Raw genomic sequence first — 55,435 nt, 5'->3', positions numbered from 1 at the left:
CGGCTTCGCCGGGGCGGTCGACGGCGTACGGGAGGGGCGCGGGGCCGACGGGGACGGGCGCGCGCCGCCGGTGCCCGGCGAGGCGGAGGCCGAGGCGGAAGGCGAGGGCGACGTCCGGTGCGTCGAGGAGACGAGGGGCGCCCCGGTGCTCTGCCCGATGCGCTGAGGAGGCCCCGCGCCCACCGAGACCGGCACGGCCCGGGGCGGGTCGTACGCCGTCCCCGTCATGACCGTGTGCACACCCCACCACGAGAGCGTGACCGCCGCGCCGGTGGCGAGCGACCACGCCAGCGCGTGTGCGAGTCCTCGTTGCATCCGGCACATCCTGCACCACCCGGCCCGCTTCCGGCTCCCCCCGGGGGCTGGTGCGATCGACCTTCTCCGGCCTTTGCGGAGGTTTCCGGCGGGCCCGGGACCGGGCCCGCCGGCATGGCGTACGGTGCCGCCCATGGCAAGTGTGCTCGTGGTCGAGGACGACCAGTTCGTACGTTCCGCCCTCATCCGGCACCTCAGTGAGGCCTCCCACACGGTACGGAGCGTGGGCACCGCGCTCGAAGCGCTGCGCGAGGTCGCGCACTTGCGCTTCGACGTGGTCATCCTCGACCTCGGGCTGCCCGACCTGGACGGCGCCGAGGCGCTGAAGATGCTGCGGTCCATCACCGATGTCCCGGTGATCATCGCCACCGCCCGGGACGACGAGAGCGAGATCGTCCGGCTGCTCAACGACGGCGCCGACGACTACCTGACCAAGCCGTTCTCGGTCGAGCACCTCTCCGCCCGGATGGCCGCCGTGCTGCGCCGCTCGCGCGCCGCCGGCGGCGAGGCCCCGCCGCCCAGGGTCATCCGCGTCGGCGGGCTCTCGATCGACCCGCTGCGCCGCAGCGCCGAGCTGGACGGGGCCGAACTCGACCTGACCCGACGCGAATTCGACCTGCTCACCTTCCTGGCCGGGCGGCCCGGCGTGGTCGTCGCCCGCAAGGAGCTGCTGGCCGAGGTCTGGCAGCAGTCCTACGGCGACGACCAGACCATCGACGTCCACCTGTCCTGGCTGCGCCGCAAGCTCGGCGAGACCGCCGCCCGTCCGCGCTATCTGCACACCCTGCGCGGCGTCGGCGTGAAGCTCCAGCCGCCGGCCGACGCCCCCGCCCCCGCCGGCGCCGCGGCCGATACGCCGTTCACGGAGCCGCCCGCATGAGGTGGGCCCTGGTCAAGGTCTGCCTGGCCGTCACCGCCATGGTCGTCATCGCCTTCGCCGTACCGCTCGGACTCGTCATCCGGGAGATGGCCAGCGACCGGGCGTTCTCCGACGCCGAACGCCAGGCCGCGATGATCGCCCCGACCCTCTCCATCACCACCGACCGCGAGGAGCTGACCCGGGCCGTCCTGTCCACCGAACCCGGCGACCGGGGGCGCCTCGCCGTCCATGTCCCGGCCGAGGGCGGGCCCCTGGACATCGGAACCCGGCGCGCCACCCCCAAGGACGTGGAGACCGTGCGCAAGGCCGGGCGCGCCTCCATCACCGAGGTCGCCGGCGGCTTCGCCCTCCTCCAGCCGACCGCGCTGGGCACCGGGGACATCGCCGTCGTCGAGGTGTTCGTCCCCGAGGGCGAGGTCTCCAACGGGGTCGCCACCGCCTGGCTGATGCTGGCGGGCGTCGGCGTCGCGCTGATCGTCGGCTCGGTCGCGGTCGCCGACCGGCTCGGGGTACGCATGGTGCAGCCCGCCCAGCGCCTCGCGGGCGCCGCCCAGGACCTGGGGGAGGGGCGCCTGGGCACCCGGGTCCCCGAGGAGGGGCCCACCGAACTGCGGTCCGCGGCCGTCGCGTTCAACTCCATGGCCGACCAGGTCGTCCAGCTCCTGGCCAACGAGCGCGAGCTGGCCGCCGACCTCTCGCACCGCCTGCGCACCCCGCTCACCGTGCTCCGGCTGAACGCCGCGTCGCTCGGCGAGGGCCCGGCGGCCGAGCAGACCCGGGCGGCGGTCCAGCAGCTGGAGCACGAGGTCGACACGATCATCCGCACGGCCCGCGAACAGCGCCCGCAGACCCAGGGCGGGCAGCCGGGGGCGGGCTGCGACGCCTCCGAGGTGATCCGCGAACGCATGGGCTTCTGGTCGGCGCTCGCGGAGGACGAGGGCCGCGAGGTGCGCCTCGCGGGAGTCGACCGTACGGTACGCATCCCCGTCGCCCGGCCCGAACTGGCCGCCTCCCTCGACGCGTTGCTCGGCAACGTCTTCCGCCACACCCCCGAGGGCACCGCCTTCTCCGTCGACGTCCACCACAGCGGCGACGCGGTCATCGTGCTCGTCTCCGACGCGGGCCCGGGGATCCCCGACCCGAAGGCGGCCCTCGCCCGGGGCACCAGCGGGCGCGACGGTGCGAGCGGGTCCGTCGGCTCCACCGGCCTCGGCCTGGACATCGTGCGCCGGGTCGCCGAGTCCACCGGCGGCGACCTGCGCATCGGCCGGTCCGTCCTCGGCGGCACGGAGGTCCGGATCTGGATCGGCCTGCACGGCAGCCGCCCCGAGCGCGGCCGGCGCGGACACGGCCGCCGGGTCGGCCGCCGGCTCGGCCGGCAGCGGGGCGGGGAGAGCCGTACCGTGACCGGGTCCCAGCATTAACCCGCGCCCATGTGTTCCTTAAGCGCGCCCTAAGAACATCAACCCCCGCCCGTAAGGCCCTCTTTGCCCGTTCCGCTGCCGCTAGCGTGCTCTCGAAGTCCCCGGACAGGTCGTCGCCGGACAGGCGAGCCCCCGGACGGATCCGCAGGACACAGAGGCAGGCAGGCACGTTGATGGTTTCCCGGACGCACCGTCGCACGACGGCCACCCGCACCAGGGCGATCGGCGCGGTCGTGGCCGCCGCCGTCAGTGGCGGCACGGTCCTCGCGCTGACCGGTACGGCGCAGGCCGCCGCGATCGGCGCCGCCTGCACCCGTACCAGCGCCTGGGGCGGCGGCTGCACCGGCCAGTACGTCGTGACCAACGGGGCCGACCGGCCGCCGACCGACCGGACCCTGGAGTCCGATCTCCCGGCGGGCACGGAGACCGGCTCGCTCCGGAACGGCGAGCACACGGTGAAGGGCGACCGGGCCTGCCCCGGCGGACCCAAGCCGGAAGCCGACGCCACCTGCAGCTCGATCGACCAGGAGCCGCCGGCCTTCACGAAGGCGTTCGCGGCCTACGAGTAGCCCCCACGACCCGGTCCGCCGATCCCCTTCGTCCACCGAACCCCCCCGAACCACTGTGCCCCCCACTGCGCGCCCCGGCCGGACCCCACCCCACACCCGGCCGGGGCGTGCCCCTGTCCTGGTACCAGCGGTCGCGTCACTCGCCGGGGCCGGCGTCGCCGACCGGGATGCTCAAGAAGTGCATAAGGGAGAAAGTGCCAGAGGTGACGTTCCCCAGTACTTCACCCGGCCCGGCCTGCCCCTCGTTCACCTTCCGACGGGAGGGCGGCCCAAGGGCCCCTCCATGACCCGCCGGACATCCCTCGGCAACGGAATCGTCTTCAAGTCTTGACACCCACCCCCTTGAGGCAGGAACCTTCCGGCAGCAGCGCATGGGAGCGCTCCCACTCTGGGGGAAGGTCTCGCGCGCTTCCTCTTCCCGCAGCAGACCCGACGCCCTCCGCCCTGCCTCGCGGAACGGCGCCGGTACCACCCCGGAACAAGGAGCAGTGGAATGCGCATCACCCGCAGCGTTGCCGGTCGACGCCTACGAGCCCCCCTCGTGGCCACCACGGGCCTCACGGTCACCGCCCTCCTCCTCACCGGATGCGGCGGCTCGTCCGACTCCGGCAAGGGAGCCGACGCCGACGGGAACATCACCCTGACCGTCGCCGACTTCGGGCAGTTCGGGTACAAGGAGGCCGGGCTCTTCGAGAAGTACCACGAGCTGAACCCGAAGATCACGGTCAAGGAGGACACCACCGCCGAGGAGAAGAACTACTACCCCAAGCTCCTCCAGCAGCTGAACTCCGGCAGTGGCCTCGCCGACGTCCAGGGCATCGAGGTCGGCCGGATCAAGGAGATCGTCGACACCAAGGCGGACTCCTTCGCCGACCTCTCCAAGTCGATCGGCGTGGACGAGTGGGTGTCGTGGAAGGCGAAGCAGGCCACCGCCCCCAGCGGCGCGGTCATCGGCGCGGGCACCGACATCGGCCCCATGTCCCTCTGCTACAACCGCGAACTGTTCGAGAAGGCCGGACTGCCCACCGACCGCACCGAGGTCGCGAAGCTGACCGAGGGCGGCTGGGAGGACTTCCTCGCGCTCGGCGAGCAGTACAAGAAGAAGGCCCCCGCCGGCACGTACTTCATGGACTCCGCGAGCGCCATGTTCAACGCCGTGGTCAGCTCCAGCCCCGAGCAGTACTACGACGCGAGCGGCAAGCCGATCCACGAGAAGAGCGCCAGCGTCGAGAAGGGCTGGAAGCTCGCCGCCGAGGCCGCGTCCAAGAAGCTGACGCAGGGCCTGGCCCAGTTCGAGGACCAGTGGCAGGCGGCCCTGCGCAAGAGCACCGTCGCCACCGTCGTCTGCCCCGCCTGGATGGCCGGCCAGATCTCCACGTACGCCGGTGACGCCAACAAGGGCAAGTGGGACATCACCAGCGCCCCCGGCAACACCTCCGCCAACTGGGGCGGCTCGTTCCTCGCCGTCCCCAAGTCCGGGAAGAACGTCGCCGAGGCCACCAAGCTCGTCAAGTGGCTGACCGCCCCCGAGCAGCAGGCCGCCGTCTTCAAGGCGATCGGCGTCTTCCCGTCCAACCAGGGCGCCTACGAGCTGCCCGACGTGAAGAACGCGACCCTGCCGTACTTCAACAACGCCCCCATCGGCCAGATCTACGCGGACGGCGCGAAGTCCATCCCCGAGGCGGTGCTCGGCCCGAAGGACGGCGTGATCAAGGACTCCATCTCCACCCAGATCAACAACATGGAGCAGCGCGGCACCAGCCCCGACAAGGCCTGGGACGCGGCCCTGCGGACGATCGAGAAGGCCATCGGCTGACCTGACACCGGACGCCCGGCACCAGGCACCTGGCACCAGGCGCCTGCGACCCGACCGGTCCGGGCCGATCGAAGCGCCGGGGCGGGCGGCACCCGCCCGCCCCGGCCGCCCGCCCATCTCCAGCCGCCCCCTCCAGCCGCCCCGGCCGTCCGTCGGCGCACCCAGGGAAGGACTCCCCGCCCGTGGCAACCTCGACCCCCACCCGGGATGCGTACGCGACCCCGCCCCGTGAACCGCAGAAACAACCGCCCAGCGAGCGGCGGCAGTTGTGGCGGAGCCGACTGTGGCGGTTCGACGACAAGGCGTCCCCGTACGCTTACATCGCACCGTTCTTCCTCGTCTTCGGGGCCTTCGGGCTCTACCCGCTCCTCTACACCGGCTGGATCGCCCTGCACCGGGTCGAGATGACCGGCCTGGACTCGATGGAGTGGGTGGGCTGGGAGAACTTCGACAAGATCCTGCACGACCCCGAGTTCTGGACCTCGGTCAGCAACACCTTCCTGATCGGCGTCATCTCCACCGTCCCGCAGCTCCTGGTGGCCCTGGGCCTCGCCCACCTCCTCAACTACCGCCTGCGCGCCAGCACGTTCTGGCGCACGGTCATCCTCACCCCGTACGCGACCTCGGTCGCCTCGGCCGCCCTCGTCTTCGCCCTGGTCTTCCGGGCCGACGGCGGGCTGCTGAACTGGGCGCTCGGCCTGGTCGGCTTCGACGACACCAACTGGGCCAACGGGCACTGGACTTCGAAGATCGCCATCTCCGTCATCGTGATCTGGCGCTGGACCGGCTACAACGCGCTGATCTACCTGGCGGCGATGCAGGCCGTCCCCAACGACCTCTACGAGGCTGCCTCGTTGGACGGCGCGTCGCGCTGGCAGCAGTTCCGCAAGGTGACCATTCCCTCGCTGCGGCCGACGATCCTGTTCACCATCGTCATCTCCACCATCGGCTCCATGCAGCTCTTCGGTGAGCCGCTGCTGCTGGAGGGCGGCGCGCTGGGCGCCACCGGCGGCAACGAGAACCAGTACGAGACGCTCAGCATCTACCTCTACAACTACGGCTGGAACCTCGGACACCTCGGTCCGGCCGCCGCCGTCGCCTGGGCGATGCTCGCCCTCCTGCTGATCATCGCCGCGGCCAACTGGTTCATCGGCCGATTCGTCCGCAAGTCCGCGGTCTGACCGGGAGCACCTCCATGACCATGACCAGCCCCACGCCCACCGCCCCCGTGAAGCTCGCGCCGGCTTCGAAGAGCAGTGCCCCGCAGCGCCCGAGCCGCTTCCGGATCGGCGCCGGCCAGCAGATGAAGGGCGGCCCGTTCGCGTACGTCGCGCTCGCCGTCGTCGGCTTCGGCTCGCTGCTGCCGCTCTACTGGACCCTGGTCGCGGCCTCCCGCACCCAGGACGAAGTCCTCGCCTCCACCCCGCCGTTCCTCCCGGGCGGCAAGCTGATCGAGAACATCCAGACCGCCTGGGAACAGGCCAACCTCGGCAAGGCGATCCTCAACAGCGTCATCGTCTCGTCCTCGATCACCCTCGCGACGCTCTTCTTCTGCACGCTCGCCGGCTACGCCTTCGCCAAGATGCGCTTCCGGGGCCGCGGCTGGCTGATGACCGCCGTCATCGCGACCCTCACCATCCCGCCGCAGCTCAGCGTCGTCCCGCTGTTCATGATGATGTCCGGCCTCGGCTGGGGCGGGCAGCTCGAATCGGTGATCTTCCCGACGCTGGTGAGCGCGTTCGGCGTGTTCTTCATGCGCCAGTACCTGATCGAGGCGCTGCCGTACGAGCTGATCGAGGCGGCCAAGATCGACGGCGCGAACAACCTCCGCATCGTGGTGAGCGTGGTGCTGCCGGTGGCCCGCCCCGCGATGATGGTGCTCGGGATGCTGACCTTCGTCCAGGCGTGGAACGACTTCTTCTGGCCCTACCTCGCCCTCAACCAGCAGAACCCGACCCTCCAGGTGGCCCTCGGCCAGCTCAGCGCCTCGTACACCCCCGACCAGTCCATCGTGATGGCGGGCGCGCTGATCAGCACGCTGCCGCTGCTGGTGGTGTTCGTGGTCTTCGGCAAGAAGATCGTCGGCGGGATCATGTCCGGCGCGGTCAAGGGCTGACCACTCCCGCCCCCCTCTCTCTTCCTCTCACACCTCACCCCTCACTTTCGCCACTTCCCCCAGGGAGCGCTCCCGCATGACAGCCGTCCGACCTGACACGGTCCCGCAGCAGGCCCCCGCCGCCACGGCCCCCTTCCCGACCGGCTTCCTCTGGGGCGCGGCCACCGCCGCGTACCAGGTGGAGGGCGCGGCCGGGGAGAACGGCCGCACCCCCTCCATCTGGGACACCTTCAGCCACACGCCCGGCCGGGTCCTCGGCGGGGACACCGGGGACGTGGCCGCCGACCACTTCCACCGCTACCGCGACGACGTCGCCCTGATGAAGCGCCTCGGGCTCCAGGCGTACCGCTTCTCGGTCTCCTGGTCCCGCGTCCAGCCCACCGGCCGGGGCCCCGCCGTGGAACGCGGCCTGGACTTCTACCGGTCGCTCGTCGACGAGCTGCTGGCGGCCGGCATCACGCCCGTCGCCACGCTCTACCACTGGGACCTGCCGCAGGAGTTGGAGGACGCGGGCGGCTGGCCCGAGCGCGCGACGGCCGAACGGTTCGCGGACTACGCCGCCATCATGGCCCGCGCGCTCGGCGACCGGGTCGGGATGTGGACCACGCTGAACGAGCCCTGGTGCTCGGCCTTCCTCGGTTACGGCTCCGGGGTCCACGCCCCCGGCCGCACCGAACCGGCCGCCGCGCTGCGGGCCGCCCACCACCTCAACCTCGCCCACGGCCGGGCGGCCGAGGCGCTGCGCGCGAATCTCCCCGCTGCCGCGCAGACCTCGGTCACCCTCAACCTCCACCAGGTGCGACCGCTGACCGACAGCGAGGCGGACGCGGACGCGGCGCGCCGGATCGACGCGGTGGGCAACCGGATCTTCACGGGCCCGATGCTGAAGGGCGCGTACCCGGAAGACCTCCTGGCCGACACCGAGCGCATCGTGAACTGGCCCGAGTTGATCCAGGAAGGCGACCTGGCCGCGATCGCGCACCCGATCGACGTGCTCGGCGTGAACTACTACACGCCCACCATCGTCAGCGCGTCGCCCACCGGTGCGGGCGACACCCGCAACGACGGCCACGGCAGCAGCGAGCACTCCCCGTGGCCCGGCTCGGAGCACGTCGCCTTCCACCTCGCCGAGGGCCGGCCGGTCACCGCGATGAACTGGTCGGTCAAGCCGGAGGGCCTCTACGACCTCCTCATGGACGTCTCGCGCGAGCACCCGGACCTGCCGCTGATGGTCACCGAGAACGGCGCGGCCTTCGACGACGCCCCGGACGCGGACGGCCGGGTCCACGACCCCGAGCGGATCGCCTACCTGCAGGGTCACCTGGAGGCGGTGCGCCGCGCGGCGGCCGACGGGGCGGATGTGCGGGGCTACTTCCTCTGGTCCCTGATGGACAACTTCGAGTGGGGCTACGGCTATGCGAAGCGTTTCGGCGCGGTGTACGTCGACTACGCGACCCAGCGCCGTACGCCGAAGTCCAGCGCGTACTGGTACGGCGACGTGATCGCCCGCCACGCACTGCCCCCGGTGGCCGCTCCGGACGCCTGACCCCGTGGGAGCGGTGGGCCCGGTCGTCCCCGGCCGGCCCGCCGCTTCTTCCGCCGCCCGACTGGGAGCGCTCCCAATACACTGTCCGTACCCCCGCCGGGGTGATCGATCCAGGACTTGGATTGACGTTACGGCTGTGAGAAATTGACCGGGAACGGGGAGGCAGCCATGGCGGCAGCGCGAGTACGGAGCGGCGGGCGGCCCACGCTCGAAGAGGTGGCGGCACGGGCCGGCGTCGGCCGGGGCACCGCATCGCGGGTCATCAACGGCTCGCCCCGGGTCAGCGACGCGACCCGGGAGGCGGTCGAGGCGGCCGTGGCCGAGCTGGGGTACGTCCCCAACCGCGCCGCCCGCGCCCTGGCGGGCAACCGCACCGACGCCATCGCCCTGGTGGTGCCCGAGCCGGAGACCCGCTTCTTCGCCGAACCGTACTTCTCCGCCATAGTGCGCGGCGTCGGCGCGGCCCTGGCGGACACCGAGATGCAGTTGCTCCTCACCCTCGTCGGCAACGACCGCGAGCGCCGCCGCCTCGCCCAGTACCTCACCGCCCACCGCGTCGACGGGGTCCTCCTGGTCGCCGTGCACGCCGACGACCCGCTGCCGGAGCTCCTGGAACAACTGGGCATGCCCTGCGTGATCAGCGGCGCCCGGCACGCGGCCGAGACGCTGCCCTCCGTCGACTCCGACAACTTCGAGGGCGCGCGGGCCGCCGTCGAGCACCTGGTCTCCCGGGGCCGCCGCCAGATCGCCACGATCACCGGCCGCCTGGAGGTCTACGGCGCCCAGCGCCGCCTGGACGGCTACCGCGCGGCGGTCTCCGCCGCCGGCCTCGCCCCCGACGAGCGCCTCATCGCCCCCGCCGACTTCACCGAGGAGGGCGGCGCGCGGGCGATGCGCGAGCTCCTGGTCCGCCGCCCCGGCCTCGACGCGGTCTTCGTCGCCTCCGACGTGATGGCCGCCGGCGCCCGCCAGGTCCTGCGCGAGGCGGACCGCCGCATCCCGGAGGACGTGGCCCTGATCGGCTTCGACGACTCGGTGGTCGCCCGCCACATGCACCCGGCCCTCACCAGCGTCCGCCAGCCCATCGAGGAGATGGGCCGCCGCATGACCCAGCTCCTCCTGGACGAGATCGCCGGCCGCGCCCCGGGCGACGAGCGCCCTTCGGTGGTGCTGCCCACGGAGCTGGTGGTCCGCGACTCGTCGTGACCGTGCCGGCGGTGGCGGGCCCTCCGGATTCACGAGCTCTCTTCACGCTCCTCGGTTCCGACGGCCCGTGCTCGCGGCGTACGGCGAACGCGTGACGCACCACACACATCACACGGTGGGCCTGCCGGTTTGCCCCTGGCCCCGGTCGTACGGTCTGACGTCGCGGCCGCCCACCGTCCGCATCGGGTCTCACCGGTCCGGGCGGCGCCGTCGGTACGGCCGGGAGATCTGAACCGGTACCGGGGTTCAGGCGGCGACGAGCTCCTGCCCGTGGTCCGGCGTTTCGACCTTGGACTTCTTGTTCGGCAGCGCGAGCCGGAAGACCTTGTGCCACGCGGAGAACACCTGCTTGGGCAGCGGGCCGGTGACGTACTCCAGCTCGTACTTCTCGAACAGGGCGCGCACCTTCACCGCGACCTCGGCGTACCGGTTGCTCGGCAGGTCCGGGAACAGGTGGTGCTCGATCTGGTGCGACAGGTTGCCGGTCATGAAGTGCATGGCCTTGCTGCCGCTGATGTTCGCCGAGCCCATCATCTGGCGCAGGTACCACTGGCCGCGCGTCTCACCCTTGATCGACCGGCGCTCGAAGACCTGTACGCCCTCGGGGAAGTGCCCGCACATGATCACCGAATGGGTCCAGATGTTGCGGACCAGGTTCGCGGTGAACGTGGCGGCGAGCGTGGTGAGGAACGACGGGCCCGACAGCGCCGGATGGATCACGTAGTCCTTGAGCACCTGCTTGCGGATCTTGCGGCCCACGGCCCTGGCCCGCGCGCGGAACTCCGGGTCCTTGCGGCGGCGCTTGTCGAGGTTCTTGCCGAGCTCCAGGTCGTACGCCGCGATGCCGTACTCGAAGAAGCAGGCGTTGAGGAAGTTCCACAGCGGCTGGCCGAGGTGGAAGGGGTGCCACTTCTGGTCCTCGTCGACGCGCATGATGCCGTAGCCGAGGTCGTTGTCCTTGCCGATCACGTTGGTGTACGTGTGGTGCAGCTCGTTGTGCGAGTGCTTCCACTGGTCGGACGGCGAGACGTGATCCCACTCCCAGGTGGTGGAGTGGATCTTCGGGTCCCGCATCCAGTCCCACTGGCCGTGCAGGACGTTGTGGCCGATCTCCATGTTGTCCATGATCTTCGCCACGGACAGCCCGGCGGTGCCGAGCAGCCACGCGGGCGGGAAGATCGAGAACAACAGCACGCCCCGGCTGACCAGCTCGAGCTTGCGCTGCGCCGAGATGACCTTACGGATGTAGGCGGCGTCCTTCTCGCCGCGGCCGGCGATCACCTCGTCGCGGATCGCGTCCAGCTCGCGGCCCAGCTCCTCGATCTGCTCCGTGGTCAGGTGGGCGGTGGGGTCGATGGCGGTCAAGGTGCTCCTACCGTTCGATGTCGCAGGGGCCCGCCGCGGCGGACACGCAGGTCTGGATGAGGACGCCCGGCTCGGCCTCGGTGATCTCGCCGGTGCGCAGGTCGCGGACGGCGCCCGCCTTGAGCGGCGTGACGCAGCCGAAGCAGATGCCCATGCGGCACCCGGAGGGCATGAGCACGCCGGCCTCCTCGCCGATGTCCAGCAACGGCGTGGCGCCGTCCGCGTCGACGGTCCTGCCGGTGACGCTGAACGTGACCTCGCCGCCGTCGCCGGCGACGACGATGCCGGCGCGGAAGCGTTCGGTGTGCAGGCGCTCCTGGACGCCGTGCTCGGTCCAGTGCTCTTCGGCGGCGTCGAGCAGGCCCGCGGGCCCGCAGGCCCAGGTCTCGCGCTCGGCCCAGTCAGGCACGAGTTCGCCGAGGCGGGCGATGTCGAGCATGCCGTCCGTGTCGGTGTGCACCTCGGTGAGCCGGAGCTTCTTGTCCGCGACCAGGTCGTGCAGTTCGTCGCGGAAGATCACGTCCTTCGGCTGTGGCGCGCAGTGGACCATGACGACGTCGTCGAACTCGGTGTCGCGCAGCATGCCCATCACTGGCGTGATGCCGCTGCCGGCCGTCAGGTAGAGCACCTTGGCGGGCTTGGCCCGCGGCAGCACGAAGTCACCGGTCGGCTGGTCGAGCTGGATCAGCGTGCCCGGTTTCGCCCTGCGGACCAGGTGGTTGCTGACCTTGCCGCCCGGGATCGCCTTCACGGTGATCGTGACGCGGCCGTCCTGGCGGTCTGCCGGCGAGGTGAGGGAGTAGGCACGCCACAGGCGCACCCCGTCGACGTCGACCCCGATCCGCACGTACTGACCTGCTGTGTGGCCGCGCCAGCCCCGTCCCGGCCTGATCACGACAGTCGCGGCGTCACCCGTCTCGGGGTGCACGGCCTCGATGCGCCCACACAGGTCGGCGCCCGCACGCAGCGGGCTGACCAGGTCGAGGTAGTCCGACGGCAGCAGCGGCGTCGTGACCATCTCCAGCAGTTTCCACGCCCTACTGCGGAGGGCTGCACTCGTCATGACCCCAGCTTGCTGCGCCTCAAGGCGTAAAGTCCTGACCGCAGGACGTAAATCTGGTCGGCTGAATTGTTCGCAGGGAACAAAACGTGAGCCATGCAATCCGGAGGGCCAGCGAACTGGCCCTGGACGAGACGACGGTCACCGCACTCCGGGCGGCGCTGAAGACCACCGCCGACGAGGTCGTCCAGGCGATCATCGACGAGGTCCCTTCCTACGCCAATGCCCTTTCGGGCCGCATGGGCGGCACCATCCGCCGATCCGTCCGGACCGCCCTGGGGCACTACCTGGACCTCGCGAGCGGGAAAGCCACAGGCGGCGACGCCGGTGACGCAGCCTACGAGCTGGGCCGCGGCGAGGTGCGCGACGGCCGTTCGATGGACGCCCTGCTCAGCGCCTACCGCGTCGGCGCCCGAGTGGCCTGGCGATGCCTGGCAGCGGGTGCCGTACCCGCGGGTCTGCCCGCCGCCGAGGTCGCCAAGTTCGCCGAGCTGACCTTCGCCTACATCGACGAGCTCTCCGCCGCGAGCGCCGCGGGCCACGCCGACGAACTGGCCGCCCGGGGCAGGGCCCACGAGCGCCACCTGGAACACCTGGCCCGCGACCTCCTCGCCGGGGCGAGCCCGGACGTGCTGCTGGCCTCCGGCCAACGGGCCGGGTGGCAGCCTCCGGTTACGCTGACCGCGGTCCTGCTGCCCGCCGCCCAGGCCCGACCCGCCTACCGCGTGCTCGACCCGAGCACCCTCGTCCTCGACGATCTGCCGGATGCCACCGGTGTGCTGCTCGTCCCCGATGCCGACCGATCACGTCTCCTGCGGCAGCTGACCGACCGCACCGCCGTGGTCGGCCCGGCCCGGCCATGGACGCGTGCGTCCGCCTCGTACGCACGGGCCGTACGCGCGCGCTCCCTCTCCTCCGATATTCGCGACACCGAGGACCACCTGCCCGAGCTGGTGCTGAGCGCCGACGTGGACGCGCTCGAAGACCTGCGCGCCCGAGCCCTCGCACCGTTGCAGACCTTGCCTGTCGCAACCGCACAGCGGCTGGAGGAGACGTTGCGGGCGTGGCTGCTGCACCAGGGCAGGCGAGACGAGGTGGCGGCGGCACTGTTCGTCCATCCGCAGACAGTCCGGTACCGGATGTCGCAGCTACGGGAGCTGTTTCCGGATCTCGCATCGCCACACCGGGTCCTTGAACTGACGCTGGCGGTCGGTCTCCGGGTCAGCTGAGCATCTGGTCGGTGATCTGGGACACCTCCCAGGTCACATATTCCTCGCCAGGGCCGTGGAGAAGACGGTCACCGGCCACTACGGTTCTGCTCCGACGTCACGTTCTGACCGGCTGACCGGCTGACCGGCTGAGCAGCACACGGCCGCACGGCAAGCAGAGGGGCCCCGGTCCGAAGACCGGGGCCCCTCTTTCAGGGTGAGTAACGGGACTTGAACCCGCGACATCCTGGACCACAACCAGGTGCTCTGCCAGCTGAGCTATACCCACCATGTCGCCCGGTCGTTTCCGACCGGCCGAGAAAAAGTGTACAGGGTCCGGGAGGGTGCTCGCGCCCCCGTTTCCCGGGGCCGGTCCACGGGCGCTTCCGCGCCCGTGACCAGCGGGTTCCTACGGTGCGGCCGGGGCCGCCAGACGCGCCGCGATCTCCTTGGCGCGCTCGGAGTCCGGGCCGGGCTGCGGCACGAAGACCGCTTCCCGGTAGAAGCGGAGCTCCGTGATGGAGTCGCGGATGTCCGCCAGCGCCCGGTGGTTGCCGTTCTTGGCCGGGCTGTTGAAGTACGCCCGGGGATACCAGCGCCGGGCCAGCTCCTTGACCGAGGACACGTCAACGATCCGGTAGTGGAGGTAGCCCTCCAGATCCCGCATGTCCCGGGCCAGGAACCCGCGGTCGGTGCCGACCGAGTTTCCGCAGAGCGGGGCCTTGCCGGGCTCCTTCACGTGCTCACGGACGTAGTCCAGGACCCGCTCCTCGGCGTCCGCCAGGGTGGTGCCCCCGGCCAGCTCGTCGAGGAGGCCCGAGGCGGTGTGCATCTGCCGCACCACCTCGGGCATGGTCTCCAGGGCCGCGTCCGGCGGGCGGATCACGATGTCCACCCCTTCGCCGAGCACGTTCAGCTCCGAGTCGGTGACCAGGGCGGCCACCTCGATGAGTGCGTCGTCCGTCAACGAGAGCCCGGTCATCTCGCAGTCGATCCACACCATGCGGTCGTTCATGCGCCCCACCCTACGGGGCACTCCGCTGTCCCGGCAGGGCCGGGCGCCCGGGAACGTACGCGTCAGGACCCGGCAGGGAGTGCTCCCCGGGTCCCACCGACGCCGCCACGGCGACGGGTGCGGAGGGCACGGGCGAGCCCCGGCGTCCGGACGGCGGCCCCTGGCTGGGCACCATCGTCTCGACCACCGTCGAGGCACTCTCCGCCACCCCCTGCGGACGACGGGCCCGATAGGCGGCCCGGTACGCGGCGGGGGAGGAGCCGAGCTGGCGGCGGAAGTGCCCGCGCAGCGCGACCGGGGAGCGGAAGCCGCAGCGGCCGGCGACCTCGTCGACCGAGTAGTCGGAGGTCTCCAGCAGCCGCTGCGCCTGCAGCACCCGCTGGGTGATCAGCCACTGCAGCGGTGCGCTGCCGGTGAGCGAACGGAACCTGCGGTCGAAGGTCCGTCTGCTCATGTAGGCGCGCGCGGCGAGCGTCTCCACGTCGAACTGCTCGTGCAGATGCTCCAGGGCCCAGGCCACGACCTCGGCGAGCGGGTCGGACCCGATCTCCTCCGGTAAAGACCTGTCCAGGTAGCGCTCCTGCCCGCCACTGCGCCGCGGCGGCACGACGAGCCGGCGGGCGAGTGCCCCGGCGGCTTCCGTGCCGTGGTCGGTGCGGACTATATGGAGGCAGAGATCGATCCCGGCGGCCGTGCCGGCGGAGGTGAGCACATCACCGTCGTCCACGAACAGCTCGCGCGGATCGACGTGCACCGACGGATAGCGCTTGGCCAGCGTCGGTGCGTACATCCAGTGCGTGGTGGCCGGCCGGCCGTCCAGCAGGCCGGCGGCCGCGAGCACGAAGGCTCCCGTGCACAGACCGACGATGCGGGCGCCCTCCTCGTGGGCGCGCCGCAGCGCGTCCAGTGCCTCGGCGGGCGGCGGCGAGGTGATCGACCGCCAGGCGGGCACCACCACGGTGCCGGCTCTGCTGATCGCCTCCAGGCCGTACGGCGCGGTGAGTTCGAGCCCACCGGTGGTGCGCAACGGTCCTTCCTCGCCGCCGCAGACCAGCAGGCGGTAGCGGGGAACTCCCGCGTCCTGCCGGTCGATTCCGAAAACGGAGAGCGGGATGGAGCTCTCGAAGATAGGGCCGCCGCTGAACAGCAGCACGGCAACGACTTCCCGGCGTCGCCGCCCGGTCAGCTTGCGTGCGGCCTCCGTCGCGGCGGCGGAGTCCTGGCTCATGACGCTAAGCCCCCCTCGGTGTTCGCGTCTCCCTGGTCCTTACGGGCCTGTCGCTCCTGCACGTTTCCCCTCGGTGTCGCACGTGTCCCCAGTCTCCGATTTCCAAGATCGAATCTACTGCGTCGCGTGGTCCCGCCGTGACACCTTCCCCCACCAGCTCAATGTCGATAAGGAAACGTGGCGTGAAGCGTTCGATCACGAAGCGTTTCACTCGCGAAGCGCACAGGGAAGTGCCCTTCGACAACGTGGCCCGTCCGCGTCGGGTGAAAGCGTACCGCGCGGTCCGTTCCTGCCTGGTGGGCGGTGGGGTGTCCGGCCATCCGGTGAAAGGATCGGCGCCCAGGCGAAGTTGGCTGAAAACTATCGGTTGTGTGTGCTGTATCCGGTCACGCCGGGCGCACAACCGCCTCATGGCAACCGCACCGGCGCGCTCCCTCGACCCCCGTGAACCACGGTGTGCTCGGACTGCCGCGGGAAGCTGCGGCGGGCCGTCGTGGCACGGGCGAGGCCGAGGACGAAGCGGGGCCGCAGCACCGACCGGTACGCCGTGGAGCACGAGAACCGCAGGTTCGGGCGGGCGGTCGGCGACGGCCCGCCGGACCGGGCCGCCCGCCGTTCCCGTCGCCGCCGCCGGGCTCCTCCCGGACGAGGGTCGCGCGGGGCTCCGCGCGGTGTCACTCCCCGGGGTGCGGGCCCGGTGACGGCGTGGCCAACGGAGACCGGGTGCGGGCGTCACCGGCGGGTGCGCCGGGCGGTCGCGGGCCGTCGCCAAAAACAGGACGACCGACGGTGTTCGACCCCTCCGAGGCCCGTGTACGGCACAACCGGCATTGCCATCCCGGACAGGCTCGGGCATGCTCCCTCCAGCGTCGCGCACGCTTTTGCGGGGGTCTGGGCGGTGGAGGAGTGACGCCGTACCCTTGGGGGTATGGGCTTGGGAAGATGATTCCCGGACAGAGCTTCACCACCAGCTGATGCACCTCTCGAAACCGTTCCCTCCTCACGAGGACTCTCTTCGCCGAGACACCGATGGCCGGTCACGAAATCCCTGAACCCAAAGACCGCAAGCCGGTAGCCGACCCCGCGTCGGAGCCGCGGACGGTCGAAGAAGCACGCCCTGCGTGCGATCCCGCCTTCCGGCACGGAGTGGTGGTCGGTTTCGACGGCTCCACGTCCAGTGAGCGGGCGCTCGCCTACGCCATCGGCATGGCCGGACGCTCGGGCTCCGGTCTGATCATCGTCCACGTCGCCAACCGGCTGCCGACCACGGTCTGGGCGGGCTGCGAGCCCCCCGTCTTCGTCGACGTCCCCGATCACCGCACCGAAGTCCTCGGCCTGGAACTGGCCTGCGCGGACTACCTCTCCGAGGTGCCCTGGGTGCTCGTCGAGCGAGGCGGCGACATCTGCCACGAGCTGGAGGAGGTCGGCCGGGAGTACGCCGCCGACGCCATCGTCGTGGGCTCCACGCACGGCATCGTCGGCCGGATCTTCGGGTCCGTGGCCGGCCGCCTCGCCCGTCGCGCGCAACGCCCCGTCATCGTCATTCCCTGAGCGCCCCGACATCCCTGAGGAACCGTCAGCGGGCCCTGGGGCAGCACACGCCTGGCCCCGTACCGTCCTCGCGACGGTACGGGGCCAGGCGTCTGCGCACCGCCGTCTACTCGACCGTCACGGACTTCGCCAGGTTGCGCGGCTTGTCGATGTCGCGGCCCATGGCGAGGGCCGTGTGGTACGCGAAGAGCTGGAGCGGGATGCCCATGAGGATCGGGTCCAGCTCGTTCTCGTTCTTCGGCACGACGATGGTGTGGTCGGCCTTCTCCTGCACCTGGTGGGCGACGGCGAGGATACGGCCGCTGCGGGCCTTGATCTCCTCCATCGCGGCGCGGTTCTTCTCCAGCAGGTCGTCGTCCGGCACGATCGCCACGGTCGGCATCGCGGGCTCGATCAGCGCGAGCGGGCCGTGCTTCAGCTCGGAGGCCGGGTAGGCCTCGGCGTGGATGTACGAGACCTCCTTCAGCTTCAGCGAGGCCTCGCGGGCCACCGGGTAGCCGCGCACCCGGCCGATGAACATCATCGACTTGGCGTCCGCGTACTCCGCCGCGAGCCGCTTGATCTCGTCCTCGTTCGCCAGGATCTCGCTGATCTGCTCCGGCAGCCGGCGCAGCCCGTCGATGATCCGCTTGCCGTCCGCGACCGACAGGTCACGGATCCGGCCCAGGTGCAGCGCGAACAGCGCGAAGGCGACCACGGTGTTGGTGAAGCACTTGGTGGAGACCACACAGACCTCCGGGCCCGCGTGGACGTACGTGCCGCCGTCGGCCTCCCGGGCGATCGCGGAGCCGACCACGTTGACCACGCCGAGGACCCGGGCGCCCTTGCGCTTCAGCTCCTGGACGGCGGCCAGCACGTCGTACGTCTCGCCCGACTGGGAGACCGCGATGTACAGGGTGTCGGGGTCCACGACCGGGTTGCGGTAGCGGAACTCGGAGGCCGGCTCGGCGTCGGCGGGGATGCGGGCGAGTTCCTCGATCAGCTGGGCGCCGATCTGGCCCGCGTGGTACGAGGTGCCGCAGCCGAGGATCTTGATCCGGCGCACCCCGCGCGCCTCGCGGGCGTCCAGGTTGAGGCCGCCCAGGTGCACGGTGGAGAACCGGTCGTCGATCCGGCCGCGCAGCACGCGGTCCACGGCGTCGGCCTGCTCGGAGATCTCCTTGTGCATGTACGTGTCGTGGCCGCCCATGTCGTACGACTCGGCCTCCCACTCCACGGTGGTCGGCGTGGCCGTCGTGGTCGAGCCCTCCGTGGTGTACGTACGGAAGTCGTCGGCCTTCAGGGTGGCCATCTCGCCGTCGTCCAGGGTGACGACCTGGCGGGTGTGGGCGACCAGGGCGGCGACGTCGGAGGCGACGAACATCTCCTTCTCGCCGATGCCGAGGACGACCGGGGAGCCGTTGCGGGCGACCACGATGCGGTCGTTGAAGTCGGCGTGCAGCACGGCGATGCCGTAGGTGCCCTCGACGTGGCGCAGCGCCTCGCGGACCTTCTCCTCCAGGGTGTCGGCCTGGGCGCGGGCGATCAGGTGGACCAGCACCTCGGTGTCGGTCTCGGAGAGGAAGACGGTCCCGTCGGCGGTGAGCCTGGCCCGCAGCTCGGAGGCGTTGTCGATGATCCCGTTGTGGACGACGGCGACCTTGTTCTCCGCGTCCAGGTGCGGGTGGGCGTTCTCGTCGCTCGGCGCGCCGTGGGTGGCCCAGCGGGTGTGCGCGATGCCGGTGGTGCCGGCGAACCGCTTGGGGACCTTGGCCTCCAGCTCGCGGACCCGGCCCTTGGCCTTGACCATCTTCAGCGCGCCCGGCTTGCCCGCGGCGGCCTTGCCGGTGATGACGATGCCCGCGGAGTCGTACCCCCGGTACTCCAGCCGCTGCAGGCCTTCCAGCAGCAGCGGAGCGACGTCACGCCTTCCGATGTATCCGACGATCCCGCACATGATTCTCTGCCCCTCCATCGACGTACACGTACACGCATGCGTTCGGCGCCCCGCACGGGCGCCCGGCTCGCTCAGCCGTAGACGATGCGGCGCAGCTGGCGGAGCGAGAGCTCCGGCGGCGCCACGGCGCGGTGCGGCAGCTCGGCCGCGATCCGCTCGAAGATCTCCGTGTTGACCAGGCCGCCGGACTGCAGTTCGCGGTGGCGGCGCCGGACGAAGTCGTCGGTGCTCTCGTCGAAGTACGCCAGCACGTCGAGGATCACCCGGGCCGCCTCGCCGCGCTGGAGCGCGGTGGAGCGTACGAGGTGATCGATGAGGTCGTCGTGCGACGAGCGGCGTTCAAGCACCCGTCGATATTGCGTGTCGGGGCGTTCTTATGCAAGAAATCTGCCCGAAATCGGGCAGGGGGCCTCCGAAGGGCTGGCCGATCGGGTCACATGCTGCGCAGAACGGCCTGTTTCGCGGTGCTGAACTCCTCGTCGGTGAGCACCCCGGCCCGGTGCAGCTCGCCCAGCTCCCGCAGTCGCCGCAGCAGCGCGTCGTGATCCCCGGCGGGCGGGGCGACGGGCTCCGCCGCCTTGGCCAGGGACGGGGCCGTCTCCGGTGCGTCCAGCGCCGCCCGGGCCCCGGGCAGCCGCATCATCACCGCCGCCGCGACCAGGACCGCGGTGTACTCCTTCTTCGACAGCCCCCACAGGTCCAGGGCGTACGTGTCGTACTTCGGCGGCGCGGAGGAGGGGCCGTCCACCGGCTCGAAGCGGAGGTAGCCGTTCTCCAGCCCGATCGAGGGCAGCCACCGTACGCCCGCGATCCGCGACAGCGGGAGGACGGTCGGGCCCCCGGCGGTCTTGGACTCCTCGGCCTTCCAGTTCCAGGTCAGCCGGACCGTCTCGCCGTCGAAGGACGCCGTGCCGTCGCCGCCCCCGCCGGAGACCGGCAGCGCGGGGCCGGGCAGCAGGAAGCGGTCCACAGGGCCGTCCGGCACCTGCTCGATCAGCAGCGCGTTGCGGACCTCGTCGACGAAGTACTCCGCGACCCCCGTGCGGTCCTTCTCCACGGTCAGCACATAGGGGTCGGCGCCGTCCTTCAGGCGGCCGTCGGCGGCCCGCAGCACCGGGCAGGCGCCGCCGCGCAGCCGTAGCCGCAGCCGCCCGCCCTTGCGGTCCGGTTCGAAGGAGATGCCCGCCACCGCCTGCACCGGCACGGCTATCTCACCCAGTTGCTGCCGGAGCGGGTGCGCCTTTCCCCCCGGCACGATGCGCACGGTGCCCCCGTCGAACGTCCACGTTCCGTCCCGCTGGATGATTTCTGCCATGGCCCCGATTCTGCCAGCCCGCCGCCTGTGCGCCCCAGGGCAGAAGGTGAGCGCCCGAGGGACCGTCCTCGGTCTCGATGGCCTGGAAGCCGGCGGCGACGAGCTGGCCGGAGGTGGCCGGTTCCTCGGTGAGTTTGTAGGCGGTTCCGGCCAGGGTGGAGGAGACCTCCTCCAGGTGGTCCGGCAGGACCTCCTCGGAGGTCCGGCGGAGTTGCCGCAGCTTGATGAAGAACTCCAGTGTTTACAAGGGGAGTTCGGAGCCGGCCCGCTGCCCGGTGATGGTCTCGCCCTCGACCTGCCAGTGGTCCGGGGCGAAGAGGTGCGCCGTGAAACGGTACTCGGCGGACGCGCCCTCACTACGGTCGGTGTAGCGGTCGTCACCGAGCGGCGTGGGGGCCGGCAGCCGCTCGTGGCTGAATTCCGCCAGTGCTTTGCGTACCGGCAGTCGGTTTGCGGTGGCCGAGCGCCCCGGGGAGAGGTGGGCGACGCTGCCGGTGAGGGCGGGCGTCATCGCTCGTCCCCTCCGGTTGCTGCTTCGAACTGCTCCCGGGTGCAGGCGCTGAGCAGGACGTCCTTCTCCGGTTCGGCGATCTCCCGGAGCACCTCGAAGCCGACGGCCTTGTCGAGGACCTGTACGGCGCTGTTGGTCACGTCGGGCTCGACGCCGACGCGCCGCACGACGGGTCGGCGAAGAGGGAATCCATCACGGCGGTGACCACGGCCCGGGTGAAGCCGTGCACCGGGGAGTCGGCGGGGGCGACCGGGAAGTGGATCCCGACGTCGCCGGGCTCCGCCTTGTACAGCCCCTTCGGCTCGACGAGGGTGGTCGCCGCCGAGCCTTCCTCGCGGGACTCTGCCGGACGGGCGGGAGGGTGTCGACCGAATAGGCGGCGGCACACGGCGGCGGGGGCACGCCCGGTCGACCCGGCCGTGCCCCCGCCGCCGCGCGTTCAGGCCCCGAGCCCGACAGGCTGCTCGGTCCCGCCCTGCGGGGCTCCGGCGCCCGAAGGGGCGCCGCTGCCGTCGCCGCCCGTCGTCGCCGGGCGCCGGGCGCGGAGGCCGAACGCGCTGACGGCGGCGGCGATCAGCGCGGCGGCCAGCGGGACGACCAGGGCAGCCCGGTACCCGTCGAGGAGGGCGGCAGGCGAAGTCCCGTCGGTGGCGGCGATGTTGACGGCGGCCACGGCGGACAGCCCCAGCGCGGCCCCGAACTGGAAGGACGTGTAGAGCAGTCCGCCCGCCACACCCTGCTCCTCCTCGGCGATGCCGTCGGTGGCCACGATGGTGAGGGGTCCGTAGACCAGGGAGAAGGCCACACCCAGGAGGAGCAGGCCCGGGAACATGGCCGCGTACGTCCAGTCCGCGGCGAGCGGAAGGAACAGGGCGTACGACAGCGACGCGACGAGCAGCCCGCCGAAGATGGTCCGGGCGTTGCCGAACCGGGCCACCAGCCTCGGGGTGAGCAGCGGCGAGAGGACCGCGTCCACGCCGATGACGATCAGCGCGAAGCTGGTCTGCAGGGACGACCAGCCGCGCAGTTCCTGGAGGTAGAGCACGGCGATGAACTGGAAGCCGAAGAACCCCGCGGCGAACAGCAGCCCCGACACGTTGGCGCGGACCAGCGACCCGCTGCGGAAGAGGCCCAGGCGGACCAGTGGCGAGGACGAGGCGCGCTCGATGAGGACGAACGCGAGGAAGAGGAGCAGGGCCGCGCCGATCGTGAGGACGGTCCAGCCGGCCGGGGCGTGCGTGGCCCGCTCGACGCCGAAGACGAGGAGCAGGATCCCGGCGGTGACGGTGACCGCTCCGGCCAGGTCGACGCCCTTCCCGGTGCGGTCCGGGCGGGGTGAGACGGGGACCAGCGCGAGCGCGGCGACCAGGATGACGAACGAGAGGATGACCGGGGCGAAGAACACCCAGCGCCAGTCGATGGCGGAGAGCAGCCCGCCGACGACCAGGCCGATGGAGAAGCCGCCCGCGGCGGTACCCGCGTAGACGAGCAGGGCCTTGTCGCGCTGCGGCCCTTCCGGGAAGCCGGTGGTGATGATCGACAGGCCGGCCGGGGTCATGAAGGCCGCGGCGACCCCCGTCACGAAGCGGGCGAGGATCAGCATCCAGCCCTCGGTGGCCAGGCCGCCCAGCCCGGAGAAGAGCAGGAACACCACCAGCCAGAGGACGAACATCCGGCGACGGCCGAACAGATCTGCCGCCCGTCCGCCCAGCAGCATGAAACCGCCGTAGCCCAGGACGTACGCGCTCATCACCCACTGGAGGGTGCCGGTGGACAGGTCCAGATCCTCACGGATCGCGGGCATGGCCACGTTCAGCATGGCCACATCGATGCCCTCGAGGAAGATCGCGCCGCACAGGACGAGCAGCACGCCCCAGGCGCGCCCGGTCATGCGGTCACTGCTCGGACGTGGATGGGAGGGTGATGAGGACACGGGACTTCTCCTTGTACGCGGGCGAAAGGGCATGGCGCATGGCCGCAACTGCGGTCAGATGCGGCGGGGTTCGTGTGTAGACGCCTCAAGGGGCGCGAAACGGCGACGAGTTACCGAACTGTCGGTCGGTTCCCTCTTGTAACCACTCGAAGCTTGCGGCACCGTGGGGAGGTATGGAAGAAGGCACTTCGAAGTCACCGAGTCACTGCGCGCATACCACCACCGGGCGGGACTACGACATCAGCCAGTGGGACGTGCGCGAGGGATGCGAGGTGCGGCAGATCCTCGACCGCGTCGCGGACAAGTGGTCGCTCCTCGCCATCGCCCACCTGGAACGCCGCACGCTGCGCTTCTCCGAGCTGCGCAGGCTGATCGAAGGCATCAGTCAGCGCATGCTGACGGTGACCCTGCGCCAGCTCGAACGCGACGGTCTGGTGCGGCGCACGGTCTACCCCGTCGTCCCGCCCCGCGTGGAGTACGAGCTCACGGAGCTGGGCGCGACGCTGCACACGACGATCCGGTCCCTGGTCGACTGGACCGAGGGTCACCAGCAGGAGATCGCGAAGGCGCGTTCCGACTACGACAGCCGTCAGGGCGTCGGGGTGCTCGCCGGCCGAGGGGCGTCTCGCCATGCCCACGCGACCGGCGGCGCACTACAGTGAACCGGTGACCACACCTCAGGGGGACGCCGTGTCGCGCGTGGATACGGGCGGCTGAAGATCCGCCACGCCTGGCGCTGAGGACCTCCGGAACGCGCGGCTCGCGAACGTGCGGGACACGGACTGTCGGCCGGGTCTTCCCGTCGCGGCCCACTCCGGGACAGCCCTTAGCCGGATTGGCCGCCATGGATGTTCCATGGCGGCCAAAAGGCAGTCGGACTATCGGGCGGCAGATCAGCCCGCCAGACCCAACTCCCGTGCGATCAGCATCCGCTGGACCTCCGACGTCCCCTCGCCGATCTCCAGGATCTTCGAGTCGCGCCACATCCGGGCCACCGGGTACTCGTTCATGAAGCCGTAGCCGCCGTGGATCTGCGTCGCCTCGCGTGCGTTGTCCACCGCGACCGTCGAGGAGTACAGCTTCGCGATCGCCGCCTCCTTCTTGAACGGCTCGCCCGCCACCAGCCGCGACGCCGCGTCGCGCCACCCCACGCGGGCCATGTGGGCGCGCATCTCCATGTCGGCGATCTTGAACTGGATCGCCTGGTTCGCACCGATCGGCTTGCCGAAGGCGTGGCGCTCGGCCGCGTACTTCACCGACTCGTCCACGCAGCCCTGCGCCAGGCCCGTGGCCAGCGCCGAGATCGCGACCCGGCCCTCGTCCAGGATCCGCAGGAACTGCGCGTAGCCGCGGCCCTGCTCGCCCAGGAGGTTCGCCGCCGGGACGCGGACGTCGGAGAAGGACAGCTCCCGGGTGTCCGAGGCGTTCCAGCCGACCTTGGAGTAGGGGGCGGCGACCGTGAAGCCGGGGGTGCCGGAGGGGACGATGATCGCGGAGATCAACGGCCGGCCGTCCTCCTTGCGGCCGGTCACCGCCGTGACCGTGACCAACTCGGTGATGTCGGTGCCGGAGTTGGTGATGAAGCACTTCGAGCCGTTGATCACCCACTCGTTCGTGGCCTCGTCCAGCACCGCCGTCGTCCGTGTGCCGCCCGCGTCCGAGCCGCCGTCCGGCTCGGTCAGGCCGAACGCGCCCAGCGCCTCGCCCGCACACAGCTTCGGCAGCCACTGCCGCTTCTGCTCCTCCGTGCCGAACAGGTGCAGCGGCATGGCGCCCAGCGAGACCCCGGCCTCCAGGGTGATCGCCACCGAGGAGTCCACCCGGGCCAACTCCTCCAGGGCGATCCCGAGCGCCAGGTAGTCGCCGCCCATGCCGCCGTACTCCTCAGGGAACGGCAGCCCGAACAGGCCCATCCGGCCCATCTCGCGCACGATCTCGTACGGGAATTCATGGCGCTCGTAGAAGTCGCCGATCTTCGGCGCGACCACGTCGTGCGCGAACGCCTCGACCGTGCGGCGCAGTTCCTCGTGCTCGGCGGTCAGCCGGTGGTCCAGGGACATGGGTAACTCACTCCTTGTGGGAGGCGGAAGAAGAGGAAGGGGCAAGAGCGCGGACCGTGCGGGATGGGCTCGGTCGGCCCAGGTGTTCGGCCAGCCAGACGCTGGTGGCGGTCAGGGCGTCCAGGTCGACGCCCGTCTCGATGCCGAGGCCGTCGAGCATCCAGACCAGGTCCTCGGTGGCGAGGTTGCCCGTGGCGCTCTTCGCGTACGGGCAGCCGCCCAGGCCGCCCGCCGAGGCGTCGACCGTGCTCACGCCGTGCTGGAGCGCAGCCAGTGTGTTGGACAGTGCCTGGCCGTACGTGTCGTGGAAGTGGACGCCGATCGCCTCCGTGGGGACGGCCGCCTCGTTCAGCGCCGTCAGCAGGGCCGTTACGTGGCCCGGCGTCGCCACCCCGATCGTGTCGCCCAGCGACAGCTCGTCGCAGCCCAGGTCCATCAGCGCCTTCGCGACCCTGACCACCTGCGCCACCGGCACCGCGCCTTCCCACGGGTCGCCGAAGCACATCGACAGGTACCCGCGCACGTGCACCTTGTCCGCCTTGGCGCGGGCCACCACCGGCTCGAACATGGCGAGGGACTCGTCGACCGTCCGGTTCAGGTTGCGCGCGGCGAACGTCTCCGTCGCCGAGCCGAACACCGCGATCGACCGGGCCCCGAGGGCCAGCGCCCGGTCCAGTCCGCGTTCGTTCGGCACGAGGACCGGGAGGGAGACGTCACCCACGTCCACGATCTCCCCGAGGAGGGGAAACAGGGCTTCCGCGTCCGCCAGTTGGGGCACCCACTTCGGGTGCACGAAGCTCGTCGCCTCGATGGTGGTCAGCCCGGCCACCGCCAGGCGGCGGATGAACTCCGCCTTCACCTCCGTCGGGACGATCTCCTGCTCGTTCTGGAGGCCGTCCCGCGCACCTACTTCGTGGATCCGGACCCGGGCGGGCAGACCGGGGACCGGGACCTTCATGGGCAGCGCTCGCTGGGCCGTCATGCGTCCTCCTGACCGGCGAAGGGGGCCACGACCGCCAGGACCTGGTCCATCGCCACCGTCGCGCCCGCCGTGACGTCCAGCTCGGTCACGGTCCCCGCGTGCGGGGCGGAGATCACGTGCTCCATCTTCATCGCCTCCACCACGAGCAGGCTCTGACCCGCCTCGACCTCGTCCCCGACGGCCACCTTCACCACCGTGACCGTGCCCGGCATCGGGGCCGCCAGGGTGTCCGCCCCGCCCCGGCCCGCCCCGCTCAGGGACGCCTCCACCGGGTCGTGGTCCTGGACGTGCCAGGTGTCGCCGTCCCGGCCGAGCCAGTCGCCGGAGCGGTGGAAGTGGCCCACCGTGCCGTCGAGTTCGACCGTCACCCGGTCGGCCGTGACCGTCGCGCCACGCGGAGCCCCGTACGTCACCGGGTCCGCGCCCGACACCCGCAGCGGGAACACCAGGGGGGCCGGCGCACCCCCCGTCCGCCACCCGCTCGGCACCGAGAACGGGTCCGTCCAGCCGTCCGCGTCCGGCCTCGGCTCCAGCGCCTCCCGGCGGACCGCCGCGGCCGCCGCGTACACCTCGTCCGGAACCCCGTCCGGCACCAGGCTCTCCGCCTCGCGCTCCACCAGCCCCGTGTCCAGGTCGCCGGAGACCACGTCCGGGTGGGCCAGCAGGCGGCGCAGGAAGCCCGCGTTGGTCGGGACGCCCAGGATCACCGTGTCCGCGAGGGCCGCCCGCAGCTTGCGCAGCGCGGTCGCGCGGTCGGGGCCGTACGCGATGACCTTCGACAGCATCGGGTCGTACAGGCTGCCCACCGGCACGCCCTCGCTGAGCCCCGAGTCCGTCCGCACCCCGCCGCCCTGCGGCTCGCGCAGCGCCAGCACCGTACCGCCGGAAGGAAGGAAGCCGCGAGACGGGTCCTCGGCGCAGACGCGGGCCTCGATCGCCCAGCCGTTCAGCTTGATGTCCTGCTGTGCGTAGGGGAGTCGCTCGCCCGCCGCCACCCGCAGCTGCCACTCCACCAGGTCCAGGCCGGTGATCAGCTCGGTGACCGGGTGCTCCACCTGGAGGCGGGTGTTCATCTCCATGAAGTAGTACGAGGCCGGGTCGTCGCCCGGCACGATGAACTCCACCGTGCCCGCACCGGCGTAGCCGCACGAGCGCGCCGCCTGTACGGCCGCCTCGCCCATCGCCGCCCGGGTCTCCTCGTCGAGCAGGACGCTCGGCGCCTCCTCGATGATCTTCTGGTGGCGCCGCTGGAGCGAGCACTCGCGCTCGCCGAGGTGGATCACGTTGCCGTGGGTGTCGGCCAGCACCTGGATCTCGATGTGGCGCGGCCGGTCGATCCACCGCTCCACGAGCAGCGTGTCGTCGCCGAACGAGGCCCGGGCCTCGCGCCTCGCCGCCGCGATCTCCTCCGGCAGCACCGCCGCGTCGCGGACCAGGCGCATGCCCTTGCCGCCGCCGCCCGCCGAGGGCTTCAGGAGGACCGGCATGCCGATCTCCCGCGCTGCTTCCTCCAGTTGGGCGTCGGTCAGGCCGCTTCCGGACGACCCGGGGACCACCGGGACCCCGGCCGCCGCAACCGTCTCCTTGGCCCGGATCTTGTCGCCCATGAGCGAGATCGCGGAGGCGGGCGGGCCGATGAAGGCCAGGCCCGCGTCCGTGCACGCCTGGGCGAACTCGGCGTTCTCCGCCAGGAATCCGTAGCCGGGGTGAACCGCCTGCGCACCCGTGCGGCGGGCCGCCTTCAGGAGCGCGGGCACCGACAGATAGCTCTCGGCGGCCGGCGGCGGGCCGATCCGGACCGCCGTGTCCGCCTCCCGTACGTGCCGGGCGTCCGCGTCCGCGTCGCTGAAGACCGCGACCGAGCGCACCCCCTGCTCCCGCAGGGTCCGGATCACCCGGACCGCGATCTCGCCGCGGTTGGCGACCAGAACGGTGTCGAACATCGTCATCTGTTCCTCACATCCGGAAGACGCCGAAGCCGGGACCGGCCGGGTCCTTCTGGGGCAGCGGGGCATTGGCGCAGGCCGTGAGGGCGAGGCCCAGCACCTGCCGGGTGTCCACGGGGTCGATCACGCCGTCGTCCCAGAGCCGGGCGGTGGCGTAGTACGCGTTGCCCTGGGTCTCGTACTGGGCGCGGATCGGGGCCTTGAACGTCTCCTCGTCCTCGGCGCTCCAGTCGTCGCCGAGCTGGTCGCGCTTGACGGTGGCGAGGACCGACGCGGCCTGCTCGCCGCCCATCACCGAGATCTTGGCGTTGGGCCACATCCACAGGAAGCGCGGCGAGTACGCCCGGCCGCACATGGAGTAGTTGCCCGCGCCGTACGAACCGCCGACGACGACCGTCAGCTTCGGCACGCGCGTGCAGGCCACGGCCGTGACCATCTTCGCGCCGTGCTTGGCGATGCCGCCCGCTTCGTAGTCCCGGCCGACCATGAAGCCGGAGATGTTCTGGAGGAAGACGAGCGGGATGCCGCGCTGGTCGCACAGCTCGATGAAGTGGGCGCCCTTCTGGGCCGACTCGGAGAACAGGATCCCGTTGTTCGCGACGATCCCGACCGGGTGGCCGTGGATCCGGGCGAAGCCGGTGATCAGCGTCGTGCCGTACTCCGCCTTGAACTCCTGGAACCGCGAGCCGTCCACCACCCGGGCGATCACCTCGCGTACGTCGTAGGGCGTCCGGGAGTCCACCGGGACCGCGCCGTACAGCCCGGCCGGGTCGGCCTTCGGCTCCTCGGCCGGCTCGACCGACCAGGGGAGCGGGGCGCGGTCGGGCAGCGTGGCCACGATGTTGCGGACGATCCGCAGCGCGTGCGCGTCGTCCTCCGCGAGATGGTCGGTGACCCCCGACGTACGGGAGTGGACCTCGCCGCCGCCCAGCTCCTCCGCCGTGACGACCTCACCGGTGGCGGCCTTCACCAGCGGCGGGCCGCCGAGGAAGATCGTGCCCTGGTTGCGGACGATGACGGCCTCGTCGCTCATCGCCGGGACGTACGCCCCGCCCGCCGTGCAGGAACCCAGCACCGCCGCGATCTGCGGGATACCCGCCCCCGACATCCGGGCCTGGTTGTAGAAGATCCGCCCGAAGTGGTCCCGGTCGGGGAAGACCTCGTCCTGCATCGGCAGGAACGCGCCGCCCGAGTCGACCAGATAGAGGCAGGGGAGACGATTCTCCAGGGCCACCTCCTGGGCGCGCAGGTGCTTCTTCACGGTCATCGGGTAGTACGTGCCGCCCTTGACGGTCGCGTCGTTGGCGACGATCACGCACTCGCGGCCACTGACCCGCCCGATCCCGGCGATCACCCCGGCGGCCGGTGCGGCGCCCCCGTACAGCCCCTCGGCCGCCAGCGGTGCCAGCTCCAGGAACGGCGAGCCCGGGTCGAGAAGCGCGTCCACCCGGTCGCGGGGGAGCAGTTTGCCGCGCGCCTCGTGGCGGGCCCGTGCCTTCTCACCCCCGCCCAGCCGTGCCGTGGCGAGGCGCCCCGCCAGCTCGTCGGAGAGCGCGCGATGAGCCGCCTCGTTGGCCTGCCAGGCCTCCGAGGCGGGATCCGCCGCGCTCGCCAGGACCGGTGCCTGCTGCATCGTGTCGAGCCCCCTTGCCCGTACCGCAGTAGTGAAATGGCGTTGACGTGGTGTTAATGAGCGTTAACGCGTTTCCCTCAGGTTAACGAGCGCTAACGACCCTGTCTAGAATGAATCCTCATGAGCACCCATGCCGCCGCCCGCGTCGCGGCTCCCACCCGCCGCGAGCAGATCCTCCGGGAGGCGGCCCGCCTCTTCGCCGAGCGCGGCTTCCACGGTGTCGGCGTCGACGAGATAGGCGCCGCCGTAGGGATCAGCGGCCCCGGCCTCTACCGCCACTTCCCCGGCAAGGACGCGATGCTCGCCGAGCTCCTGGTGGGCATCAGCGAACGCCTGCTGGAGGGCGGACGGCTGCGGGTCACGGAGGACGCCGCCCGGGGCGACGGCTCCCCGGAGGCGCTCCTGGACGCGCTCATCGAGGGCCACATCGACTTCGCCCTCGACGACCGCCCCCTGATCACCCTCCACGACCGCGAGCTCGACCGGCTGCGCGACACGGACCGCAAGCGGGTGCGCCGGCTCCAGCGCGAGTACGTCGAGGTCTGGGTCGGCGTCGTCCGCGCCCTCTACCCGTCACTGCCCGAGAGCCGGGCCCGCGTCACCGTGCACGCCGTCTTCGGCCTGCTGAACTCCACCCCGCACCTGGCCCGCCCCGAGGCCCTGCCCGGCCGCGCGGCGACCGCCGCCCTGCTGCACCGGCTGGCCCGGGGCGCCTTCGCCGCCGCAGAGCCCTCCTGAGCCGGTTTCATGCCCTGGGCCGCTCCTGGGCCGCTCCTGTTCCGATCGTGTTCCGTTCGTGGATGGCGTCGACCCCTGGGCAACCCCGGACGAGGTCCTCACGTCTGTCCGGTCAACACGCAACGAATCGGGGAGTCGCACCATGGCCGTCTCGCTGGGCGAAGAGATCATGCTGCTGTCGCTGGACGACACGACCGGCGCGGCGAAGGGGGAGACCGCGGCCCGCTGGGGCGTCGCGGCGGGCATGCTCCTGGAGCTGGTCATGGCGGGCCGCGTCACGGTGAAGGGCGGCCGCGTCGAGGTCTTCGACCCGTCCCCGACGGGCGACCCGCTCCTGTACGGACGGCTCGACCGGCTGGCGCGCTGGGTCCACGGGACGTCCAGCAGCCGCAAGGTGACCGACTGGCTGACCCGGGACCACGCCAAGGGCTCGCAGGACGTCGTGGCGAGCCTCTGCGCCCGTGGCCTGGTGGCCGAGGAACGGCACCGAGCGCTCGGCGTCTTCCCGGTGCGCCGCTACCCGGAGGCCGACGGCACCGTCGAACGGGAGCTGCGCGCCCGGCTGGCCGCCGTGGTGCTGCACGGGGCCGAGCCGGACGCCCGTACCAGCGCGCTCGTCGCCCTGCTGCATGCCACGGGCATGCACCGCCAGACGTTCCCCGGCCTGCCGAAGAAGCAGGTCGCCCCGCGCATGGCCCGGATCGCCGAAGGCCACTGGGCGGGCGTGAGCGTGGGCGAGGCGATCCGCGACCTTCAGGCGGCGATCGCCGCGGTGGGCGTGGTGACGGTCCTCACCGTGATGTCGTAGAACACCCGGAGTATCCGGGACGACGGACACCGACACCGACCGAACCGCGAGGGACGCGTGCTGCGAAGCCCGGAGACCATCGAGCCGACGGCCGCAGCGCCCCGGCCCCGCCGCATCGTCGAGGTCGACGCGCTGCGCGGCTTCGCGCTCTGCGGCATCTTCCTCGCCAACGTCCTGGTGATGGCGGGCCTCGACGGGCAGCGCGGCGGCGGACAGCACACCAGCGGCGTGGACCAGGTCGCGTACTGGCTCGTCATGATGTTCGTGCAGACCAAGTTCTATCTGCTGTTCTCGTTCCTCTTCGGCTACAGCTTCACCCTGCAGATGGGCGCCGCCGAACGCGACGGCGCCGCCTTCGCGCCGAGGATGCTGCGACGGCTGCTCGGCCTGTTCGTGCTCGGGCTCCTGCACGCGGCGCTGCTGTACCCCGGCGACATCCTCGCCACGTACGCCGTCCTCGGCCTGGTCCTGTTCGCGGCGCGCTCCGCCGACCCGGGCAGGATGTGGCGCGCCGCGCTCTGGTTGTACGGGGTCCTGGCCGCCCTCTACGTCCTCTTCGCCGCGGCGGTCGCCCTGGTGGACTCCGGTGACGACGGGGCGTCCGCCGCCGCGCGCGCCGAGACGGCCGTCGCGTACCGGGGCGGCGCGGGTGAGGTGATCCGGGCCAACATCGGCGCCTGGCCGGACGTGCTGGCCGGACTGTTCATGATGGGCGGCATGGTGCTCGCCGCGTTCCTGGCCGGGTTCGTGGCGGGCAGACGCCGCCTCCTCACCGACACCCCGGACCGGGCGGCCCGGCTGCGCCGGATCCTCGTCGGGGGTCTGGCCGTCGGGCTGCCCGGCGGGGCGCTCATGGCGGCGGGCACGGTGGGTCCGCTGGGCGCCCGCTGGGAGATCCCGATGTTCGTCGTCGGCATGCTCACCGCACCGGCGCTCAGCGCCGCGTACGCGAGCGGCCTGCTCCTCTGGTTCGCCTCGCCGCGCGGCGCCCGCCTCGCCGCCCGGCTGGCCCCCGCGGGCCGTATGGCCCTCACCAACTACCTGACGCAGTCCCTCGTGATGGCGCTCGTCTTCACCGGTTACGGGGCGGCCCTGTACGGCCGGGCCGGTGCGGCGGCCGTCCTGGGCGGCGCGGTGCTCTTCTACGGGTGCCAGCTCGCCGCCTCCGCGTGGCTGATGAGGCGCCACCGGTTCGGCCCCGTCGAACGGCTGCTGCGGGCCGTGACGTTGTGGGGCCGACCGGTGCCTCGCGCCTGAAGGGTGCCTTCCTCCGGGTCAGCCCGCCTTCGCCGAGACCCTGACGCGGTCGACCCGCATCGGATGGCCTGGCTCGGTGGCCGGTCCGGCCGAGGAAGGGCATCGGGTGGCACCTTTCGGGACGGCTCAACTCCGCCACGGGAGCATCGGGTTGACCCACCCGGGAGGCGAGCAGGCCGGTGCGCAGGAGGACGGCGGACGCGGCGAGGGCCTCGGGCCAGCGGCGCGGCAGCATGCCAGTACGGGTACGGGTAGCGGGCCGGGTCCGGGCTTCGGCGAGCGGCTCATCGGACCTCGCGGCCGGGCGCAGCTCTGCCGACAGGTCCCGGGCCAGGTCCCGGATCAGGGGCACGTTGATCTGCAGCTGGACCAGGAGGTAGAGCCCGAGGCCCCAGTTGGGTTCCCAGCCGTTGCGGGCCACGGTCAGCGCGAGGCCGGCCGCAGCGGCCCCGTTGGACAGCACCAGCCAGACCAGCGAGACGCCCACCACCCGGCGGGCCATCGGGTCCGGCGTCCGGTCCGGACGCCTGGCCGGACGCCGGTCCGCCCGTCCGGCCGGAATGGGACCCTCCGCCGGACAGAACACCCGCTCGCCCGTCCGCCGGGCAAGACACCGGGCACGCCCCGCACACCGGACGGCACAATGGGTCCATGCCGATACCCAGCCGCGCCGCCCTCGTCGACCACCTCGTCCGCACGCGTATCGCGGGGGACGTCGCCACGCCACGCGACAACAACCTCTCCCACTACCGCAAGCTCGCCAACGGCGACCGCCACTACTGGCTGGGCCTGGAGCTCGGCGACCGCTGGACCGACGAGCAGGACGTGCTCGCCGTGATGGCCGAGCGCTGCGGCGTCAACGACGACCCCGCGCACCGGCAGGGCCAGGACACCATCGACCCCGAGCTGACGGTCGACGCGCTGGAGCGGATGGCGGCCCGGCTGCGCAAGGCCGCAGACGGCCGCGAGCGCGTCCTCTTCGCCACCGGGCACCCCGGCGGCCTGCTGGACGTGCACCGGCAGACGGCGGACGCGCTGCGCCGCGCGGGCTGCGAGATCGTCCGCATCCCGTCCGGGCTGATCGCGGACGAGGGCATGGTCTTCCAGTTCGCCGACGTCGCCGTGCTGGAACGCGGGGCGACCCTCTGGCACACCCACTCCCCGGTCCCGATGGCCGCCATCCTGGACGCCATGGCCCACCTGGGCCGCCCGCTGCCCGACCTGGTGATCGCCGACCACGGCTGGGCGGGCTGCGCGGGACAGCGGGGGCTGGACGCGATCGGTTACGCGGACTGCAACGACCCGGCCCTCTTCCTCGGCGAGGCGGAGGGCACCCTCCAGGTCACGGTCCCGCTGGACGACCACGTCACCGACCCGCGCTTCTACGACCCGATGACCGACTACCTGCTGCACGCGGCGGGGCTGCTGGAGGAGGAGCGGGTGGAGGAGCCCGCCGCGTAGGGGCCGGTCCGGCGACGAGTTGCGGACCCGGCGGGTGTCTTCACCGGCACCGACGCGGACGAGGGGTCAGGGCCGTGAGGTTTCGTACGACGATGTTCCGGACCGGGGACGGGGGCAACACGGGCATCGAGGTGCCGGAGGCCGAGGACCTGGCGGCGGCGCCGGCCGCGGCCCCCGGGGCGGCGGAGGCGTTCGCCGCGCTCTCGCCCATCCGGCAGAAGGCGCACGTCGCGTCGATCGAGGGAGCGAAGGTCCAGGAGGCACGGGAGCGGAGGATCGCGAAGACGGTGGCGGAGCTGACGCCGTAAGCCTCAGGAGCGGCTGTGGCGCAGCCGCTGCGCATGCCCCGGCGGCGGGTCCGGACAGACCCGCCGCACCGACGGGAACCGCTTCGCCGCCGGCTTTCGCGTCACCCATGGTGGGGAGCACGTCCGAATCGAGTCGTCAGGTGGTGCTCATCCCCGGGGGACGCGGACGACGCCTTCCTGGATGACCGTGATCGCGAGGCGCCCGTCGGCGGTGTAGATACGGGCCTGGCCCAGTCCCCGGCCACCGGAGGCCGACGGGGACTCCTGGTCGTACAGCAGCCACTCGTCCGCCCGGAACGGCCGGTGGAACCACATCGCGTGGTCCAGGCTCGCGCCGACCACGTCCCCGACCGCCCAGCCGCCCCGCCCGTGGGCGAGCAGCACCGAGTCGAGCAGGGTCATGTCGGAGACGTACGTGGCCATGCAGACGTGCAGCAGCGGGTCGTCGGCGAGCTTGCCGTTCGTCCTGAACCACACCTGGGACCGCGGTTCGCGCGCCTCGCCCACCGTGCCGAACGGCGGCGCGTCCACGTACCGCAGGTCCACCGCGGCCCGCGCCTCGATCAGCCGGTCCACGACGCCCGGATCGCTGAAACGGTCCGCGTACCGGGGCAGCATCTCGGCCGCCGTCGGCAGGGTCTCCGGGTCCGGGGCCGCGGGCATGGGCGCCTGGTGCTCCATGCCGTCCTCGTACGTCTGGAAGGACGCGGAGAGGTGGAAGATCGGCTGCCCGTGCTGGACGGCGACGACGCGGCGGGTGGTGAAGGACCGCCCGTCGCGGATCCGGTCGACGCTGTAGACGATCGGCGCGCCGGGGTCGCCGGCCCGCAGGAAGTACGAGTGCAGGGAGTGGGCGGCCCGGTCGGCGGGGACGGTGCGGCCCGCGGCGACGAGCGCCTGGGCCGCCACCTGGCCGCCGAACACCCGGGGCACGAGCGAACTGCGGCTCACGCCCCGGAAGATGTCCCGCTCGATCTGCTCCAGGTCGAGCAGGTGGAGCAGATCGAGCAGGGGATCGGGACTCTCGTTCATGGAGGGAACGTAACCCCTTACAGGCCCATGGACTTGGCGATGATCGACTTCATGACCTCGCTGGTGCCGCCGTAGATGCGGTTGACCCGGTTGTCCGCGTACAGGCGGGCGATCGGGTACTCGTTCATGAAGCCGTAGCCGCCGTGCAGCTGGAGGCAGCGGTCGATGACGCGGTGGGCGACCTCGGTGCAGAACAGCTTCGCGGAGGCGGCCTCGGCCGCGGACAGCTCACCGGCGTCCAGGGCCTCCAGCGCGCGGTCGGCGACGGCCTGGGCCGCGTCCACCTCGGCCTGGCAGGCGGCCAGCTCGAACTTGGTGTTCTGGAACGAGGCGACGGTCTTGCCGAAGACCGTGCGGTCCTGCACGTACTCCTTGGCGAACCGGACGGCGGCCGCGGCCTGGGCGTACGCGCCGAAGGCGATGCCCCAGCGCTCGGAGGCCAGGTTGGTGCCGAGGTAGCCGAAGCCCTTGTTCTCCTCGCCCATGAGGTCCTCGACCGGGACCTTGACGTCGACGAACGCCAGCTCGGCGGTGTCGGAGACCCGCAGGCCCAGCTTGTCGAGCTTGCGGCCGACCGAGTAGCCCTCGGACTTCGTGTCGACGGCGAAGAGGGAGATGCCGAAGCGGCGGTCGTCCTCGCGCGGGGCGGCGGTGCGGGCGCAGACGATCACGCGGTCGGCATGGACGCCACCGGTGATGAAGGTCTTGGCCCCGTTGAGGACGTAGTGCGTGCCGTCCTCGGAGAGCTTGGCGGTGGTCTTCATGCCCGCGACGTCGGAGCCGGTGCCCGGCTCGGTCATCGCGAGGGCCCACATCTCCTCACCGCTCGCGAACTTCGGCAGCCAGCGCTTCTTCTGCTCGCCGGTGGCCAGCATCTTGATGTACGGCAGGCCGAGCAGCGTGTGCACGCCGGAGCCGCCGAAGGAGACGCCCGCACGGGCGGTCTCCTCGTAGATCACGGCCTCGTACTTGTGCGAGTCGATGCCCGCGCCGCCGTACTCCTCGTCGACCTCGATGCCGAAGATGCCCAGCTCGCCCAGCTTCAGGTAGAAGTCGCGCGGCGCCTGGCCCGCGGCGAACCACTCGTCGTAGACCGGCACGACCTCGGCCGCGATGAAGGCGCGGATGGTCTCCCGGAACGCCTCGTGGTCCTCGTTGAATACCGTACGGCGCACGGGATGCCTCCTAGGTCGGCGGTCGAATCGATCTCGGCTAAGCGCTTGCTCAGACTCCCTTCGAAGTTACCCGCCGGTTGTGGTCGCTGTCCAGAGTGATGCTCGGCACGCGGAGGCCGGTGGGGACCGGCTGAGGCCCCATGCGCGGCCCGATTGTCAGTGGCGTGGGGGAGTATCGGAAACGACAGCGACCAGAGCGTGTGGGGACGCACGGGGGGACCGCCATGGCGATCACGAACGAGCAGCTCGCGGGGCACACGTTCCTGGCCCTGCTGTACGAGGACGACTACTTCCCGGACCACGTCCTGGACAAGGGCACGGCGGTCCTGCGTGCCCTCTGCGAGCGGATCGAGGCCGAGAAGCCCGCCGACCTCACCGCCCTGTACGCGCTGACCGCGGTGGCGACCGTGGCCTTCAACGACCTGGAGGCGGAGTTCGAGGCGGCGGACAGCGAGATCGAGACGGTGGCCCGCGAGGAGATAGGCGAGGCCTTCTGGACCATCGCGACGGCGTACGGCTTCACGGACGCGGACCCGGAGAAGCTGATCGCCGAGCGTGAATGGTGACCCGTTTCCGGATGAGGGGCCGGGCGCCGGCGACCGTGGGAGGGTGAGGGAGTGAGGCTGGAGGACCTGGCCCGGCTGCGTCGGGCCCGCGACCGCATGGACCGCGAGTACGCCGAGCCCCTCGACGTCCCCTCACTGGCCCGCGCCGCGCTCATGTCGCCCGGCCACTTCTCCCGCGGCTTCCGCGCCGCTTTCGGCGAGACCCCGTACAGCTATCTCATGACCCGTCGCATCGAGCGGGCCAAGGCCCTGCTGCGCCGGGGCGACCTGTCGGTCACGGACGTCTGCTTCGCCGTCGGCTGTACGTCGCTGGGCTCGTTCAGTTCCCGCTTCACGGAGCTGGTCGGCGAGACCCCGAGCGCCTACCGGGCCCGCCCCCACGACGCGGGCGAGACCATCCCGGCGTGCGTCGCCAAGATGCTCACGCGACCGGTCAGGAATGGAGAAGCGAATCCCACCGCCCGTAGCGTGAAATCCATGGACATCAAACTCTCGCAGTGCTTCATCGCCGTCGACGACCACGACAAGGCGCTCGCCTTCTACCGCGACGCGTTGGGAATGGAGGTGCGCAACGACGTGGGCTTCGAAGGCATGCGCTGGGTGACCGTCGGGTCTCCCGCCCAGCCGGACGTGGAGATCGTCCTCGAACCGCCGCTCGCGGACCCGAACGCCCCGGCCGACGACCGCCGGACCATGGCCGAGCTGCTCGCCAAGGGCATGCTCCGCGGCGTCATCCTCTCCTCCGAGGACGTGGACGCGGCCTTCGAGAAGGTCCGCGCGGCGGGCGGCGAGGTGCTCCAGGAGCCGATCGACCAGCCCTACGGCGTCCGCGACTGCGCCTTCCGCGACCCCTCCGGCAACATGCTGCGCATCACCCAGGCCAAGAAGTAGCACCCGCCCCCCAGAGGCCGGGGCCCGATGGGGCCCCGGCCCTCACGCACGACCAGTAGGCTCCGCGCGCCAGTCAGCCCAGCAGGCTCCGCGCACCGGTAACGGCCAGTTATGGAGAGACGACGAGCATGGCTCCGAGAACGAAGACCCAGCAGCCGCCCGCGCCGCACGCTGCCGACAGCCACGACCTGATCCGCGTGCACGGTGCACGGGAGAACAACCTGAAGGACGTCAGCATCGAGCTCCCGAAGCGCCGGCTGACGGTGTTCACCGGAGTCTCCGGCTCGGGCAAGAGCTCGCTCGTGTTCAGCACCATCGCCGCGGAGTCCCAGCGGCTGATCAACGAGACGTACCCCGCCTTCGTCCAGGGCTTCATGCCCACGCAGGCGCGGCCCGACGTCGACGTGCTCGACGGGCTGACGACCGCGATCATCGTCGACCAGCAGCGGATGGGCTCCGACCCCCGCTCCACGGTCGGCACCGCCACGGACGCCAACGCCATGCTGCGCATCCTCTTCAGCCGGCTCGGCAAGCCGCACATCGGCCCGCCCGGCGCGTTCGCCTTCAACGTCCCCTCGGTGACGGCGAGAGGCGCGATCACCGTCGAGCGCGGCAACAAGAAGGCGGTCAAGGCCACCTTCAGCCGCACCGGCGGCATGTGCCCCCGCTGCGAAGGCCGCGGATCGGTCTCCGACATCGACCTCACCCAGCTCTACGACGACTCCAAGTCGATCGCCGAGGGCGCGTTCACCATCCCCGGCTGGAAGTCGGACAGCTGGTGGACCGTGCGGACGTACGCCGAGTCGGGCTTCCTCGACCCGGACAAGCCGATCGCCGAGTTCACCAGGAAGGAGATGCAGGACTTCCTCTACCGGGAGCCGACCAAGGTGAAGGTCGAGGGCGCGAACCTCACCTTCGAAGGACTGATCCTCAAGATCCAGAAGTCGTTCCTCTCCAAGGACCGCGAGTCGATGCAGCCGCACATCCGCGACTTCGTCGACCGTGCGGTCACCTTCACCACCTGCCCCGAGTGCGAGGGAACCCGGCTCACCGAGGGCGCCCGCTCCTCGAAGATCAAGAAGATCTCCATCGCCGACGCCTGCGCGATGGAGATCCGGGACCTCGCGGAGTGGGTCCGCGGCCTGGACGAACCCTCGGTCGCCCCGCTCCTCGAAGCCCTCCAGCAGACCCTGGACTCCTTCGTCGAGATCGGCCTCGGCTACCTCGCCCTGGACCGCCCCTCGGGCACCCTGTCCGGCGGCGAGGCCCAGCGCGTCAAGATGATCCGCCACCTCGGCTCCTCGCTCACCGACGTCACCTACGTCTTCGACGAGCCCACCATCGGTCTGCACCCGCACGACATCCAGCGCATGAACGACCTGCTGCTGCGCCTGCGCGACAAGGGCAACACGGTGCTGGTCGTGGAGCACAAGCCCGAGGCCATCGCCATCGCCGACCACGTCGTCGACCTCGGCCCCGGGGCCGGTGCGGCGGGCGGCACCGTCTGTTTCGAAGGCACCCTGGAAGGCCTCCGCGCCTCCGGCCCCGTCACCGGCCGCCACCTCGACGACCGGGCCGTCCTCAAGGACGAGGTCCGCAAGTCCACCGGCGCGCTGGAGATCCGCGGCGCGACCTCGCACAACCTCCAGGACGTCGACGTCGACATCCCGCTCGGCGTCCTCACCGTCATCACCGGTGTCGCCGGCTCCGGAAAGAGCTCGCTCGTCCACGGCTCGATCCCGGCGGGCGAGAACGTCATCTCGGTCGACCAGAGCCCCATCAGGGGTTCCCGCCGCAGCAACCCGGCGACGTACACGGGCCTCCTGGAGCCGATCCGCAAGGCCTTCGCCAAGGCCAACGGCGTGAAGCCCGCCCTGTTCAGCGCCAACTCCGAGGGCGCCTGCCCCACCTGCAACGGCGCGGGCGTCATCTTCACCGACCTCGGCGTCATGGCCAGCGTCTCCAGCCCCTGCGAGGACTGCGAGGGCAAGCGGTTCCAGGCCTCGGTGCTGGACTACCACCTGGGCGGCCGTGACATCAGCGAGGTCCTCGCGATGTCGGTCACCGAGGCCGAGGAGTTCTTCGGCTCCGGCGAGGCGGCCCTCCCGGCCGCGCACAAGATCCTGGACCGCCTCGCGGACGTAGGCCTCGGCTACCTCAGCCTCGGCCAGCCGCTCACCACCCTGTCCGGCGGCGAACGCCAACGCCTGAAGCTGGCAACGCACATGGGCGACAAGGGCGGGATCTACGTCCTCGACGAACCGACCACCGGCCTGCACCTCGCGGACGTCGAGCAGCTGCTCGGCCTGCTGGACCGCCTGGTCGACTCCGGAAAGTCGGTGATCGTCATCGAGCACCACCAGGCGGTCATGGCCCACGCCGACTGGATCATCGACCTCGGCCCCGGCGCCGGGCACGACGGCGGCCGGATCGTGTTCGAGGGCACCCCGGCCGACCTGGTCGCGGACCGCACGACGCTGACGGGCAAGCACCTGGCGGAGTACGTGGGGGAGTGAGGTGGCGGGCCCTTTCCGCCTGTCTTTCGGGTCAGGCGGAGAGGGCCCCGCGCTTGACCGCGTCCACGAAGGAGGTCCACCCGGCGGCGGGGATGAGCAGGGTGGGCCCGCCGGAGACCTTGGAGTCGCGGACGGGGACGGCGGTGGGGTGGTGGTCCTGGACTTCGAGGCAGCTGCCGCCGTCACTATTGCTGTAGGACGACTTGCGCCAGCCACTGAGGGACGACGTCGCGGGGGTGGTCTCGCTATCCATGATCTCTGTAGCCCTTCGATGTCGCCTTCAGCGCAGCCAAAGACTTTTTCAGTGACAGCGCGTCGCTCAGGGCGAGAGTGTAGTCGCCCTGGAGTGCCTCAACCACGGACGGCGAATCGTGCAACCTCCCCACGCGCACGCCTTCGCTGTATGCGATCGGTGGCTGGTCGTCGAACCACATCAGCGTCAACATGCCGTCCAGCAAGGGGTGATGACCGAGCTCCAGCGGGATTACATGCGTGCGAATGCGTTCGGATTCGGTCAGACTGATGATGTGGTCGATTTGTTCGGCCATGATCGCGGCCCCGCCGACCGGACGTCGCAGCACTGCCTCGTCGAGCATGATCCAGACCACGGGTGACGTCGGATTCTGGAGAATCTGGGCGCGCTTCAGTCGTGTGACGACCGCCCTGTCACATTCGGCCGGACTCAGTGGGGGGAACGCCCTGCCGAGTACGCAACGCGCGTACGCCTCGGTCTGGAGAATGCCTGGAATGAGGGAGGGTGCGAATTCGCGGATGGACGTCGCTTGTTGTTCCAGGTGCTGTACCGGCGCGAAGTAGTCCGCGACTGCGTCATCGTCTGCTCCGGGCCGGAAACTGCTGAGCACGTTGCCCGTCCCCAGGGCCATGTCGAGCCGCCGGGCATCCTCTTCGCTCGGCACCCGGCGACCGGCCTCGATGTGCGAGATGTGCGATCGGGTCATCAGAGCCTGGTCCGAAAGTTGCTGCTGTGTCAGCCCGGCCGCTTCCCGCTGAGCCTTCAACCAAATGCCATAGGTATTACTCACAGCCAACTCCCGTGCGACGAACGCGGTGTCACCCCGTACCCCCTGGCGAGCCTAGCCGCGCCCATCGCACTCTGTGAGTGGATCGCTACGCAGCGAAGAATTCGCCCCCACTGCTCACGGAGTTGACGCCCTCATGAAAGAACAACCGTTGGACACCGTTCGCCTGCTCCCTTGGGCCGGAACGGCAGGCAAGCCGTGTTACGTCGTCGGCAACGGGGACGGCAGGGTCTCGCGTGAGGCCGACAAGGTCGAGGCCATGCAGCTCGGCATGGCGTACGAACTCCTCGACCACGCCGACGACATGGTCGCGGACGACGGGTCCACGGCCGTCCAGCTCCGCCATGTCGCCGCCGCGCTGGCGCACTCGCTGCGGGACGTCCACCGTGTCGCCCGTAGCCGGGGCCTGAGGCTGGGGATCCCCGACGCCTTCGAGCCGGGCCACCCGCCGGGACCGGGGCTGGTCCGGCTGCGACCGTAAGACGGCGGAGTCTCCGGAGTGGACAGAGGAGGCAGAGGGGCGCGGACCCTCAGACCCCGGCCGAGCAGAACACGCACACATCCCAGAACGGCAGCCCGTCCAGCACCCGGTGACGTACGCACGAGGCCATCGCGGCGTTCTGCGGCCCGGGCAGGACATCCGCACCGACCTTCGCCGTCGCTGGGTCGAATGCCTCCACCATCGCCCGGTACGTACGCAGATCGCCCTCGGCCCGGGGCGGCTCGTACGTCAGCTCCTCCCACCGGTGGCGGGTCAGCGCCAGATCGAGGACGCGCAGCAGGAAGTCCTTCGCCGCGGCCCGCTCCTGCGGCGTGTCCCCCCAGTCGAGGTCCGCCAGGTCGAAGCCGACCACCCCACGCCCCATCACGCTCTGGTCCTGGAGCGTCAGCAGGGCGGCGAAACGGAAGTCCCAGGGCTCGCGAGCCAGCGTGGACACGGCGAGCACCAGTACGTCCACGAACACCGCAGTGCCGCCGTTGGTCATCTCCAGGTGCCGGCCGTCACCGCCGCGGAACATGTTCATGTCCCGAGAGTAGGGAGAGCGGGAAACGACCTTGACGCGCGGGCTCGTCGCCGGGTGACCATGAGGCCATGACTCGCACGCTGTCGACGCCTCCCGCCATGGCCTCCGGCTGCCTCGCCGGCGTTCCGCAACCCGTGCTTCCGGGGCCCGACGGCGATGACCTGGTGCTACGCCCCTGGGAACGGGCCGACGCGGCGGCGTTCCTCTCGGCGTACGAGGATGTCGAGACGCGCCGCTGGCACACGCACCGCCCCTCGACCGAGGCGCAGGTGGAGGAGTGGTTCGCCGCGTACCGCCAGGACTGGAAACGTGAGAAGGGCTGCCACTGGGCGATCGCTCGCGACGGCGGCGGAGGTGACGTGCTCGGCCGCATGGCGCTGCGCGGCCTGAACTTCGAGGACGGCGTCGCGAACGCCGCGTACTGGGTGCTCCCGGCCGCTCGTGGAGCGGGGGTGGCCTCCCGGGCGCTCACGGTGCTCAGTGCCTGGGCCCTGGACGACGTCGGCTTCCACCGCCTGGAGTTGGACCACTCGACGCGTAACCACGCCTCGTGCAGGGTCGCCACCAAGGTCGGCTACCGCCTGGAAGGCACCAAGCGCAACGCGGCCGTGCACGACGACGGCCGGCACGACATGCACCTGCACGCCCGGGTCAGGGGCGACCGCTGATCCGCTCGCGCAGCCAGGAGTTGACACCGTTGACCGCGGTGGCGGCCAGAGCGGTGGGGTGGCCGGTGAAGCCGTGGGGCGAGGCGGGGTAGACGCGCAGCTCGACGTCGTTCCCGGCGGCCGACAGCCGCCCGGCCATGGTCAGGTTGTCCTCCAACAGGATGTCCTCGGCGCCCACGACCAGCAGCGCCGGGGGCAGGCCGGTGAGGTCGGCGTAGAGGGGCGAGATGTCGGGAAGGGTGCGGTCGCGGTCCGGCACGTGGCCGACGTACGCCTGGATGAAGTACTCGTTCGCGATGAGGCGGCCGCTCGGGGTGTGCGCGCTCAGGTCATAGGTGCCGAAGCGGAGCGCGGCCCCGGCGAACCGGTCGGCGACGCCCCGGTCCCGCAGCCGCAGGAGGGTCGCGAGGGCGAGGGTGGCCCCCGCGGAACTTCCGCCGATCGCGAGTCGTGAGGTCCCGAAGTGGGCCTCGGCCTCCTCGACGAGCCAGAGCGCCACCGCTTCGCAGTCGTCGGGCGCGGCCGGCCAGGGGTGCTCGGGCGCGAGCCGGTAGTCGACGCCGACGACGGCGACCCGCAGGGCGTCCGCGAGCGCGCGGTGGCGTTCGTCGCCCTGGGCGGCGGTGCCCAGGTAGAAGCCCCCGCCGTGGATGCCCAGGTAGACACCCCGGGGCGGACCTTCGGCCGGCAGGAGGATCCGGACCGGGACACGCACTCCGGCGGCCTCGACCGTCTCCTCGACGGCAGGCGGCACGGCGGCACGAGGTGCGGGCTTCTTCGCCCGCGCCTCCTTCAGCTCCTCGAAGTTGGCGGGCCCACGGCCTGCCGCCCTGGCCCGGTAGAAGGCGCGGGCCTCGGCGACCTGCTCGGCGGGCACGTCGGCGAACAGGGCTTCCAGGGCGAATCGCACGCGTCGCTCCTCCTCGGCCGTCTCGGCCATTCGGGTTTCAGCTGGATGCTATCGGCGCGGCCGCGAGGCCGGGCGGCCTTGCCTCAGAGCCGGACATGACGTCTGTCATGAACAGTGGTGACGGGACGCAGGGCTCTCCGCGCCCTTCCGGGCCTTAGGGCTTGCAGGGAATCAAGGTGTTGCTTCCCGTTCTGACGCTCGTTGTTGTGGTATGCGCATCCCGGTTGAGACTCGTAGCCAACTCTCGGTGAAGTTCGCGGTGTTGTTTCCGCATCTGGACGAGCGGCAGCGTCGGCTGTTGATGGCTGCCGAGGCCCGTGTCCTGGGGCACGGCGGCGTTCGGGCAGTCGCGCTGGCGGCCGAGGTGAGTGAGACGACGGTCCGCAAGGGAGTGTTCGAGCTGGAGGCCGGTGAGGAGCCCCTGGGGCGGGTGCGGCGTGAGGGCGGGGGCCGCAAGCGGGTCGCGGAACTCGATCCGGGGTTGCGGCCGGCTCTGCTGGCGCTGGTGGAGCCGGATGTGCGGGGTGATCCGATGTCGCCGCTGCGGTGGACGGTGAAGTCGACCCGGGCACTCGCGCGGGAACTGACCCGGGCCGGGCACCGGGTCAGTGCCGACACCGTCGCCGATCTGCTGCGGGAGGAAGGCTTCAGCCTGCAGGCCAACGCCAAGACCCTTGAGGGCAGCCAGCACGTCGACCGGGGCGCACAGTTCCGTCACCTCAACGAGCAAGCCCGCGAGCACCGGGACGCCGGCCAGCCGGTCATCAGCGTGGACACCAAGAAGAAGGAACTCGTCGGCGCCTTCAAGAACGAAGGCCGCCAGTGGCGCCCGGCCGGTGATCCGGTGCAGGTGAACATGCACGACTTCGCCGACCCCAAGCTCGGCAAGGCGATCCCGTACGGGGTCTACGACCTGGCGGCGAACACCGGCTGGGTCAACGTCGGCACCGATCACGACACCGCCGCGTTCGCGGTGGAATCGGTCCGACGCTGGTGGCACGGCCAGGGCCACGCCGCCTACCCGGAGGCGACACGGCTGCTGATCACCGCCGACGCGGGTGGCTCCAACGGTTACCGCACCCGGGCCTGGAAACTCGAACTCGCCCGCCTGGCCGCCGAGACGGGCCTGACGATCACGGTCTGCCACCTGCCGCCGGGCACATCGAAGTGGAACAAGATCGAGCACCGGCTCTTCTCCCACATCACCATGAACTGGCGCGGACGGCCGCTGACCAGCCACGAAGTCATCGTCCAGTCCATCGCGGCAACAACCACCCGCACCGGACTGCGGGTCCACGCCGAGCTCGACACCAGCACCTACCCGACCGGAGTACAGATCGGTGACGCGCAGATGGCGGCTCTGCCACTGACCCGCCACGGCTTCCACGGCGACTGGAACTACGTCCTACATCCCCAGCCGGCCCCAGCCGTCCCGGCAGCTCGGGCCCCACAGACACCAGCGCCGGAGTGGAACCAGACTCTGCTGTCCGACCCCACGCTGACCGGCATGTCCCCGCAGGAACTGCATGACCTCACACAGACTCTGTCCCCGGACGGGGACGACCGACGAGGCCGCCCGCCCCGGCTCGCCTTCCCCGATCAGGTCCTGGCCACCGTGCTCCACCTGCACCTCGCCCTGGCCGCGGAACCCCTCGCCGTACTCTTCGGAAGCAGCCGCACAGCCATGCACCGCACCCTTCTGAAGATCAGGAAACTGCTCGAAGCACATGGCACCGTAATCCAACCGGCGACCACCCCACCCGCTGCCCTCATGCCCCTCCAGGCTCGGGTCATCGCCCTGAGCAGCGATCCCGACACCAAGATCAAGACGACGTGTTAATCATCTGCAAGCCCTTAGGCACTCCGAGCACTGCACCGGCTTGCTCATCTAAAGTTGCATTCATGCGAGCAAAGATTGTTGCAATAGCAGCCGTTGGTGTGGTGTCGCTTCTGGCCAGTGGGTGCGGACGCGAGAACGCGGTCTCGGATAGTCCTGCGGCGCCCTCCCCTACTCTCCTCCCCCAGAAGCTGACCAAGCCGGACGGGAAGCTGGAGGCGGAGTATCCAGAGGCGCCCGACGGCGCCCCGTTCACCGAGATCGTCGCGCACGAACTGGAGCGCAAGACCCTGGGGCTGGCCAACGCCACCGGGAAGCCGAACGGCAAGTGCCCCGACACGGTCAGCTCGAAGGCCGGGACGACAGTGACGTGCACCGTCGAGTTCAAGAGTGTCAACGTCGACTGGAGCGTCACGATCGGGGACATGGGCTGGTCCGACAACGTCGTCGAGTACCAGGCCGTGCCGCAGACGGGGCTGCTGACCCGCGAGGGGGTGGCGCGGATCATCTTCGGCAACAACCACGAGATCGACTACGCCCTCTGCAACAACATCCCTGAAGCCATGGCCATCCCTCTAGGCGAGACGACCTATGAGTGCGAAGAGGTCTGGAAGAACAAGAAGCCAACCGGGTTCAACCAGAAGGTGCACCTGACAGACACCGGGCCCCGGGTGTATTGATGCATGGCCGCTCCTCGCCCGACTGGCCGACCGACTGCCGCCCCGCGGGCTCATCACCGGCGGATACGCCCTGACGTGCGCCGCCGCCCTGCTGCTCGCCGTGGTGCGGATGCCGGTCGCGGCGAGCCTCGGTGTCGTGGCGCTGGTCTCTCTCGCCACACCGGTGTTTCACGGCGCGTCGAGCCGGCTGGTCGCGCAGTCACTGGAGGGCGACGCCTACGTACTGGGCCGTTCGCTGAACAACATCGCGGGCGCAGGCGCGCAATTGTTCGGTCTGGCGCTGGGCGGTGCGGCCGTCGCGGCACTCGGCCCACGCCGGGCGCTCGCGGTCAGCGCCGCCCTCTACCTCGGCTGCGCGCTTGCCATCCGCATCCGGCTGCCCCGTCTGCAGCCGGCGGCGTTCGGCGGCACACCCGGCAGCACCGGGCGCGATAGCGGGGCCGATAGCGGGGCCGATGGCGGGGCCGATGGCGGGGCCGTCCGGGCAAGCCTGCAGGGTGCGGGCCTGCTGCTGCGCGACCGTACGGTGCGACGACTGATGCTGGCCCAGTGGCTACCCGTCGCGCTCGTGGCGGGCGCGGAAGGCCTCATCGTCGCCTACGCGGGAGAACGCCGATTCGCGCCCGGCTGGTACGCGGTGCTGATGGGCTGCCTTCCGATCGGCATGCTGGTCGGTGACCTGCTGGTGCACCGATTCCTGCGGCCACGCGCCCGGGAGCGACTGGTCGTCCCGTTGGCCGCGCTGGCGGGGCTGCCCCTGATCGGCTTCGCCGCCGAGCCCGGGGTGGGCGTCTCGTCCTGTCTGCTGCTGCTCAGCGGCCTCGGATACGCCTACGGCCTCGGCCTGCGACGCCCGTTCCTGGACGCCCTGCCGCAGGACGGTCAAGGCCAGGCCTTCGGCTTGCTCGGCTCCGGCAGCATGACGCTTCAGGGTGTCGGACCGGTCTGCCTGGGCGCGGTGGCCGCGGCAGGCATGGGAACAGACGGTGCCATCGCCCTGGCGGGCGGCGCGGTGGCACTCACCGCCGGCTGGATTCTCACCTGGAACCCGCGCACGTCCCCTGCCCCCTCACCAGCCCCCTCACCGAACTGCTCAACAGAAAGGCTCATGACGCATGATCGATGAATTCGCGAAGGACAGCCTGCACGGAAGGCTGCGGCGTGACCGCGCGGCGCTGCTCTGGAAACTCGACGGCTTGTCCGAATACGACGCCCGCCGGCCTTTGACGGTGACCGGGACTAACCTCCTCGGCCTTGTCAAACATGTGGCGACCGTCGAGGCCAGGTACTTCGGCGAGGTCTTCGACCGGCCTTCCCCGGAACCGCTGTGCCGGTGGCAGGACTCCGACGGCAGCGACCAGTGGGCGGCGGAGGACGAGACCCGCGATCAGGTCGTCGGGTTCTACCGGCGTACGTGGGAACACTCGGACGCGACGATCGACGAGCTGCCCCTCGACGCCCCCGGTCATGTGCCGTGGTGGCCGGAGCCTTATGCCGACACGAACCTGTTCGCCGTCATGGTCCATGTCCTCGGCGAGTCCATCCGGCATACCGGGCACGCCGACATCCTGCGCGAGGGCATCGACGGCCGGACCGGGCTGCGCGCCGAACACGAGAAGCCGATCGACGAGGAAGCCCGCGCGGCCCACCGCGCGAAGATCGAGCGGGCCGCGAGGTCGGCCACACGCTGACGCACGCGAACGACGTGGATGGTTCTCAGGCGGAGCGGCGGGCCATCCACGTCTCACGGAGCGACCGTACGACCAGGTCGCCCCGGTGGCGTACGTCCTCGGGCCCGCCGTCGACGAGCCGGTCGAGCGCGGCCAGATCTTCCGGCGAGATGCGCCCGACCAGGCTGCCGCGGATACGCTCGAAGACGAGATAGGCGTACCGGCTCGCCCCCTCGGGCAGCGGAGCGCGCAGTTCCCACGGCTCGGCGCGTTCCTGCTCGACGGCAAAGCCGGCGGCTGCCAGCAGGGAGCCCCAGTCGGCGCCCCGGTGCGGCAACTGCTCGGCGTGCAGGCCGTCGAGGGCCTTCCGGCAGCGGGTCTCCAGCGCGCCCAGCTCCCCGCTCCCGGGCAGGAAGGCCGGCATCCCGTCCACCTCCGCGACGGCCAGCAGCCCTCCGGGACGCAGCGCGGCGCGGATGCCGGCCAGCGCGGTGGCGGGGTCGTCCAGGTGATGCAGGGAGGCCGACGCCCAGACGAGGTCGGCGTCGACGACCCCGGGCAGCCCCGCACCGGCGTCGGCCTCCAGGGTGTTGACGCGACCGCCGAGCCCTCGGTCCCGGGCCGCCGAGGCGAGCCGCTCCAGCATCGCGGGGGAGCTGTCGACGGCGGTCACGCGGGCGGTCGGGAACCGCTCCAGCAGGGCGAACGTGCCGGTTCCGGTGCCCGAGCCGAGGTCGACGATGTTCCGGATGTCGTCACCGGCCAGACAGGCGATACGCCCGGTGAGCGCGGTCAGGTGGGGTGCGAAGAGGGCGGCGTCGAGGTCGAGGATCTCGGGGAGACCGTTCGGCGTCGCGTCGGAGTCGTGGGTGTGGGCGTGGGCATGCGAGGAGTGCGCCGCCGCAGGTCCGTGCTGGTGCTGGTGCGCGTGAGCCATGCGATCGAGCGTACGGATCCTTGCGTCTGGTGCATGCGATGTTGCTCATAGCGCAAGAAGATGGTGCCGGGGCCAGCCTCCTACGCATGGGGATCGGTTCCGGAGCGCACGGACGATCGGGTCCGGAGCGCACCGGACGCGAAGGGCATCAGCCCGGCCCAGCTCTTCGCGGACGGGGGAGTGGTTGCCGACGGGTCGCTCGGTGGGGGGAGTCGAGGTGACGCTACCGGGTTCGATCGCCGTGCATGTGCGGAGCCGGTCGCGCGCGGCTCGCGGCTGGTTGTTGCCGGCCGCGCGGTGCCCTTGCCCGCCGGCCGAGCTCAGGTTGTGCGACGGGTCCTGCGACGGCGTATCGCGAGGGCGGTACCGCCACCGGCGGCGATCAGCACGACGGCCGCACCGGTGATCGCGGCGGTGTCGTCCTTCGTGCCGGTCTCGGCGAGGCCGGTCCCCCTGTCCGCGATCGGCTGGGCCCTGTTGTCCTTCATGGTCCTCTCGATCCAGTCGGCGTAGGCGGGAGCGCTGGTGTAGAGGCCGGGGCCCTGCGAGCACGGTACGTCCGGGGCCCCGGGCCCGGACGTGACGCCGATCAGCTCCCAACGGCCGTCCCGGCCCTTCACGACCTGCGGCCCGCCGGAGTCCCCGAAGCACGCCATGGACCTGGGCACGGTGGCGATGGTGCACAGCCGGGTCCCGTCCGCGTAGCCGGGCGCGCACTCGGACTCGGCACCCCTGCGCGTGTTCAGCTCCTGGAGCCGGTTCGGAAACGCGAACGCGGTGTCGACGGTGGTGCCGAAGCCGAGGAGCCGGGTCGGTGTGCCGGACTTGCCGACCCGGTCGGCGATCGTGATGGGCTTCTGCTGGACCGGGCGGTCCAGACGGATCAAGGCCATGTCGTTCTTGTTGGCGGCTTTGGCCTCGCCGTTCACGTAGCCGGGGTGGATGAAGGTCCGGTCGATCTTCCGCACGGTGCCGCCGGACTTGCGATGGTCGCTGCCGACGCGCACGGTGCCGTCCAGCTTGAGACCGTCGCCCTTCACACAGTGGGCCGCTGTCAGTACCCACTGCCGATCGATCAGCGACGCCCCGCAGGTCCCGTCGAAGAGGCCGTGCTCCGGTGCCGACTCCGGGATGGTTGCCATGAACGGGTACTTCTCCGTGGAGTCCGACCCGTTGACGATGGCCCCGGCGGTCCCGGCCATGCCCGCCGTGCAGGCGGTGGCGAGCGCACCGACGGCCGCGAGCCGGACAGTACGGAGGCGCAGCGGCATGAAGCTGAACACAGTTGGTTCCCTTGCTCGATGGGTCTGTGCGTTCAGCCTCGTCGGCCGCTGCCCGCTGAACCATCCGGCCACCAGGCAGGTAGACACTGGGGCCAACCCCAGCCCTGAACTGGGGAAAGCCGAGCCGCCCACGGGACGGTGGTCACTTGTCAGGTGGCCCGCCCTGGGGTTCGGCCACGACCGAGTGCCCAGGAGCCGTCGGCCTGTCAGCCCCCGCGCCCAGGCTGTCGTGGAGATGCGACCAAGGGAGTTCGGCAGTGCGAACAGAGCGTCACCAGGCGAGCGGTACCGCCGTGTCAGCAACCTCGACATCCTCGCCCTGGCCTGCCACACCCGCCGCCGCGGCTGGGCGATCCGCGTCGAATTCCCTACCTTCCGCAAGACGTCCCGCAGGCCGCCGAACACTTCCAGGTGCTGTTCGAGATGCGCGGTCCCGGTCCGCTCGGTCCACCGACTGCCTATCATTGTGCCCATGACAGCCCAGCCTCCGGAGCCCTCTCCGCACCCTGTTCCATCAGCGGATCTCCGCGCCTCTCACGACGACCGGGACGCAGTGGTGGAGCAGCTGCGGGATGCGGCAGCCGAGGGGCGGATCGATTTCGATGAGCTGGATTCACGCCTGGAGCAGGCACTGAAGTCCAAGACACACGCCGAGTTGGCGGTCCTGACCGCCGACTTGCCGCAGCCGCAGTCCTCGGAGAGCCGAGCGCCGTTGGTCCTCAAGGGCGGCCTGTACGGCGCGTCCCGAGGCCCCGGGCGCTGGAAGGTACCCGGGCACGTGACCGCTCACGGAGGCGTCGGGGGTGTGCAGATCGACTTCACCCGGGTCGAGTGCCGCCTCACGGAGGTCGCAGTGGAGGCGTACGGGGAGACGTCCGGTGTCACGATCGTCATCCCCGACGGCTGGGCCGCGGACACCAGCGGCATGGACCCCGGCGTCGGCGGCCTGACCGACAAGACCACTTCCGACCGGCTCCCGGGCACTCCGCTGATCCGGCTCACCGGGTCCGGCGGCATAGGCGGAGTGGTCATCCGCCACCCGAACAACCGGGAACGACGCAAGCTGCACAGCAACCCGGCGCAGGGCTGAGCTTGACGTTCATCTTCAGGCATTGTTCGGCGGTGTCGCGGCAACGGTGACCTGGGCCGTCCAGGAGCCGGGTTCCCGAGGCGGGTCCACCACCATGGCGGCCACGGCGGCCTGGGCCTCGGCCGGGTCGGCGTCGGCCGGCACACCGGTAAGGCGCCCGCAGAGTGTCCCGCCTTCCCTGGTGAGAACACTGTGGCGCCAACCTTCCGGCGTCGCCAGCAGGACGATGCTTTTCGGCATGCCGAAGGGAAGCCGTCTCTGCTCATTGCGCTCCCGACTCACCAGCCTGGGCCTGAAGCCGTCCCCGGTCCGCTTCGGCAGCCAGCTGGGCTGAGGGGGCCCTGGACGAGCCATCGGCGGACGAACGGCGCGGCCCCGAACACGAACAGGGCGAAAACGACGATCCGTTGGAGCCCCGGCTCAGCGAGGAGTCCACTGTCACGTAGCCCGTAGGCGGCGTACAGATTGGCAGCCAGGTCCGTCACCATGACCCCGCAGGCGAGGTCGAGGCCGATCCGCTTGCCGCGAAGCAGAAGCACGGCGGCAAGCGGATCGAGGACGGCGAGCGACGACCAGTAGAGGTTGAGCCAGCCGGGGGCCCACGCATGTGCCCACAGACCATGGCGCACGAGATCGACGACATGCGCGACGCCACCCACGAGGATCAGCACGGCCGCGATCACCCAGACCACCACGACCGCCGGCCAGGGCCTGCGACTCTTCCATCCGCTCACGCCGGGCATCGTTCCACGCCCGACTTCAGCAACGCAGCCCGACGACACCCCAACCACGCAGCTCGGCTTGGCCGGTGACGTCACCCCACCCCCGGAGCAGCCCGGCGAAGGCGTCGAAGTCGTTGATCCGTCCGAAGTCGGCGCGGGAGTGCTGCTCGAACGGGCTTCTCAGCAATCCCAGTTCAGGGCCGACGGAATCCCAGAGAAGTTTGAGCGAGGAAACAGCAGCCGGCCGACACCACAGCAGAGGGCCCGAGGGCGTGGGGGACTCGTCCACCGACACGAGCGCCGATGCGTCCTGGGTGTCCTCCCGATCGGGCATGTACTCGAGCCCGCCCCAGAAAAGAGGATCGATGAACCGGTCCACGGCCGAGCGCAGCCCCGGCTCGACGAACGACCGGATCTTCTCCCACCGCTCACCCGCCCAGAAGTGATCCTTGTACGAGGAGCCGACGTCGCCGAAGTCGAACTTCCCGAACCAGCCCACGGCCGGGGGAGTGGGCCAGAACCACTGAGGCCCGGCAGGCGACGGCTGGTCCGGTCCGGCGCCCCACCACTCCTCATCCACCGAGTCGGCGGCCTCGTACAGCCCTGCGTAGTGCTGATCCTCCGGTACCGACATGAGGTGGTCCCAGTCGACGATCAGCACCTCAACGCATATGCCCATGCCGGTATAGCGTAGAGGGCGGGCGGCACCGCTCACGATGTTGTGGGATCAGGTGGGGAACTCGCCGAGCCAGGTGCCCTGGAGGAGGTGTTTGGGGAGGTAGTCCGACTCGACTTGGATAGGAAATTCCGCGTCCAGTGCGAAACATGCCATAGCGAGTGGAGCCAAGGCCACCCAGCCATAACAGGAGTCAGCGAGATCTGGTTCAGTTGACCAGTACTCTTTGTGGGCGAGAAGTGCATTTTCGAGGGAGTGATTGAACTCTTCGTGCTGGCCTGTCGCGCGCCAACGGAGAAGTTCCATCGGGGGCCACATGATGTGGGAGATGTAGTTTTGTTCAGTACCTGACCGGTTTCCTGGCTGGGTTCCTGATGCGGCTTCAACGAGTTTGTCAGGAAAATCTTCCTGGCCGAGCCAGAAGGACTGCAGTGTTTCAATCCAGGCGTACTGATATTCGTCGTAAACTGCCCCGGATTCGCGCAGCTTTGAAGTGGGTACTTTGCAAAGTTCTGTAAGTCTCTGACTGTTACGACAGATTGCCGCAAGGTAGAAAGATGCGAGCCAGTGGCCGGCGTTCACGAAGGGCTCGGGGCGCGTGAACGCCGAAACGGTGCGCTTCTCGTGGTGAATTAGACACTGAACCCTGCATTCGGTCGTCGTGGCGGCTGTGAAGATGGCCGATCCGGACTGCATGGCTGTGACCCATGCCTCCCATGATTCGATCCATGAGGCGGTGGGGTCGACGGCAGTCCGCTCGTAGGCCGTAACCAAAGCGGTTGACATGACGCTTTCGAGGGCGAAAGGGGTGTTTTCGATCCTCGTTAGCAGTAGCGCCGTGTGCTTTGAGATGGATGGCTCTCGCTCAGGGAGGGGCTGCCGGGAGATGGTGTGGCGTTGAACGGTGACGGTCAATGAACCTCATCCTCGAAGATCTTGAAGTGCCGGAGTTCGCCTCCAGTGTAGGCGCCTGTGTGGTCTTTCGCTTTGACCATGACGTATTGGATTTTTTTGTCCAGAAAGGCGATCTGGAGTTGTTCTGCAATCTCTCGGTCCCTACCACTGCGAGAGTGCATCTCGGTAATGATGGTTTGCACGTACTCCAGCGTCCCCTGCTTGACCTGCCTGCTCGCGTCGACTCCTGCTCCTTGGCGCCATCCGAGACGTCCATCGGGTGCTTTCGCTTCGACTATCAGAAACTCGCCGCCGTCGAGTTCGTACAGTTGATCAAAGGTGCGTGACCCATTCGGAGTGCGGGGTAGGTCGGTCATCTCCCTGGCGTTAGGGAAGATCTCCGGAATAACGTGCAAGCGTGCTGATCCCTCGCCCAGGGTCTCGCCGACCTTGGTGTTGACGCGAGTGTTACCAAAAGTTTCCTTGGCCACTGCCAGCGTTTCCGCTGTCTGTGCTGTGGGGTCCTTGGTGTGAGCCCTTTCTGCGGCTCCGAGTTCCTTGTAGGCTTGGTGCTTCTCGGCGAAGCCGTCCAGTTTATTTCTGTGGTCGGCAGGGATGTTACTGAGTTTGGGTTCCTCGGTTTCGAGTCGGTACTTCTCGGTGGAAGCAAAAGGAAGGTCGTTGACAGCTACGTATCGTCCGTTCCCGACGTCTTTTAGGACGGGAAGGTACTGGCCGTCGACAATCTCCTGCGCGTTTCGGCGGTGGAGGTGGGGGGTGTAATGATCACTCCTCCATGCCGGGTCTTCGTTCGCTAGACGGACGTGCTCGTCCTGGACGAGCTTGGCTTCCTCGGGCGTGCGTTGCGCCAACTGCGCTTCGTCGCGGGCGTTCTGTCCGGCTATTGGGTCGTCATCTGAAGAGTTGGCTCTGGAGCCACTGGGCCCGTCATGGCTACCGGCCCTGCCGGATCCGTCCACGTGGTATCCACCCGTCGCCGGTCCTCCGCCGGTGTGGGATGTATCTGCGCCACGGCCGTCCGGGTGTCCTCCCCCCGTGGGCGACGTATCCCCGGCACGGGAGGGGCCGCCACGTTGAGTGTTGTCCAAGTCGTTGCGCGGCATGTTGTCACCGGCGGTACCGCCGGGCGCGGTGTTGGGGCGGGGGGGTTGGACGCCGTTTTCGCCTGTAGCCGTCCGTCGGGTTCTCGCGTTGGGCGGCCGTGTGGTGCTGTCTGAGGGTGCCGTCTTCGCCGAGGATGTTGCCCTGGCGGTCGAGGTGGATGACGTTACCGTCGGCGTCGACGCCCTTGAAGGTGCCTTCGGGCAGGGCGGTGGTGCCCTCGGGGAGTTTGAGGGCGCCTTCCTGGATCGGCAGGGAGCCCGCGGGCGGGATCACCCCTTCGGGGAGGTGGTACACGCCGTCGCCCAGGTCGACCGCTCCGGTGGGGATCTCCGCGCCGTCCGGGAGTTTGACCGAGCCCTTCGGGATTTCGAACGCGGTCTCCGGGACGGCCGTGCCCTCGGGCAGGTGCAGAGTGCCGTCGCCGAGTTTGAACGCACCGTCCGGCAGGGTGACCGCACCCGGTGGCAGTGGCGGGATCTCGACGCGGCCCATGCCCTTCAGACCGGCCATC

The 55,435-nt window shown here is 70.6% G+C and carries 52 protein-coding genes, 1 tRNA gene and 5 pseudogenes (1 of these 58 cut by a window edge); 27 read left to right on the top strand and 31 right to left on the bottom strand.

From position 1 onward, the window contains the following. Window positions 1-315: the 5' portion of a hypothetical protein gene (locus tag IG90_RS0113985; RefSeq protein WP_030582909.1), read on the bottom strand. It extends 252 nt beyond the left edge of the window; the window shows 315 of its 567 coding nt (coding positions 1-315); the start codon lies at window positions 313-315; its stop codon lies beyond the left edge, outside the window. A 133-nt stretch (window positions 316-448) separates the two neighbouring features. On the opposite strand from IG90_RS0113985, the gene IG90_RS0113980 reads away from it, so the two are divergent. The 8 genes from IG90_RS0113980 (at window position 449) to IG90_RS0113945 (ending at window position 9,872) form a co-directional block, all read left to right on the top strand. After that, entirely contained in the window at window positions 449-1,195 is a 747-nt protein-coding gene (locus IG90_RS0113980; RefSeq protein WP_030582907.1) for a response regulator transcription factor, read from the top strand. Further along, complete coding sequence (locus IG90_RS0113975; RefSeq protein WP_030582904.1) at window positions 1,192-2,619, top strand: sensor histidine kinase; 1,428 nt, start codon at window positions 1,192-1,194, stop codon at window positions 2,617-2,619. Before IG90_RS0113980 ends, IG90_RS0113975 begins: the two co-directional genes overlap by 4 nt. Before the next feature lie 173 nt (window positions 2,620-2,792). After that, window positions 2,793-3,188 carry a hypothetical protein gene (locus tag IG90_RS0113970; RefSeq protein WP_030582901.1) on the top strand — a complete coding sequence of 132 codons (396 nt, stop codon included), beginning with the start codon at window positions 2,793-2,795 and terminating at the stop codon, window positions 3,186-3,188. Window positions 3,189-3,681: 493 nt separating this feature from the next. Continuing rightward, window positions 3,682-5,004, top strand: a complete 1,323-nt coding sequence (locus IG90_RS0113965) for an ABC transporter substrate-binding protein (protein ID WP_030582898.1) — start codon at window positions 3,682-3,684, stop codon at window positions 5,002-5,004. A 182-nt stretch (window positions 5,005-5,186) separates the two neighbouring features. After that, entirely contained in the window at window positions 5,187-6,185 is a 999-nt protein-coding gene (locus IG90_RS0113960; RefSeq protein ID WP_030582896.1) for a carbohydrate ABC transporter permease, read from the top strand. A 14-nt stretch (window positions 6,186-6,199) separates the two neighbouring features. Further along, complete coding sequence (locus tag IG90_RS0113955) at window positions 6,200-7,120, top strand: carbohydrate ABC transporter permease (RefSeq protein ID WP_030582894.1); 921 nt, start codon at window positions 6,200-6,202, stop codon at window positions 7,118-7,120. 76 nt (window positions 7,121-7,196) lie between these two features. Beyond that, a complete protein-coding gene (locus IG90_RS0113950) occupies window positions 7,197-8,666 on the top strand; it encodes a GH1 family beta-glucosidase (protein WP_030582892.1) in 1,470 nt (489 codons plus the stop codon). A gap of 168 nt (window positions 8,667-8,834) precedes the next feature. Further along, complete coding sequence (locus IG90_RS0113945) at window positions 8,835-9,872, top strand: LacI family DNA-binding transcriptional regulator (RefSeq protein ID WP_030582890.1); 1,038 nt, start codon at window positions 8,835-8,837, stop codon at window positions 9,870-9,872. A gap of 246 nt (window positions 9,873-10,118) precedes the next feature. On the opposite strand, the gene IG90_RS0113940 is transcribed toward IG90_RS0113945, so the two are convergent. Both IG90_RS0113940 and IG90_RS0113935 read right to left on the bottom strand, forming a co-directional pair. Beyond that, window positions 10,119-11,237, bottom strand: coding sequence for a fatty acid desaturase family protein (locus IG90_RS0113940; protein ID WP_030582888.1), 1,119 nt, complete (start codon window positions 11,235-11,237; stop codon window positions 10,119-10,121). 7 nt (window positions 11,238-11,244) lie between these two features. Continuing rightward, the gene (locus IG90_RS0113935) at window positions 11,245-12,300 is read right to left on the bottom strand and encodes a ferredoxin reductase (RefSeq protein WP_233435870.1); all 1,056 of its coding nucleotides are present in this window, start codon (window positions 12,298-12,300) and stop codon (window positions 11,245-11,247) included. Between the two features lie 86 nt (window positions 12,301-12,386). On the opposite strand from IG90_RS0113935, the gene IG90_RS0113930 reads away from it, so the two are divergent. Then, complete coding sequence (locus IG90_RS0113930) at window positions 12,387-13,526, top strand: PucR family transcriptional regulator (protein ID WP_030582882.1); 1,140 nt, start codon at window positions 12,387-12,389, stop codon at window positions 13,524-13,526. Between the two features lie 195 nt (window positions 13,527-13,721). Here the strand turns inward: IG90_RS0113930 and IG90_RS0113920 are convergent. From IG90_RS0113920 to IG90_RS0113910, 3 genes are all read right to left on the bottom strand, one after another. After that, a tRNA-His gene (locus tag IG90_RS0113920) sits at window positions 13,722-13,794 on the bottom strand. A 120-nt stretch (window positions 13,795-13,914) separates the two neighbouring features. After that, window positions 13,915-14,520 carry an oligoribonuclease gene (orn, locus tag IG90_RS0113915; RefSeq protein WP_030582879.1) on the bottom strand — a complete coding sequence of 202 codons (606 nt, stop codon included), beginning with the start codon at window positions 14,518-14,520 and terminating at the stop codon, window positions 13,915-13,917. A 10-nt stretch (window positions 14,521-14,530) separates the two neighbouring features. Beyond that, entirely contained in the window at window positions 14,531-15,748 is a 1,218-nt protein-coding gene (locus IG90_RS0113910) for a helix-turn-helix domain-containing protein (RefSeq protein ID WP_030582876.1), read from the bottom strand. Between the two features lie 1,029 nt (window positions 15,749-16,777). On the opposite strand from IG90_RS0113910, the gene IG90_RS0113905 reads away from it, so the two are divergent. Beyond that, window positions 16,778-17,299 (top strand): universal stress protein, encoded by a 522-nt coding sequence (locus IG90_RS0113905; RefSeq protein ID WP_030582873.1) that lies wholly within the window; start codon window positions 16,778-16,780, stop codon window positions 17,297-17,299. Between the two features lie 106 nt (window positions 17,300-17,405). Here IG90_RS0113905 and glmS read toward each other — a convergent pair whose 3' ends face one another. The 6 genes and pseudogenes from glmS to IG90_RS0113870 form a co-directional block, all read right to left on the bottom strand. Continuing rightward, entirely contained in the window at window positions 17,406-19,235 is a 1,830-nt protein-coding gene (gene glmS, locus IG90_RS0113900; protein ID WP_030582870.1) for a glutamine--fructose-6-phosphate transaminase (isomerizing), read from the bottom strand. A 71-nt stretch (window positions 19,236-19,306) separates the two neighbouring features. Next, complete coding sequence (locus IG90_RS0113895; protein WP_003968990.1) at window positions 19,307-19,582, bottom strand: hypothetical protein; 276 nt, start codon at window positions 19,580-19,582, stop codon at window positions 19,307-19,309. 86 nt (window positions 19,583-19,668) lie between these two features. Beyond that, window positions 19,669-20,550, bottom strand: a complete 882-nt coding sequence (locus tag IG90_RS0113885; protein WP_030582867.1) for a DUF4429 domain-containing protein — start codon at window positions 20,548-20,550, stop codon at window positions 19,669-19,671. Window positions 20,551-20,791: 241 nt separating this feature from the next. Next, window positions 20,792-21,061, bottom strand: a complete 270-nt coding sequence (locus IG90_RS45810; protein WP_030582864.1) for a hypothetical protein — start codon at window positions 21,059-21,061, stop codon at window positions 20,792-20,794. Beyond that, a pseudogene (locus IG90_RS39420) lies at window positions 21,058-21,374 on the bottom strand (GNAT family N-acetyltransferase); the annotation flags it as partial. The pseudogene IG90_RS39420 and the gene IG90_RS45810, both read right to left, overlap by 4 nt. A 126-nt stretch (window positions 21,375-21,500) precedes the next feature. Then, entirely contained in the window at window positions 21,501-22,952 is a 1,452-nt protein-coding gene (locus IG90_RS0113870; protein ID WP_030582860.1) for an MFS transporter, read from the bottom strand. A gap of 215 nt (window positions 22,953-23,167) precedes the next feature. Here IG90_RS0113870 and IG90_RS0113865 point away from each other — a divergent pair, with 215 nt between their 5' ends. Then, a complete protein-coding gene (locus tag IG90_RS0113865) occupies window positions 23,168-23,656 on the top strand; it encodes a winged helix-turn-helix transcriptional regulator (protein WP_051859896.1) in 489 nt (162 codons plus the stop codon). A 231-nt stretch (window positions 23,657-23,887) separates the two neighbouring features. Here the strand turns inward: IG90_RS0113865 and IG90_RS0113860 are convergent, their stop codons facing one another. From IG90_RS0113860 to IG90_RS0113845, 4 genes are read right to left on the bottom strand one after another with little or no spacing between them, the layout of a single operon-like run. Further along, on the bottom strand, window positions 23,888-25,054 hold the full coding sequence (locus tag IG90_RS0113860) for an acyl-CoA dehydrogenase family protein (protein WP_030582854.1): 1,167 nt from the start codon (window positions 25,052-25,054) through the stop codon (window positions 23,888-23,890). Window positions 25,055-25,061: 7 nt separating this feature from the next. Then, window positions 25,062-26,036, bottom strand: coding sequence for a hydroxymethylglutaryl-CoA lyase (locus IG90_RS0113855; RefSeq protein ID WP_030582851.1), 975 nt, complete (start codon window positions 26,034-26,036; stop codon window positions 25,062-25,064). Next, a complete protein-coding gene (locus IG90_RS0113850) occupies window positions 26,033-27,985 on the bottom strand; it encodes an acetyl-CoA carboxylase biotin carboxylase subunit (RefSeq protein WP_030582848.1) in 1,953 nt (650 codons plus the stop codon). The genes IG90_RS0113855 and IG90_RS0113850 overlap by 4 nt, the downstream gene beginning before the upstream one ends. Before the next feature lie 7 nt (window positions 27,986-27,992). Beyond that, complete coding sequence (locus tag IG90_RS0113845) at window positions 27,993-29,615, bottom strand: carboxyl transferase domain-containing protein (protein ID WP_030582845.1); 1,623 nt, start codon at window positions 29,613-29,615, stop codon at window positions 27,993-27,995. A gap of 120 nt (window positions 29,616-29,735) precedes the next feature. Here IG90_RS0113845 and IG90_RS0113840 point away from each other — a divergent pair, with 120 nt between their 5' ends. From IG90_RS0113840 to IG90_RS0113830, 3 genes are all read left to right on the top strand, one after another. Further along, complete coding sequence (locus IG90_RS0113840) at window positions 29,736-30,353, top strand: SACE_7040 family transcriptional regulator (protein WP_030582842.1); 618 nt, start codon at window positions 29,736-29,738, stop codon at window positions 30,351-30,353. Window positions 30,354-30,495: 142 nt separating this feature from the next. After that, entirely contained in the window at window positions 30,496-31,161 is a 666-nt protein-coding gene (locus IG90_RS0113835; protein ID WP_030582839.1) for a GOLPH3/VPS74 family protein, read from the top strand. A 57-nt stretch (window positions 31,162-31,218) separates the two neighbouring features. Continuing rightward, window positions 31,219-32,418 carry a DUF418 domain-containing protein gene (locus tag IG90_RS0113830; protein ID WP_106972882.1) on the top strand — a complete coding sequence of 400 codons (1,200 nt, stop codon included), beginning with the start codon at window positions 31,219-31,221 and terminating at the stop codon, window positions 32,416-32,418. Between the two features lie 126 nt (window positions 32,419-32,544). Here the strand turns inward: IG90_RS0113830 and IG90_RS45805 are convergent. Further along, window positions 32,545-32,920, bottom strand: a pseudogene (locus IG90_RS45805) (glycosyltransferase family 2 protein); the annotation flags it as partial. A 149-nt stretch (window positions 32,921-33,069) separates the two neighbouring features. Here IG90_RS45805 and IG90_RS0113825 point away from each other — a divergent pair. Both IG90_RS0113825 and IG90_RS0113820 read left to right on the top strand, forming a co-directional pair. Then, entirely contained in the window at window positions 33,070-33,879 is an 810-nt protein-coding gene (locus IG90_RS0113825) for a phosphatase (protein WP_030582834.1), read from the top strand. 74 nt (window positions 33,880-33,953) lie between these two features. Then, entirely contained in the window at window positions 33,954-34,187 is a 234-nt protein-coding gene (locus tag IG90_RS0113820) for a YdeI/OmpD-associated family protein (protein WP_030582831.1), read from the top strand. Window positions 34,188-34,334: 147 nt separating this feature from the next. On the opposite strand, the gene IG90_RS0113815 is transcribed toward IG90_RS0113820, so the two are convergent. After that, entirely contained in the window at window positions 34,335-35,219 is an 885-nt protein-coding gene (locus IG90_RS0113815) for an acyl-CoA thioesterase (protein ID WP_030582828.1), read from the bottom strand. Between the two features lie 17 nt (window positions 35,220-35,236). Beyond that, entirely contained in the window at window positions 35,237-36,394 is a 1,158-nt protein-coding gene (locus IG90_RS0113810; RefSeq protein ID WP_030582826.1) for an acyl-CoA dehydrogenase family protein, read from the bottom strand. 224 nt (window positions 36,395-36,618) lie between these two features. Between IG90_RS0113810 and IG90_RS0113805 the strand changes: the two genes are divergently transcribed. From IG90_RS0113805 to IG90_RS0113790, 4 genes and pseudogenes are all read left to right on the top strand, one after another. Further along, window positions 36,619-36,960 (top strand): DUF5713 family protein, encoded by a 342-nt coding sequence (locus IG90_RS0113805; protein WP_030582823.1) that lies wholly within the window; start codon window positions 36,619-36,621, stop codon window positions 36,958-36,960. Between the two features lie 51 nt (window positions 36,961-37,011). After that, window positions 37,012-37,425 (top strand): annotated as a pseudogene (locus IG90_RS45215) (helix-turn-helix transcriptional regulator); the annotation flags it as partial. 12 nt (window positions 37,426-37,437) lie between these two features. Then, a complete protein-coding gene (locus tag IG90_RS45210) occupies window positions 37,438-37,851 on the top strand; it encodes a VOC family protein (RefSeq protein WP_030583181.1) in 414 nt (137 codons plus the stop codon). A gap of 128 nt (window positions 37,852-37,979) precedes the next feature. Further along, on the top strand, window positions 37,980-40,367 hold the full coding sequence (locus IG90_RS0113790; RefSeq protein WP_030582820.1) for an ATP-binding cassette domain-containing protein: 2,388 nt from the start codon (window positions 37,980-37,982) through the stop codon (window positions 40,365-40,367). Between the two features lie 31 nt (window positions 40,368-40,398). Here the strand turns inward: IG90_RS0113790 and IG90_RS0113785 are convergent, their stop codons facing one another. Both IG90_RS0113785 and IG90_RS0113780 read right to left on the bottom strand, forming a co-directional pair. Further along, the gene (locus IG90_RS0113785; protein ID WP_030582818.1) at window positions 40,399-40,620 is read right to left on the bottom strand and encodes a DUF397 domain-containing protein; all 222 of its coding nucleotides are present in this window, start codon (window positions 40,618-40,620) and stop codon (window positions 40,399-40,401) included. Then, window positions 40,613-41,410 (bottom strand): helix-turn-helix domain-containing protein, encoded by a 798-nt coding sequence (locus IG90_RS0113780; protein WP_030582816.1) that lies wholly within the window; start codon window positions 41,408-41,410, stop codon window positions 40,613-40,615. Before IG90_RS0113780 ends, IG90_RS0113785 begins: the two co-directional genes overlap by 8 nt. Window positions 41,411-41,543: 133 nt before the next feature. Here IG90_RS0113780 and IG90_RS0113775 point away from each other — a divergent pair, with 133 nt between their 5' ends. Next, window positions 41,544-41,888 carry a hypothetical protein gene (locus IG90_RS0113775; protein ID WP_030582814.1) on the top strand — a complete coding sequence of 115 codons (345 nt, stop codon included), beginning with the start codon at window positions 41,544-41,546 and terminating at the stop codon, window positions 41,886-41,888. 49 nt (window positions 41,889-41,937) lie between these two features. On the opposite strand, the gene IG90_RS0113770 is transcribed toward IG90_RS0113775, so the two are convergent. Next, entirely contained in the window at window positions 41,938-42,432 is a 495-nt protein-coding gene (locus tag IG90_RS0113770; protein WP_030582812.1) for a hypothetical protein, read from the bottom strand. Between the two features lie 68 nt (window positions 42,433-42,500). On the opposite strand from IG90_RS0113770, the gene IG90_RS0113765 reads away from it, so the two are divergent. Then, window positions 42,501-43,100, top strand: coding sequence for a GNAT family N-acetyltransferase (locus IG90_RS0113765; protein ID WP_030582810.1), 600 nt, complete (start codon window positions 42,501-42,503; stop codon window positions 43,098-43,100). Here IG90_RS0113765 and IG90_RS0113760 read toward each other — a convergent pair. Further along, complete coding sequence (locus tag IG90_RS0113760) at window positions 43,084-44,010, bottom strand: alpha/beta hydrolase (RefSeq protein WP_030582808.1); 927 nt, start codon at window positions 44,008-44,010, stop codon at window positions 43,084-43,086. The genes IG90_RS0113765 and IG90_RS0113760 overlap by 17 nt on opposite strands. 211 nt (window positions 44,011-44,221) lie before the next feature. Between IG90_RS0113760 and IG90_RS0113755 the strand changes: the two genes are divergently transcribed. From IG90_RS0113755 to IG90_RS0113740, 4 genes and pseudogenes are all read left to right on the top strand, one after another. Further along, a complete protein-coding gene (locus IG90_RS0113755; RefSeq protein WP_030582805.1) occupies window positions 44,222-45,850 on the top strand; it encodes an ISAzo13 family transposase in 1,629 nt (542 codons plus the stop codon). Between the two features lie 98 nt (window positions 45,851-45,948). Next, window positions 45,949-46,527: a hypothetical protein gene (locus tag IG90_RS0113750; protein WP_233435871.1), complete on the top strand. Its 579-nt coding sequence runs from the start codon at window positions 45,949-45,951 to the stop codon at window positions 46,525-46,527. A gap of 10 nt (window positions 46,528-46,537) precedes the next feature. Beyond that, window positions 46,538-47,653: pseudogene (locus tag IG90_RS0113745) on the top strand (MFS transporter); the annotation flags it as partial. Continuing rightward, window positions 47,643-48,218, top strand: a complete 576-nt coding sequence (locus tag IG90_RS0113740; RefSeq protein WP_030582796.1) for a DinB family protein — start codon at window positions 47,643-47,645, stop codon at window positions 48,216-48,218. The pseudogene IG90_RS0113745 and the gene IG90_RS0113740, both read left to right, overlap by 11 nt. Window positions 48,219-48,243: 25 nt before the next feature. Here IG90_RS0113740 and IG90_RS0113735 read toward each other — a convergent pair whose 3' ends face one another. Both IG90_RS0113735 and IG90_RS0113730 read right to left on the bottom strand, forming a co-directional pair. Then, on the bottom strand, window positions 48,244-49,134 hold the full coding sequence (locus IG90_RS0113735; RefSeq protein WP_030582793.1) for a class I SAM-dependent methyltransferase: 891 nt from the start codon (window positions 49,132-49,134) through the stop codon (window positions 48,244-48,246). A 320-nt stretch (window positions 49,135-49,454) separates the two neighbouring features. Beyond that, window positions 49,455-50,417: a S1 family peptidase gene (locus IG90_RS0113730; RefSeq protein WP_030582790.1), complete on the bottom strand. Its 963-nt coding sequence runs from the start codon at window positions 50,415-50,417 to the stop codon at window positions 49,455-49,457. Window positions 50,418-50,889: 472 nt separating this feature from the next. Here IG90_RS0113730 and IG90_RS0113725 point away from each other — a divergent pair, with 472 nt between their 5' ends. Beyond that, window positions 50,890-51,507, top strand: coding sequence for a DUF1707 SHOCT-like domain-containing protein (locus IG90_RS0113725; protein WP_030582787.1), 618 nt, complete (start codon window positions 50,890-50,892; stop codon window positions 51,505-51,507). Between the two features lie 15 nt (window positions 51,508-51,522). On the opposite strand, the gene IG90_RS44300 is transcribed toward IG90_RS0113725, so the two are convergent. From IG90_RS44300 to IG90_RS45795, 6 genes and pseudogenes are all read right to left on the bottom strand, one after another. Then, on the bottom strand, window positions 51,523-51,747 hold the full coding sequence (locus IG90_RS44300; RefSeq protein ID WP_124265892.1) for a hypothetical protein: 225 nt from the start codon (window positions 51,745-51,747) through the stop codon (window positions 51,523-51,525). Window positions 51,748-51,785: 38 nt separating this feature from the next. Next, window positions 51,786-52,250, bottom strand: coding sequence for a hypothetical protein (locus IG90_RS39415; protein ID WP_233435872.1), 465 nt, complete (start codon window positions 52,248-52,250; stop codon window positions 51,786-51,788). A 16-nt stretch (window positions 52,251-52,266) separates the two neighbouring features. Then, on the bottom strand, window positions 52,267-52,908 hold the full coding sequence (locus IG90_RS0113710; protein ID WP_030582781.1) for a hypothetical protein: 642 nt from the start codon (window positions 52,906-52,908) through the stop codon (window positions 52,267-52,269). Between the two features lie 48 nt (window positions 52,909-52,956). After that, window positions 52,957-53,820, bottom strand: coding sequence for an immunity 49 family protein (locus IG90_RS41910; protein WP_206434003.1), 864 nt, complete (start codon window positions 53,818-53,820; stop codon window positions 52,957-52,959). Next, window positions 53,817-54,779: a hypothetical protein gene (locus IG90_RS45800; protein WP_245170711.1), complete on the bottom strand. Its 963-nt coding sequence runs from the start codon at window positions 54,777-54,779 to the stop codon at window positions 53,817-53,819. Before IG90_RS45800 ends, IG90_RS41910 begins: the two co-directional genes overlap by 4 nt. 148 nt (window positions 54,780-54,927) lie before the next feature. Next, a pseudogene (locus IG90_RS45795) lies at window positions 54,928-55,435 on the bottom strand (hypothetical protein); the annotation flags it as partial.

Origin of the sequence: Streptomyces anulatus, assembly GCF_000721175.1 — a bacterium.
GTDB classification, from domain to species: domain Bacteria; phylum Actinomycetota; class Actinomycetes; order Streptomycetales; family Streptomycetaceae; genus Streptomyces; species Streptomyces anulatus_C.
This window is presented reverse-complemented; position numbering and strand designations above follow the sequence as displayed.

Excerpts from the sequence above, each read along its gene's own strand:
- IG90_RS0113740 (WP_030582796.1), top strand. The coding sequence starts at position 47,643 with ATGATCGATGAATTCGCGAAGGACAGCCTGCACGGAAGGCTGCGGCGT.
- IG90_RS0113790 (WP_030582820.1), top strand. The coding sequence starts at position 37,980 with ATGGCTCCGAGAACGAAGACCCAGCAGCCGCCCGCGCCGCACGCTGCC.
- IG90_RS0113885 (WP_030582867.1), bottom strand. The coding sequence starts at position 20,550 with ATGGCAGAAATCATCCAGCGGGACGGAACGTGGACGTTCGACGGGGGC.
- IG90_RS0113815 (WP_030582828.1), bottom strand. The coding sequence starts at position 35,219 with ATGAACGAGAGTCCCGATCCCCTGCTCGATCTGCTCCACCTGCTCGAC.
- IG90_RS0113965 (WP_030582898.1), top strand. The coding sequence starts at position 3,682 with ATGCGCATCACCCGCAGCGTTGCCGGTCGACGCCTACGAGCCCCCCTC.
- IG90_RS0113860 (WP_030582854.1), bottom strand. The coding sequence starts at position 25,054 with ATGTCCCTGGACCACCGGCTGACCGCCGAGCACGAGGAACTGCGCCGC.
- IG90_RS45810 (WP_030582864.1), bottom strand. The coding sequence starts at position 21,061 with ATGACGCCCGCCCTCACCGGCAGCGTCGCCCACCTCTCCCCGGGGCGC.
- IG90_RS0113975 (WP_030582904.1), top strand. The coding sequence starts at position 1,192 with ATGAGGTGGGCCCTGGTCAAGGTCTGCCTGGCCGTCACCGCCATGGTC.
- IG90_RS0113765 (WP_030582810.1), top strand. The coding sequence starts at position 42,501 with ATGACTCGCACGCTGTCGACGCCTCCCGCCATGGCCTCCGGCTGCCTC.
- IG90_RS0113840 (WP_030582842.1), top strand. The coding sequence starts at position 29,736 with ATGAGCACCCATGCCGCCGCCCGCGTCGCGGCTCCCACCCGCCGCGAG.
- IG90_RS0113770 (WP_030582812.1), bottom strand. The coding sequence starts at position 42,432 with ATGAACATGTTCCGCGGCGGTGACGGCCGGCACCTGGAGATGACCAAC.
- IG90_RS0113825 (WP_030582834.1), top strand. The coding sequence starts at position 33,070 with ATGCCGATACCCAGCCGCGCCGCCCTCGTCGACCACCTCGTCCGCACG.
- IG90_RS39415 (WP_233435872.1), bottom strand. The coding sequence starts at position 52,250 with ATGCCCGGCGTGAGCGGATGGAAGAGTCGCAGGCCCTGGCCGGCGGTC.
- IG90_RS0113755 (WP_030582805.1), top strand. The coding sequence starts at position 44,222 with ATGCGCATCCCGGTTGAGACTCGTAGCCAACTCTCGGTGAAGTTCGCG.
- IG90_RS0113980 (WP_030582907.1), top strand. The coding sequence starts at position 449 with ATGGCAAGTGTGCTCGTGGTCGAGGACGACCAGTTCGTACGTTCCGCC.
- IG90_RS0113950 (WP_030582892.1), top strand. The coding sequence starts at position 7,197 with ATGACAGCCGTCCGACCTGACACGGTCCCGCAGCAGGCCCCCGCCGCC.
- IG90_RS0113725 (WP_030582787.1), top strand. The coding sequence starts at position 50,890 with ATGACAGCCCAGCCTCCGGAGCCCTCTCCGCACCCTGTTCCATCAGCG.
- IG90_RS0113905 (WP_030582873.1), top strand. The coding sequence starts at position 16,778 with ATGGCCGGTCACGAAATCCCTGAACCCAAAGACCGCAAGCCGGTAGCC.
- IG90_RS0113945 (WP_030582890.1), top strand. The coding sequence starts at position 8,835 with ATGGCGGCAGCGCGAGTACGGAGCGGCGGGCGGCCCACGCTCGAAGAG.
- IG90_RS0113785 (WP_030582818.1), bottom strand. The coding sequence starts at position 40,620 with ATGGATAGCGAGACCACCCCCGCGACGTCGTCCCTCAGTGGCTGGCGC.
- IG90_RS0113735 (WP_030582793.1), bottom strand. The coding sequence starts at position 49,134 with ATGGCTCACGCGCACCAGCACCAGCACGGACCTGCGGCGGCGCACTCC.
- IG90_RS0113855 (WP_030582851.1), bottom strand. The coding sequence starts at position 26,036 with ATGACGGCCCAGCGAGCGCTGCCCATGAAGGTCCCGGTCCCCGGTCTG.
- IG90_RS0113805 (WP_030582823.1), top strand. The coding sequence starts at position 36,619 with ATGGCGATCACGAACGAGCAGCTCGCGGGGCACACGTTCCTGGCCCTG.
- glmS (WP_030582870.1), bottom strand. The coding sequence starts at position 19,235 with ATGTGCGGGATCGTCGGATACATCGGAAGGCGTGACGTCGCTCCGCTG.
- IG90_RS0113955 (WP_030582894.1), top strand. The coding sequence starts at position 6,200 with ATGACCATGACCAGCCCCACGCCCACCGCCCCCGTGAAGCTCGCGCCG.
- IG90_RS44300 (WP_124265892.1), bottom strand. The coding sequence starts at position 51,747 with ATGCCGAAAAGCATCGTCCTGCTGGCGACGCCGGAAGGTTGGCGCCAC.
- IG90_RS0113865 (WP_051859896.1), top strand. The coding sequence starts at position 23,168 with ATGGAAGAAGGCACTTCGAAGTCACCGAGTCACTGCGCGCATACCACC.
- IG90_RS0113870 (WP_030582860.1), bottom strand. The coding sequence starts at position 22,952 with ATGACCGGGCGCGCCTGGGGCGTGCTGCTCGTCCTGTGCGGCGCGATC.
- IG90_RS0113850 (WP_030582848.1), bottom strand. The coding sequence starts at position 27,985 with ATGACGATGTTCGACACCGTTCTGGTCGCCAACCGCGGCGAGATCGCG.
- IG90_RS0113970 (WP_030582901.1), top strand. The coding sequence starts at position 2,793 with ATGGTTTCCCGGACGCACCGTCGCACGACGGCCACCCGCACCAGGGCG.
- IG90_RS0113775 (WP_030582814.1), top strand. The coding sequence starts at position 41,544 with ATGAAAGAACAACCGTTGGACACCGTTCGCCTGCTCCCTTGGGCCGGA.
- IG90_RS45210 (WP_030583181.1), top strand. The coding sequence starts at position 37,438 with ATGGACATCAAACTCTCGCAGTGCTTCATCGCCGTCGACGACCACGAC.
- IG90_RS0113910 (WP_030582876.1), bottom strand. The coding sequence starts at position 15,748 with ATGAGCCAGGACTCCGCCGCCGCGACGGAGGCCGCACGCAAGCTGACC.
- IG90_RS0113935 (WP_233435870.1), bottom strand. The coding sequence starts at position 12,300 with ATGACGAGTGCAGCCCTCCGCAGTAGGGCGTGGAAACTGCTGGAGATG.
- IG90_RS0113710 (WP_030582781.1), bottom strand. The coding sequence starts at position 52,908 with ATGGGCATATGCGTTGAGGTGCTGATCGTCGACTGGGACCACCTCATG.
- IG90_RS0113845 (WP_030582845.1), bottom strand. The coding sequence starts at position 29,615 with ATGCAGCAGGCACCGGTCCTGGCGAGCGCGGCGGATCCCGCCTCGGAG.
- orn (WP_030582879.1), bottom strand. The coding sequence starts at position 14,520 with ATGAACGACCGCATGGTGTGGATCGACTGCGAGATGACCGGGCTCTCG.
- IG90_RS0113835 (WP_030582839.1), top strand. The coding sequence starts at position 30,496 with ATGGCCGTCTCGCTGGGCGAAGAGATCATGCTGCTGTCGCTGGACGAC.